This window comes from Sphingomonas sp. PP-CE-1G-424 (assembly GCF_004341085.1).
In the GTDB taxonomy this organism is placed as follows: Bacteria; Pseudomonadota; Alphaproteobacteria; order Sphingomonadales; family Sphingomonadaceae; genus Sphingomonas.
The window spans coordinates 1-57,671 of record NZ_SLXW01000002.1 but is presented as its reverse complement, the minus strand read 5'-3'; the positions used below and the strand labels follow the sequence as shown (position 1 = coordinate 57,671).

At 63.7% G+C, this 57,671-nt stretch carries 39 protein-coding genes and 1 pseudogene (1 of these 40 running past the window's edge); 17 read left to right on the top strand and 23 right to left on the bottom strand.

The genetic code is table 11. The features are described 5' to 3' along the window. The 3 genes from C8J43_RS05450 to C8J43_RS05440 all read right to left on the bottom strand — a co-directional run. Positions 1-420 carry the start of a DUF885 family protein gene (locus C8J43_RS05450; protein WP_347812501.1) on the bottom strand. It extends 1,344 nt beyond the left edge of the window, so only the first 420 of its 1,764 coding nucleotides appear in the window; the start codon lies at positions 418-420; its stop codon lies off the left edge, out of view. A gap of 2 nt (positions 421-422) precedes the next feature. Further along, positions 423-1,454: an Ldh family oxidoreductase gene (locus tag C8J43_RS05445; protein WP_133030089.1), complete on the bottom strand. Its 1,032-nt coding sequence runs from the start codon at positions 1,452-1,454 to the stop codon at positions 423-425. Between the two features lie 178 nt (positions 1,455-1,632). Next, the gene (locus tag C8J43_RS05440) at positions 1,633-4,020 is read right to left on the bottom strand and encodes a glycoside hydrolase family 127 protein (RefSeq protein WP_133030088.1); all 2,388 of its coding nucleotides are present in this window, start codon (positions 4,018-4,020) and stop codon (positions 1,633-1,635) included. 93 nt (positions 4,021-4,113) lie between these two features. Between C8J43_RS05440 and C8J43_RS05435 the strand changes: the two genes are divergently transcribed. Then, positions 4,114-6,840 carry a DUF5695 domain-containing protein gene (locus tag C8J43_RS05435; protein ID WP_133030087.1) on the top strand — a complete coding sequence of 909 codons (2,727 nt, stop codon included), beginning with the start codon at positions 4,114-4,116 and terminating at the stop codon, positions 6,838-6,840. 44 nt (positions 6,841-6,884) lie between these two features. On the opposite strand, the gene C8J43_RS05430 is transcribed toward C8J43_RS05435, so the two are convergent. The 5 genes from C8J43_RS05430 to C8J43_RS05410 form a co-directional block, all read right to left on the bottom strand. Then, entirely contained in the window at positions 6,885-7,535 is a 651-nt protein-coding gene (locus C8J43_RS05430; protein ID WP_133030086.1) for a hypothetical protein, read from the bottom strand. 31 nt (positions 7,536-7,566) lie between these two features. Continuing rightward, complete coding sequence (locus C8J43_RS05425) at positions 7,567-8,454, bottom strand: N-acetylmuramidase family protein (protein WP_133030085.1); 888 nt, start codon at positions 8,452-8,454, stop codon at positions 7,567-7,569. Between the two features lie 187 nt (positions 8,455-8,641). Next, positions 8,642-11,128: a beta-galactosidase GalA gene (gene galA, locus C8J43_RS05420; protein WP_133030084.1), complete on the bottom strand. Its 2,487-nt coding sequence runs from the start codon at positions 11,126-11,128 to the stop codon at positions 8,642-8,644. A gap of 15 nt (positions 11,129-11,143) precedes the next feature. Beyond that, positions 11,144-14,035, bottom strand: coding sequence for a TonB-dependent receptor (locus tag C8J43_RS05415; RefSeq protein ID WP_133030083.1), 2,892 nt, complete (start codon positions 14,033-14,035; stop codon positions 11,144-11,146). 286 nt (positions 14,036-14,321) lie between these two features. Then, the gene (locus C8J43_RS05410; protein ID WP_310886165.1) at positions 14,322-14,912 is read right to left on the bottom strand and encodes a TetR/AcrR family transcriptional regulator; all 591 of its coding nucleotides are present in this window, start codon (positions 14,910-14,912) and stop codon (positions 14,322-14,324) included. A 113-nt stretch (positions 14,913-15,025) separates the two neighbouring features. Here C8J43_RS05410 and C8J43_RS05405 point away from each other — a divergent pair, with 113 nt between their 5' ends. Genes C8J43_RS05405 through C8J43_RS05395 form a run of 3 tightly spaced genes read left to right on the top strand, consistent with a single transcriptional unit; the run spans position 15,026 to position 20,946 of the window. Next, positions 15,026-16,252 (top strand): efflux RND transporter periplasmic adaptor subunit, encoded by a 1,227-nt coding sequence (locus C8J43_RS05405; RefSeq protein WP_133030082.1) that lies wholly within the window; start codon positions 15,026-15,028, stop codon positions 16,250-16,252. 6 nt (positions 16,253-16,258) lie between these two features. Further along, complete coding sequence (locus C8J43_RS05400; RefSeq protein ID WP_133030081.1) at positions 16,259-19,468, top strand: efflux RND transporter permease subunit; 3,210 nt, start codon at positions 16,259-16,261, stop codon at positions 19,466-19,468. 5 nt (positions 19,469-19,473) lie between these two features. Continuing rightward, a complete protein-coding gene (locus tag C8J43_RS05395; protein ID WP_133030080.1) occupies positions 19,474-20,946 on the top strand; it encodes an efflux transporter outer membrane subunit in 1,473 nt (490 codons plus the stop codon). A gap of 148 nt (positions 20,947-21,094) precedes the next feature. Here C8J43_RS05395 and C8J43_RS05390 read toward each other — a convergent pair whose 3' ends face one another. Next, positions 21,095-21,541 (bottom strand): DUF3617 family protein, encoded by a 447-nt coding sequence (locus C8J43_RS05390; RefSeq protein WP_133030079.1) that lies wholly within the window; start codon positions 21,539-21,541, stop codon positions 21,095-21,097. Between the two features lie 226 nt (positions 21,542-21,767). Continuing rightward, a complete protein-coding gene (locus tag C8J43_RS05385) occupies positions 21,768-22,187 on the bottom strand; it encodes a globin domain-containing protein (RefSeq protein WP_133030078.1) in 420 nt (139 codons plus the stop codon). 391 nt (positions 22,188-22,578) lie between these two features. Between C8J43_RS05385 and C8J43_RS05380 the strand changes: the two genes are divergently transcribed. The 6 genes from C8J43_RS05380 to katG all read left to right on the top strand — a co-directional run bounded on the left by C8J43_RS05380 (position 22,579) and on the right by katG (position 32,781). Then, on the top strand, positions 22,579-23,178 hold the full coding sequence (locus C8J43_RS05380) for an RNA polymerase sigma factor (protein WP_133030077.1): 600 nt from the start codon (positions 22,579-22,581) through the stop codon (positions 23,176-23,178). Positions 23,179-23,248: 70 nt separating this feature from the next. Beyond that, complete coding sequence (locus tag C8J43_RS05375; RefSeq protein WP_133030076.1) at positions 23,249-24,238, top strand: FecR domain-containing protein; 990 nt, start codon at positions 23,249-23,251, stop codon at positions 24,236-24,238. A gap of 191 nt (positions 24,239-24,429) precedes the next feature. Then, positions 24,430-27,528 (top strand): TonB-dependent receptor, encoded by a 3,099-nt coding sequence (locus C8J43_RS05370; RefSeq protein WP_133030075.1) that lies wholly within the window; start codon positions 24,430-24,432, stop codon positions 27,526-27,528. Beyond that, a complete protein-coding gene (locus C8J43_RS05365) occupies positions 27,522-28,658 on the top strand; it encodes a Ca2+-dependent phosphoinositide-specific phospholipase C (protein ID WP_133030074.1) in 1,137 nt (378 codons plus the stop codon). Before C8J43_RS05370 ends, C8J43_RS05365 begins: the two co-directional genes overlap by 7 nt. Then, entirely contained in the window at positions 28,658-30,184 is a 1,527-nt protein-coding gene (locus C8J43_RS05360) for a CehA/McbA family metallohydrolase (protein ID WP_133030073.1), read from the top strand. The genes C8J43_RS05365 and C8J43_RS05360 overlap by 1 nt, the downstream gene beginning before the upstream one ends. A 410-nt stretch (positions 30,185-30,594) precedes the next feature. Beyond that, a complete protein-coding gene (katG, locus tag C8J43_RS05355; RefSeq protein WP_243645499.1) occupies positions 30,595-32,781 on the top strand; it encodes a catalase/peroxidase HPI in 2,187 nt (728 codons plus the stop codon). Positions 32,782-33,138: 357 nt separating this feature from the next. On the opposite strand, the gene C8J43_RS05350 is transcribed toward katG, so the two are convergent. Then, complete coding sequence (locus C8J43_RS05350) at positions 33,139-33,555, bottom strand: hypothetical protein (protein WP_207893338.1); 417 nt, start codon at positions 33,553-33,555, stop codon at positions 33,139-33,141. 287 nt (positions 33,556-33,842) lie between these two features. On the opposite strand from C8J43_RS05350, the gene C8J43_RS05345 reads away from it, so the two are divergent. After that, positions 33,843-36,125 carry a TonB-dependent receptor gene (locus C8J43_RS05345; RefSeq protein WP_133030071.1) on the top strand — a complete coding sequence of 761 codons (2,283 nt, stop codon included), beginning with the start codon at positions 33,843-33,845 and terminating at the stop codon, positions 36,123-36,125. Between the two features lie 756 nt (positions 36,126-36,881). On the opposite strand, the gene C8J43_RS05340 is transcribed toward C8J43_RS05345, so the two are convergent. Beyond that, a complete protein-coding gene (locus C8J43_RS05340) occupies positions 36,882-37,307 on the bottom strand; it encodes a glycoside hydrolase family 25 protein (RefSeq protein WP_165899552.1) in 426 nt (141 codons plus the stop codon). A gap of 671 nt (positions 37,308-37,978) precedes the next feature. Then, positions 37,979-38,224 (bottom strand): hypothetical protein, encoded by a 246-nt coding sequence (locus C8J43_RS05335; protein WP_133030069.1) that lies wholly within the window; start codon positions 38,222-38,224, stop codon positions 37,979-37,981. 190 nt (positions 38,225-38,414) lie between these two features. On the opposite strand from C8J43_RS05335, the gene C8J43_RS05330 reads away from it, so the two are divergent. Next, positions 38,415-39,062 (top strand): DsbA family oxidoreductase, encoded by a 648-nt coding sequence (locus tag C8J43_RS05330; RefSeq protein WP_207893337.1) that lies wholly within the window; start codon positions 38,415-38,417, stop codon positions 39,060-39,062. A gap of 276 nt (positions 39,063-39,338) precedes the next feature. Here C8J43_RS05330 and C8J43_RS22290 read toward each other — a convergent pair. From C8J43_RS22290 to C8J43_RS05290, 7 genes and pseudogenes are all read right to left on the bottom strand, one after another. Next, a pseudogene (locus C8J43_RS22290) lies at positions 39,339-39,452 on the bottom strand (dioxygenase); the annotation flags it as partial. Between the two features lie 245 nt (positions 39,453-39,697). Next, the gene (locus C8J43_RS05320) at positions 39,698-40,258 is read right to left on the bottom strand and encodes a hypothetical protein (RefSeq protein WP_207893336.1); all 561 of its coding nucleotides are present in this window, start codon (positions 40,256-40,258) and stop codon (positions 39,698-39,700) included. A gap of 78 nt (positions 40,259-40,336) precedes the next feature. Continuing rightward, positions 40,337-40,687 (bottom strand): hypothetical protein, encoded by a 351-nt coding sequence (locus C8J43_RS05315; protein ID WP_165899551.1) that lies wholly within the window; start codon positions 40,685-40,687, stop codon positions 40,337-40,339. Between the two features lie 701 nt (positions 40,688-41,388). Continuing rightward, the gene (locus C8J43_RS05305; protein WP_279388830.1) at positions 41,389-43,065 is read right to left on the bottom strand and encodes an RHS repeat-associated core domain-containing protein; all 1,677 of its coding nucleotides are present in this window, start codon (positions 43,063-43,065) and stop codon (positions 41,389-41,391) included. 15 nt (positions 43,066-43,080) lie between these two features. Further along, a complete protein-coding gene (locus tag C8J43_RS05300) occupies positions 43,081-43,773 on the bottom strand; it encodes an RHS repeat protein (protein WP_133030063.1) in 693 nt (230 codons plus the stop codon). Beyond that, positions 43,770-45,350 (bottom strand): DUF6531 domain-containing protein, encoded by a 1,581-nt coding sequence (locus C8J43_RS05295; protein ID WP_133030062.1) that lies wholly within the window; start codon positions 45,348-45,350, stop codon positions 43,770-43,772. The genes C8J43_RS05300 and C8J43_RS05295 overlap by 4 nt, the downstream gene beginning before the upstream one ends. Beyond that, positions 45,350-45,691, bottom strand: coding sequence for a DcrB-related protein (locus tag C8J43_RS05290; protein ID WP_133030061.1), 342 nt, complete (start codon positions 45,689-45,691; stop codon positions 45,350-45,352). Before C8J43_RS05290 ends, C8J43_RS05295 begins: the two co-directional genes overlap by 1 nt. Positions 45,692-46,273: 582 nt before the next feature. Between C8J43_RS05290 and C8J43_RS05285 the strand changes: the two genes are divergently transcribed. Next, positions 46,274-46,447: a type II toxin-antitoxin system ParD family antitoxin gene (locus C8J43_RS05285; protein WP_133030060.1), complete on the top strand. Its 174-nt coding sequence runs from the start codon at positions 46,274-46,276 to the stop codon at positions 46,445-46,447. After that, the gene (locus C8J43_RS05280) at positions 46,440-49,319 is read left to right on the top strand and encodes a PAS domain S-box protein (RefSeq protein ID WP_133030059.1); all 2,880 of its coding nucleotides are present in this window, start codon (positions 46,440-46,442) and stop codon (positions 49,317-49,319) included. Before C8J43_RS05285 ends, C8J43_RS05280 begins: the two co-directional genes overlap by 8 nt. A 333-nt stretch (positions 49,320-49,652) precedes the next feature. On the opposite strand, the gene C8J43_RS05275 is transcribed toward C8J43_RS05280, so the two are convergent. The 3 genes from C8J43_RS05275 to bdcA form a co-directional block, all read right to left on the bottom strand. Then, positions 49,653-52,550 carry an alpha-L-rhamnosidase gene (locus C8J43_RS05275; RefSeq protein ID WP_133030058.1) on the bottom strand — a complete coding sequence of 966 codons (2,898 nt, stop codon included), beginning with the start codon at positions 52,548-52,550 and terminating at the stop codon, positions 49,653-49,655. A 175-nt stretch (positions 52,551-52,725) separates the two neighbouring features. Continuing rightward, complete coding sequence (locus C8J43_RS05270) at positions 52,726-53,406, bottom strand: NAD(P)-binding domain-containing protein (protein WP_133030057.1); 681 nt, start codon at positions 53,404-53,406, stop codon at positions 52,726-52,728. After that, positions 53,399-54,112: an SDR family oxidoreductase gene (gene bdcA / locus C8J43_RS05265; protein WP_121886427.1), complete on the bottom strand. Its 714-nt coding sequence runs from the start codon at positions 54,110-54,112 to the stop codon at positions 53,399-53,401. The genes C8J43_RS05270 and bdcA overlap by 8 nt, the downstream gene beginning before the upstream one ends. 122 nt (positions 54,113-54,234) lie before the next feature. Between bdcA and C8J43_RS05260 the strand changes: the two genes are divergently transcribed. The 3 genes from C8J43_RS05260 to C8J43_RS05250 all read left to right on the top strand — a co-directional run. After that, positions 54,235-54,798 (top strand): TetR/AcrR family transcriptional regulator, encoded by a 564-nt coding sequence (locus C8J43_RS05260; RefSeq protein ID WP_243645430.1) that lies wholly within the window; start codon positions 54,235-54,237, stop codon positions 54,796-54,798. Between the two features lie 645 nt (positions 54,799-55,443). Next, on the top strand, positions 55,444-56,991 hold the full coding sequence (locus C8J43_RS05255) for a L,D-transpeptidase family protein (RefSeq protein WP_243645429.1): 1,548 nt from the start codon (positions 55,444-55,446) through the stop codon (positions 56,989-56,991). A 285-nt stretch (positions 56,992-57,276) separates the two neighbouring features. Next, positions 57,277-57,671 (top strand): AraC family ligand binding domain-containing protein (locus tag C8J43_RS05250; RefSeq protein ID WP_207893334.1); only part of this gene is annotated, 395 nt, incomplete at its 3' end.

Sequence of the window (57,671 nt, the reverse complement as noted above, 5' to 3'; positions counted from 1 at the left end):
GCCGCGCGCGCTCTCCGCGACATCACCCCAGAAGCTCGTATCCGCGGTCAGCGGCTTTTCGTAATCGCGAAAGCGTTGCTCGGCGAGCAAGGCGTCGATCTGTTGCGCATAGACCGCATAGTTGACGCGATTGGCGGGTGAGAGTGTCGCCGGTGCGATCGCCGCCAGTTGCCGCGACACGTCGGTCCAGCGCGCGAGGCGCTCCGCCTGTGCCTTTGGGCCGACATCGGGCAGGCGCGCCGCAGCGGTCGGGTTGTCCTCCCCCTGCGCGAACTGGAGTTGCCGCCACGCATATTCCGCCGTGTAGAGCGCCTTGAACCGCGCGTCCGCCGACGTCGCCACGGCCGATTTCGCAATTTTTGGAGGCATTGCCCCCAGCGCAGTCGAGCCCAGCGCCAGCAACAGGATCAAAGCCTTCATCGTCATTCTCCTGGAACCAGCGCTATAATGTCGCGGTACAGTGCGGCGGGTATCACAACGCCCTCGGTCAGACTGCGCGCTCGCGCTGCGTACCGCCGTTGCGACGGCAGCCGAGCGCCCTGCCCCTCGATCGCCCCGAACATCGCCTCCGCACGAGCGAGGTGCTCGGCGACCGCATCGCCAAGGAACCCGACCGGATCGATCGCGATGATCAGTTCACCTCCGATCGGCGATCCACCGCGCCCAGCATCGGCGTCGAGCGACTCCCGGCTGGTCATGTCGCCGATCAGCGGCCCGGCGAGCAGCTCGACCAGCGCCGCCAGCGCCGACCCCTTATGCCCGCCAAACGTCCGCATCGCGCCATTCAGCACCGCCGCCGCGTCGGTCGTCGGCTGCCCGTCCGCATCATAGCCCCAGTCGTCGGGCACGGCCTTCCCGGCACGCCGATGCAGCTCGATCTCACCGCGCGCGACCGCACTCGTCGCGAAGTCGAACACGAACGGTTCGCGGCCAGGCCGTGGCCAGCCGAACGCGATCGGGTTGGTCCCGAACACGGGCTGCGTGCCCCCCGCCGGCGCGACCCACGCATGGCTCGGCGTCACCGCGAACGCGACCAACCCGTCCTCCGCCAGCGCCTCGACCTCAGGCCACAACGCCGCAAAATGCACCACGTTGTTCAGCGCCATCGCGGCGATCCCATACGCGCGCGCCTTCTCCGCCAACCGTTGCCGCCCGCGCTCGAACGCGAGCTGCGCGAACCCGCCGCCCCCATCGACCCGCACGAGCGCGCGCGCCGGCTCGCTCACCACCGGCTCGGCATCGACCGCAACGACACCCTTGGCGATGCTGTTTGCCGCGACCAGCAGCCGGTAGATGCCGTGGCTCGCACACCCGTCACGCTCGCCCGCGACCATCGTCTCCGCCACCGCCTCGGCATGCGGACGCGACAGGCCAGCCCCGAGCAATACGCGTCGGGCAAGCGTGCGGACGTCGTCGAGCGTCAGGCGAACGCCCTCTGCCTGCGCGTCCGTCATGCAAAGGCTCCCCAATTATCCGTCATGCCGGGCTCGTTCCGGCATCCACGGTCCCGCACAACCGATAGGATTTGTTGTGCGGAACGGTGGACCCCGGAACCAGTCCGGGGTGACGGAGTGGGTTTTAAGCCCGTAGCGGGCCTCAAGCAGCAATTGCGGACCAGCCCTGACACCCCGCTCACGCGACCCCACCCGGCTTGGCAGCCACCATCCGCACACCGAACACCGGCCCCGCCGACGACCGGTCATGCGGCACGAACCGCACCTTCACGCTCGCCTTGCCCTTGGTCAGCCCGATCGGCAGCGGATATTCGACATCGAAGAACTTGCCCGGCTGGTCCGCCTCGAGATGCTGTGTCGCGACCTTCACGTTATCCACGAGGATGTCGAAATCGCGCGCGCGCTCGTCGCCCCAATAGGTCGCCTGCACCACCAGCGGCCCCGGCCGCGTCTTCATCGCGAACTCGAAATACCCGCCCGACCGCGCATCGCGCCCGTTCCGCCCGCGATAGCTGACCGGATACGAGATTTCCGACGTCAGCGCATGATCGCGCTCCGGCTGCATCTCGCCGAGGTGCATCACGTCGACAGACCGCGCGGCGAGATCCTTCAGCCGCGCCTGCTCGGTCAGGAACGCCGCCTCCTCGGTCTTCCACGCCGCTTCGCTGAAGCGCTTGAAATACACCGCGCTACGCCGGTCATACTGGCTGTAGAAAGGCACGAAACTGAGGTCGGCAGGCCGGATGATCCCTTTCGTCGCATAGCGTGCCCCGGCGCCAGCCGTCGGCGTAAACGCGGCGAGCAGATCCGCACCGACCATCGCCGGATCGGCCTGCTCCCATTTCGCCTCGGTCGGCCCGAGATCGGCGGCCATCACCATCGGCCCACGCAGCACCGCGACCGTATCGAGATCGCCCGGCGCGCTCTCCAGCCGCAGGTCGAGCGGTACGCTGATCGCGACGACATCGCCCGCCTTCCACCGCCGCTCGACGATCGCATAGCCCTTCGCCAGCACCGGCTCGACCGCCGTGCCGTTGACCGTCACCGTCGCACGCCCATTCGCCCAGCCCGGCACGCGCAACGCGATCGGAAACCGCCCCGGCCTAGCCAGCTTCGTCAGCGTCAACCGCGACTCCGGCTCGAAGGGATAGCGTGTATCAAGCCTGAGCTCGGCACCCCGCGCGCGCCACCGCGCCTCCGCCGGGATGTAAAGATTGACCAGCAGCGTGCCGTCGCCCTCCCAGAAGATCGCCTCGCCGTGCTTGGCATGGCTCTCCATCCCCGTGCCCACGCAGCACCAGAACGCGTCGTCCTTCGGCGTCGAATATTCGCGCGCGGTGCCCGTCATCAGCGGCGTCATATAGGTGAAGCCGGCGTTCTTCGGATTCTGCGCCGCCATGATGTGGTTCAGGTGCGCGCGCTCGTAATAGTCGAACATCGCGCCGTCCGGTGCCCAGCCATAGAGCTGCTGCGTGAGCTTCAGCATGTTGTAGCTGTTGCAATGCTCGCAGGTCTGCTCGGTGATGTGGTTGGCGATGCTGTCGGGCGCGGAGAAATACTCGCGGTCGGCATTGCCGCCGATCACATAGCTGTGATGCTGCGTGACGGTGTTCCAGAAGAACCGCGCGGCGTTCGCGGGCGCGGGCTTGCCGTTCAGTTCATGGATACGCGCGAGCCCGACCAGCTTCGGAACCTGCGTATTGGCGTGGAAGTTCGCGAGCTTGTCCTCGCCCGCGGCCATCGGATCGAGCATCTTCCGGTCGTACAGTCGCTCCGCCACGTCGAGCCATTGCTTGTTCCCGGTCCGCGCGGACAGCTCGGCATAGCTCTCGTTCAGCCCACCATATTCGCACCCGAGTAGCGTCTGCATCTGCGCATCGTCGAGCGCCGCGAACACCTTCGCGAAATACGTCGCGAGACCCGTCGCGACGGTCAGCGCCTGCGTATTGCCCCACGCGGCATGCACGTCGAGCAGCCCCGCAAATACCTTGTGCACCGTATAGAGCGGCGACCACGAGCCGTTGAGATCAAACCCGCCGGACTTGATCTCGCCGCGCATCACTTCGGGGAAGATCTCCTCGCCATCGACGATCGTGCCGTCCTTCCGCTTGCGCCCCAGCGCGCCGACATAGCCGGTCCCGCGCTTCGCCTGCGCCCGCGCCAGTTCGGCAACGATATAATCCGCGCGAGTACGGCACTCCGCGTCGCCGGTCTGTGCGTGCATCAGCACCAGCGCGGTCAGATAATGACCGAGCGTATGCCCGGCGATCGTGTCGCTTTCCCACCCGCCATAGAGCGGCGCCTTCGCAGGCAGCCCGGCATAGACCATGAAGTTATGCAGCAACCGATCCGCGCTCAACCGCAGCAGATACGCGCGATTGACCTCGACCGCGGTCGCATAGGCGGACGGGAGCAGGCGCACCGCGGACAACGGCAAAGGCTTGGCCTTGGTCGGGAGCAGCGTCGCCCCCCTGCCAGTCGCGCTTTTGCCAAACGCCTGTTCGCCCACCGACAACAGCGCCACCGCCGTCGTCCCCGTCAATACATCCCGGCGGTTTGCGAACATCTTTATCTCCATTCGGATATCGTATACTATACGTCCGACAAGGCAGCGCAAGTGACACTTTATCCTCACCTTTGACTTCGAGCGAGTAACGCCATGACAGCCTTCCGCCTCCTGACGCTGCTCCTGGCAACGACCGCGACACTGCCCGGCGGGGCCCAACCCAAACCCGCCAAGCCAAGCTACCGCCCGATCGCACAGACCGCGCTTCGCACCCCCGCCTTCCGCGTCGCGCTGCGCGCCGACACCCAGACGCTCGCCCGGCTATCCCCCGCCGCAGAGCCCGGCTTCGACTTCGTCCCCGGCGCCCGCGAAGCCGAGCGCGCCGCAGACGGCTATGTCCATATCGGCGACATCCACCTTCGCGTGCGGCAATCCGGCGGCGCCTGGACGGACTACGCCTCCGCCCAGCACCGCAAGGCGATCCGCCGCCTTCCTGCGACCGGCACGACGCTCGCCGCCGCGGACATCACCGCCTCGCTTGGAGCCACCAGCCCGTTGCGCGTCGAGCGTCGCTGGATCGACGACCGCGGCGTCCTTGCGCTTCGCTTTACGCTGACCAACAAGACGAGCGCCCCCGTCGAGATCGGCGCGCTCGGGCTGCCGATGGTGTTCGACAACATCATCACCGACCGCAGCCTCGAACAGGCGCACGCGCAGGCGAGCTTCGTCGACCCCTATATCGGCCGCGACGCCGGCTACCTTCAGGTCACCCGCCTCAACGGCGCGGGTCCGGCGCTACTCGTCCTCCCCGAAAAAGGCACGCCGCTCGAAGCCTACCGCCCGATCCTAGAAGCCGCCAAGGCGCCCAAGGGCGACGTCTTCACCGACCGCAGCAAGCGCGGCCAGACCTCCGAAGGCTTCTACGACTGGACCGTCGCCAGCAAAGCCTTCGCCGAGCGGGAATGGGCGAAGGCCGGCGAACAATGGAACACGCCGACCAGCTTCACGCTTGCCCCCGGCGCGGCGCGCACGATCGGCGTCCGCTTCGTCACCGCGCCCTCGATCGCGGCCATCGAGGACACGCTCGTCGCCAACCACCGGCCGGTCGCGGTCGGCATCCCCGGCTACGTCGTCCCGACCGACCAGGACGCCTCGCTGTTCCTCAAGACCCCGCAACCGATCGCCAAGGTCGAGAGCTTCCCCGCGGGCGCACTCGTCGCAACACCGGCGGCGAGCGCGAAAGGCTGGGCTCGCTACACTGTGCGCAGCAAGGGCTGGGGCCGCGCGAGCCTCGCGATCACCTATGCCGACGGCAGCGTCCAGACGGTCAGCTATTTCATCACCAAGCCGCTCGACCAGACGATGGCCGACCTCGGCCGCTTCTCGACGACGCAGCAATGGTACGAGGACAAGGCCGACCCGTTCGGCCGCAACCCCGCGATCCTCACCTACGACCGCGAGGCCGGCAAAGTGGTCACGCAAGATCCGCGCGTCTGGATATCCGGCATGAGCGACGAAGGCGGCGCGGGCAGCTGGGTCGCGGCGATTGCGAAGCAGCTCGACAACCCCGACCCCGCCGAGATCGCCAAGCTGCAACGCCTCGTCGACGAGACGATCCAGGGCGACCTGCAGGTCCCCGACGGCCCGCACGCCGGCGCGGTGCGGAAGAGCCTGTTCTACTACGACCCCGCCGCGCACCCCGGCTATTACGACCCGACCGTCGACTGGAAGACCTGGACCTCCTGGTCGAAGAAGGACGCCGGCGATCTCGGTCGCGCGTACAACTACCCGCACGTCGCGATCGGCCACTGGGTCCTCTACCGCGTCGCGCGCAACCACCCCGGCCTCGTCACCGCGCATCCGTGGCGCTGGTATCTCGACCACGCCTACCAGACGACCACCGCGATGATGCGCGACGCGCCCTATTACACGCAGTTCGGGCTGATGGAGGGCGACGTGTTCGTCGACATCTTGCGAGACCTGAAGCGCGAAGGACTGACTGCCGAAGCGACCGAGATGGAACGCCTGATGAAGCAGCGCGCCGATCACTGGCGGACGCTGCGCTATCCGTTCGGCAGCGAGATGGCCTGGGATTCGACCGGCCAACCCGAGGTCTACGCGTGGATGCGCTATTTCGGCTACCAGCCGCAGGCCGACGTCACGCGGAAGGTGATCCTCGCCTATGACCCGGCGATCCCGAGCTGGGGCTATAACGGCAACGCACGCCGCTATTGGGACTTCCTCTACGGCGGCAAATACCCGCGGATCGAACGCCAGCTCCACCATTACGGCTCGACGCTCAACGCAGTCCCGCTGTTCGACGCCTACCGCGCCGACCCGACCGACCTGCGCCTTCTCCGCATCGCGTACGGCGGCATGATGGGCGGCATCACCAACATCGACCGCGACGGCTTCTCCTCCGCCGCCTTCCACTCCGCACCCGACATAATGAAGTGGGACCCGTATAGCGGCGACTACGGCATGGGTTTCTACGGCCACGCGATCACCGCCGCGAGCTATCTGGTGAAGGATCCTACGTTCGGCTGGCTAGGCTTCGGCGGCAATGTCGACCAAGCGGCGGGCGTGGTCAGTATCACCCCGAAGGACGGCGCTCGCACGCGACTCTTCATCGCCCCCGCCGGATTGTGGATCACGCTGGAAGCGGGGAAGATCGCGCGTGCGACGTATGTCCCGACGACGGGGGGCGTGACGCTGACGCTCGATGCGGCGACGAAGATCAATCCAACGGCGCGGGTGTTCGTCGAGACGACGACCAAGACCGGCCAACCTTACGGTGTAGCCGCAGCGCAACTCGAACGCGGCGGCTACACCGTACGACTAAGATCGACACCGACCGAACTCAGCCTGTCGCCGCGATAGTCGGACCACTACCCCGGCAAAGGCCGGGGCAGCGATAGTCCAGTTCACTTCAAGAGTTCGCGGACCGCCTTCACTGAGGTGGCACCGGCGGTCGAAGCGCGCGTGGATGCGGCCTCGTCGATCGTGACGCGTCCGGCGCGATCCCATTGCAGCACCACCGGCTCCAGCACTTCGGCGTTGGGTGACGCCGCCTTGTAGATGACGGCGATCCGTACCGGGTCGCTCGCACCGAGTATCCCGACCGCATCGGTCGACAGGCAGGTTTCCGCCTCCCAAGCGCCGCTGCCGATCGTCGGGAGGACCGTCGCGCGGCCGTTCTGTACGATCGCGGCGAAGCAGCCCGCGTTCACCGCGTCGGGCGCCTTGCCTTCTCCCGCTACGAAGGTGGCGATCTGCTGCCCTCCGCTCATGATCTTGAACGACTGGGCCGACGTGACGGCAACATCGCTCAGTGTGCCCGCCGCCTGACGAACGGCGGCGATCGCACCCGCGTCGGCAGGCGCCAGCAGCTTGAGGGAACCTTGCGCCACCGCGGGCGCGGCATCGGCAAGATCCGCATTGCCGGTGACGGTGGCAAGATCCGCATTGCCGGTGATGGTGTCGGACGATGCCGCAGCTTCGGTCGCGTTGCCATGCGCGCCACCCGTGCCCGCGCTGCACGCGGCCACGGCGATAGCCACCAATGGGATCAACATTTTGTGCCGTTCGATCATCTCGCTGCTATCCTCAGTTCGCAAATCGTTGGTAGTTGCTTCGCATGTGCTGGTCGTATTGGTTCTTGGCATAGCCTGGGCCGTTGTAGATCCGCGCGAAGGTCGCCCAATTGCGCGTGCGAAGCGCGGTCAGCAAGCGACCATCGCCGCGGACGAAGGCAACGAACGCCTTGAGCTGCGCGGCGACGGACTGCTTCATGGCGGCGACGAAGCTCTCGACCGTCGAATGTCCGGCCTGGACGTGGTTTTCGCCCAGAATCTGGAAGGCGCCCCAGGACGCGGATTTCAGCGCAGCCGGGCGATCCAGCATGATCGCACGGTCCAGCTTTGGATATTGTTCGGAAAAGCGGCCATAACCGCCCTGAACCGAGTTGCAGATGTCGGGGTTGGATTGCGCAAATCGCCCATTGGTATGCTTGTAGAATTTGTGCCGCTCGAACAGGATCGTCGGACGGCCCGATGTGTCGAACGCGCCGCGGATATCGACCTCGGTCTTCACCACCGCCTTGATCGCGGCGACCTCGCACCCCAGCTGCGACGCGGCCTCGACATAAAGGTCTTCCGACAAGCCCCCTGGACCGGCGCGCCCGGGGCTTCCCCCGCCGCCGGATGGCGCTGGCGCTGGTGCCGCCCTCGGCGCTGGAGCCGGCGCGGCAGCACGCCGGCTGAGCATGGTAATGGTCCGGCCACCCGGATCGACCACGCCATCGGGCCGCGAGAGGTGGACCACGGTCTGCTGATACCGCTTGATCGCCGCCGATGTGAGCGGCCCCATATTCCCGTCGACATCGAGCTTGCTCTGGCCGGGCAGCATACCCCCCGCGCGATTGAGCAACTGTTGGACCGTGCGAACGTCAGCAGTGCGATTGGGTCGCCGTTCGCCAACAGCGAATGCGATCATGGTATTACTCCTCGGAGGAAGATCTGATGGCCCCAGTTAACGAGACGCGGCGCTCTGATCTAGATGTCCCGTTCCAAGAAATTGCTTTAACCAAGCTGGCGCTGCCGAAGACTTCGTGCCGGCGATGGCACTATACGACACGCCTGACCGCATCGGCCCGCCGACTGAATCCTTGAATTTCAGAATCTTAAACCCTGGGCAGCAGCGATTCCGTGGCTCCACCCCGCCCGATCAACCCCAGCATTGCCGGCGCCAGATTCGGACCGCGCGCCTCCAACCGAATGGGCCCGCCCTTCGCGCCCGCCTGAACCAGCGCCATGCACAGCCCGTTGAACGCAGACCGCGACGTCGCATGATCCGGCTCCAGACTCCGCGGATCGCCATTGCCGACCCCCAGCAACTTGGCGTCCCCCGACAGCGCGAACGTCACGCGATCGGATGCGATCGCCACCTCCCGCCGTTTCGCGTCAAGGATCGCCACGCGCACGACCGCGACCTCGCCCGGCGCCAAGTGCCGCCGATCGCTCGACAGGCCGATCCGCGCCGCAGCGCCGGTCGTCTCGCGCACCGCGTGCATCACGCGCTTGCCGCCACGATACCCGTGCGCCTCGATCTTCCCCGGCGCGTACGCCACCTGCCATTCGAGATGCGTGTTCTTCACCACCGACTGCCGCCCGAGGCTGCGCCCGTTCAGGACCAGCTCGACCGCGTCGCAATTGCTGTGCACCCACACCGAGACCGGCTGGCCTTCGCGCCCCGCCCAGTTCCAGTGCGGGAACAGATGCAGCACCGGCTCTCCACTCCACCATGCGCGGTAGTAATGGAAATTGTCTTTCGGGAAGCCGCACAGGTCCATCTGACCGAAGTTCGAGACGTTCTCCGGCCAGCGTTCGAATGGCGTAGGCTCGCCGCGATAGTCGAACCCGGTCCATACGAACCCGCCGCTGAGGAACGGCCGCGCGTCGTAGAAACTCCACCATTTTTCCGCGGTGGTCGCCCATTTGGGAAATTCGCGATCGTACGCGGGCACCAAGCCGGCCTTGTCGTCGCGCGCATATTCGCCGCGGGTCATTACCGTGCTGCCCGTCTCGGTGCCGATCATCGGCATGTCGGGGTGCGCCGCGTGATACGGATCGATCGCGTCGAGGTAATAATTGCACCCCATCACGTCGAGCACGCGCGACGCCCCCTCGCCGAACTTGCCGTTGAACGCCTCCGTCACCGGCCGCGTCCCATCAAGTTCGTAGACCTTCCGCTTCATCGTCTCCGCGATCCGCGCGCCGGTCTCGTTGCCGCGATGGATCTCCTCGTTGCCGATGCTCCACAGGATGATGCTCGGATGATTGCGCCCCTGCCGCACCATCCGTTCTAGCTGCCCCAGCCCCTCGGCATTGCTCGACATCTGCCGCGTCTCGTCGATCATCAGGATGCCCATCCGATCGCACGCGTCGAGGATCGCGGGCGACGGCGAATGATGCGTCGAGCGATACGCGTTGCTGCCCATCGCCTTCAGTTGTTCGAGCCGCCAGACGTGCAGGCTGTCGGGCACCGCGAAGCCGACCCCGGCGTGATCCTGATGATTGCAGGTGCCCTTGATCTTGACCGGCTTGCCGTTGAGGAAAAAGCCGCGGTTCGCATCGAACCGGATCGTGCGGATGCCGAATGCGGACGTGTCGCGATCGACGACCGCGCCGTCGACGAGGATCTCGCTGACCAGCGTATAAAGGTGCGGCGTCTCCAGCGACCATAGCGCGGGCGCAGCGACGCGCGTGTCCTGCGCCGCAATCGCTTTTCCCCAGGCCGGCAAGTCCAGCGGGTCCGCAACCAGCACCGCGACCGTCTTCCCGTCCGGCCCGACCACCGTGGACCGCACGCGTGCACTGGCAGCGGGACCGTCATTGTCGATCTCGGTCGAGACCCGCACGATCGCGCCATCCGAGCCGACCGAGCACCGCACGGTCGCCCCCCATCGCCGGACATGCACAGGCGCGGTCTTCACCAGTCGTACGTCGCGGTAGAGCCCCGCCCCCTCGTACGACCACGCCTCGCCGAGGCTCACGTCGCAGCGGATGACGAGCACATTGTCCTCGCCCGGCCTTGCAAAGTCGGTGACGTCTATCTCGAACGGCGCATAGCCGCTCTCGTTCGAGCCGACGACGAAGCCATTGAGGATGACGATGCAGTCGCGCGCCACCCCATCGAACTGGAGCAGCAACCGCCGCCCCGCGTCCGCCTTGGCCAGCGTGAGCACGCGGCGATACCAGCCGACACTTGTCGCCGGCCACATCCGCCCGACCGGCTTGAACCCCTGGAACGCGCCGGTGCGGTCAGCCTCGCTCCCCGCCGGCCCGAACCGTTCGAACGGCAGGTCGACCGCCCAGTCGTGCGGCAACGTCACCGCTTCCCACGCGCTGTCGTCGAACTTGGGTTCGGCGACCGGCGTGCCGACATCGCCCGACTTGCCATACGTGTCGTGCGAGCGACCGAAGCCGAAATCCTTCGCCGGATCGCTCGCATGGCCGAGATGGAACCGCCAGCCGGTCCCGAGCGACACGATCTCGCGCGGGCTTACCGAGACCGTCCCCGCCGCCCCGATCAGCACGGCGGGCACGATGGCTGCAAGCGCAGTCACGCCGCCCGTCTTCAAAACGTCGCGGCGGACCATGTTCGTCATACCATCATCCCAGCGTCAGAAGTTCACCGTCGCGCCGACGAACAGCGTGCGGCCCAGCACATCATACACACCGGGATAGGTGTTGCCGTTGCCGAACGACGACAGGATGCCGGAAGCGATCACTGGCGGATCCTTGTCGAACAGGTTGTTGACGCCGGCACGAAGCTGGAGCCCCTCGCCGACCGCGACCGTCCCCGCGAGATCAATGTAGTTATACGCCGAGATCTTCCGGTTGATCACGCTTGATGCGCCCTTGAGGAAGCTGTTGGTCGACAGCGACGAGAGCTGGACCTCGTCGATATGCCGCCACGAGAGCGATACGCTTGCGCCCTGCGGCATCGACCATGTCGTGCGCATCACGTGCCGCCACTTCGGATTGGGCTGGCCACAGGTGTAGCCGTACAGCCCCTTGCAGTCGTAGCTGCCGAGACCCTTCAGCGGCTCGGACTCCTGCGAGATCAGCCGCGTGCCGACCATGTTGAGGTTGAGCTTGCCGAGTGCGCCGATCCCAAGCGTGTAGTCGGCGGTGAGATCGATCCCGGAAGTCTTGAGCGAGCCGGTATTGTACGTCGTCGAGACGATATAGCCGTTGCTGCCGAACAGCGCGCCCGAGCGCGGATCGCGCGTGAACAGCCCGCAATAGAAGGGATCGCTCGCCGCGACGCACTGGCTGATCGCCAGCGACGGATCAACCGAGCTGATATAATCCTTCACCTTGATGCGGTAGTAATCGACCGTCAGCGTCAGATTGCGCACCATCCGCGGCGTCAGCACGAGGCCTGCGGTATAGGTGTCGGCCTTCTCCGGCTTCAACGCCGAATTACCGCCATATTGCGCCGAACACGTGTCGGAGGGGCATTCGACGATATTGCCGTATTGCGCCTGCGTCACACCGGTCAGGCGGCAGATGTCGACGGACGCGGTCGGCGCGGTTCCGGAGCACGGATCCTGCGCAGAGACGTTGCCGATCAACCGCGACCCGAAAAGCTCGGAGATGTTCGGCGCGCGGATCGCCCGGTTGTAGCTGAAGCGGAAGCGCGCATCCTTCGACGGCGCCCAGGTAGCCTCGCCCTTGTAGGTCCAGACGTTGTATCTCGACTTCAGTCCGGTCGACTGCTGGTCGTTGCGATAGGCGGAATAGCGCAGGCCGCCATTCACGGTCAGTTCGTGGGCGAACGGAAGGTCCTGAAGGATCGGAACCTCGATCTCGCCATAGCCTTCGTTGACGGTGATGCGGCCATCCGAATTCGTCGTGCCACCCTGCTGGGCGATGGCGTCGGCGGTGAAGTTCAGGGTTTCGCGGCGGCGTTCGGCACCGACAGCGATGTTGACGCCGCGCGTTGCCCACGGGCTGGAGATGCCGAACGTGCCGAGGTCGCCGGTCAGGTTCGCGGAAAACACGTCCAGGACGTTGCGCGACGCGGTGTTGCTCTCCGAGAACAGATACGCGCCCTGCGTGTCGGTGATTGCATTCGCCTGGAAGACGTTGACCGGCACGCACGCCGGATCGCTGCCGTCGACGACCGAGCGACAGGTCGGCACGCCGGCGACGTTGACGACATCGAGCGCGCGCTGCGCCTTCACGTTGTCGACGTTGTTCAAATACGTCTCGTTGTAGCGGACCAGCGAGTGAAGGTAATTCAGGTCGTAGTGAAAGCCGTGACCGAGATCGCCGCGGACACCGGCCGAATAGCGATAATCCTGATGCCGCAGATCGTCGCGACGCGACTGCCCCGAACCCAGGCGATACCCAATCAGCGTATCCTGCGTCGCGGCCGTCCCCGCGGTCGCCCCGCACAACGACTGCTGCTGCGCGGCGCTCATGAGGGGATTGTTGCACGGCACGGTGAAGGTCGTGCCGAGGAACAGCGCGGATGGCGCGACCTGCGAGAAAGTATGGTCCTTCATGTACATGAAGCTGCCATAGACTTCGGCGATCGGCGCGATCTCGAACTTGGCGAAGACGCCGCCGGTATAACGCTCGTCCGACCGCTGGAAGTAGTTGGTCGGCGCGTAGTTATACGCATAGGCCGAGGTGTACGGCACCCAGGTCTGCGTGCCGTTGGCGTTGTTGGTCAGCGTGGTGCCCGAATTGGGCCCACCGAGCGGCACGAACGTTCCGATCGGCGTATTGCTCGACCCGCCGCAGATCAGACCATTGCCTGCCGAGTCCGACGGGTTGAGCGCGCAGGCGGAGACGTCGCGGTTGGCCTGCAACACCGGGTCGGTGTGGCGATAGCCGCCATAGACGGTGATGTTGCCGCGTCCGTTTGCAAAGTTCTTGCCGTACGCCGCGTTCAGATCCTGCTTGCCGCCATCGGCCACTCGCCCCGGCGCGTTCGCATAGCCGCGCGTAGTCAGGATATTCCGTACCGCGCTATTGTCGTTGGTATGCAGACCGAGCCCGGACTGGACGTCGATCCGCAACCCGTCGAGATGATCCTTCAGTACGAAGTTGACGACACCCGCGACCGCGTCGGACCCGTAGACCGCGGAGGCGCCGCCGGTCACCACGTCGACCCGGTCGATCAGCGCCGACGGCACGAAGTTCAGATCGATCGCCTGCTGCGGGAGCAAGCGCTGGCCGTTGAGCAGGATCAGCGTCCGGTTCGACCCGAGGTTGCGGAGGTTGACGTTGGCGGTGCCGTCCGATCCGTTCGAGACGTTCTCGTTCGCGTCGGCGGTGAATTGCGGCAGGCGGTTCAGCACGCTCTCGACGTTGACCGCGCCTTGATACTTGATTTCCTGGTCGGTGACGGAGGTGATCGGGCTGTTGCTCGCCAGATCGGGGCGGCGGATGCGAGTTCCCGTGACCGTGATGGCTTCGTCGGCGCTCGCATCGGGGCTGGACTGTGGTGCAGGCGAAACCTGCGCATACGCTCCTGATGACAGGAGCATCGCAACCATCGCCCCGATGCTCGACCGATTTCGCAATTTACCGACCAAAAATGTCATGAGTGCCCGCGCCCCTGTTTGGATGTTGCGCGCAATCCATCATGTCTACCCGATTAAGTCAAATATAATATACGATATCCACTTTGTAATAATTGAACCTGATACCACGAACGCGACGGAAACCCGGCACGCTGGGCAGCATGCTGAAACATGACCTTAACGATCGATCGCGTGAGCGGATGGCCTCTGCACGCGTCGTGCGTAGCGCTGCTCAGGTAGCGCTACGTGACATGGTGCTCTAAAGCGCGCGGACCGCGGCCAGGATCATCCGGCCTGTCAATCGCGCGGTCTGATCTTCGGACAGCCGCGGACGCGACAAGGTACGGTGGCCAAGCCCGAACATGAAGGCGAGGATCAGTTCCTCAGCGCCCTCCAGCTCGTTTTCCTCGAGATCGGGATTGGCGACGCAGGCCAGTTCGCGGATCATCTGGCGAAATCCGCGGCACAGATCGGCAATCGTGTCGGCGACGTCGGTATTGCGGTGCGCCTCGGCCATGATCTCGAACGACAGCGCTTCGTCACCCTTCGACAACGCGCGGCGAGCCAGTTCGACGAACCCCTCCTCGATCGACAATCCCTCGAATTTCACCGAGTCGTTCATCGTCTGCAACTCGGCCATCTTGGCCGTGGCGTCTTCCATTACGATCGCCTGGATCACCGCGTTCTTGCCGGTGAACAGGCGATAGATCTGGCCGACGGAAACGCCCGCCGCCACCGCGAGTTCGGACATCGGCGTCTGGTGAAACCCCTGCGTCGCAAACAGATGACGGGCCGCAGCGACGATACGCTCCCGGCTTCCCAGCTCATGCTGCACTGCACTCAAAATCATATTCCCGATGCGTTTTTTGGTTGACCGGCCGCTCGCACAATCCTAGCGGGCAAGCAAGCGGAATGAACGTTCATTCCGGTCAACCTATCTGCACGGACGTCGGGATGCTCAACATGCAGCGATTGAACCTCAAGGGATCTGTGGCGCTGGCCGCACTTGTCCTGCTGTCGGCTTGCGGCAAGGAGCAGGCTCCGCCGCCTCCGCCGACACCGACTGTAGGCGTCGTCACCATTGGCGAAGAATCGGTCGTGCTCACTTCCGAGCTTCCCGGCCGTATCGCCGCGATAGAGACCTCGGAAGTTCGTCCGCAGGTCAGCGGCGTGGTCCGTGATCGCCTGTTCACCGAGGGCGCGATGGTCAGCAAGGGCCAGGTGCTCTATGCGATCGAGGACGCGCCCTACCGTGCGGCGCTCGCCAGTGCGCAGGGCCAGCTCGGCGCGGCCCAGTCGCAGATCAACGCGACCCGCCTCCAGGCGCAGCGCTACGGCCAGCTCGTCCAGCTGAACGCGGTCAGCAAGCAGGAGGCGGACAACGCAACCGCCTCCGCACAACAGGCTCGCGCGAATGTTGCAGCGCAGCAGGCAGCGGTCCAGTCGGCCCGCGTCAATCTAGGCTTCACGCGGATCAAGGCACCGATCTCGGGCCGCATCGGCCGGTCGCTGGTGACCGTCGGCGCGCTCGTCCAGACCGGCCAGACCGACCCGCTTGCGACGATCCAGCGCACCAACACTGTGTATGTCGACGTCGTCCAGTCGGCGGCGCAGCTGCTCGATCTGAAGCAGGCGATGGCGAGCGGCGGCGTGACCCGCGGCGACGGCAGCGCGCGTGTTCAGCTGATCCTTCCGAACGGCAGCACCTATCCGATCGAGGGTCGCCTGCAATTCTCCGAAGTCACGGTCGACCAGACCACCGGTGCGGTGACGCTGCGCGCGAGCTTCCCGAACCCCAACGGCCTGTTGCTGCCCGGCATGTACGTCCGCGCCAAGCTGGTAGAAGGTACGCGCGCACAGGCGATCATGGCGCCGACCGCGGGCATCACGCGCGATCCGCGCGGCGGTGCGACCGCTCTGGTCGTCAATGCGCAGAACAAGGTCGAGCAGCGTAATGTCACCACCGATCGCGTGATCGGCGACAAGTGGATCGTCACCAGCGGCCTGAAGCCCGGCGACAAGCTGATCGTCGAGGGCCTGCTTAACCTGCGCCCCGGCGCGACCGTCAAGCCCGCGGCCCCGCAGCAGGTCGCCAAGCCCGCTGGCGGCGCACCCGGTGCGGCCCCAGGCGGCGCTGCGGCAGGGGGCGACCCCGCTACCAGCAACAGTTCCGCGCAGGCCGGGAAGTAACCGCCCATGTCACGCTATTTCATCGATCGACCCATCTTCGCATGGGTCATCGCCATCATCCTGATGCTGGCCGGTATCCTCGCGATCCGCTCGCTGCCGATCGCGCAGTTCCCTGAGATCGCCGCCCCCAAGGTGACGGTCGCGACGTCCTATCCGGGCGCCGACGCCCAGACGCTCGAGAATACGACGACGCAGATCATCGAGCAGCAGATGAAGGGCATCGACAACCTTCGCTACTTCGCCTCGACCTCGGACGGCTCGGGCAACCTCGCGATCACGCTCACCTTCGAGCAGGGCACCGATCCCGACATCGCGCAGGTCCAGGTGCAGAACAAGCTGCAACAGGCGACGCCGCTCCTGCCGCAGGAAGTGCAGCAGGCCGGTCTCCGCGTCACCAAGGCGACCGCCAACTTCCTGCTCATCATCGCCGCCTATTCGGAAAACGGCGATCACGACCAGGTCGATCTCGGCGACATGATCGCCTCGAAGCTCCAGGATCCGCTCAGCCGCATCAAGGGCGTTGGCGACACGCAGGTGTTCGGCGCGCAATATTCGATGCGGATCTGGGTCGACCCCTTCAAGATGTCGAACCTCGGCGTCACCGTCACCGACATCACCTCCGCCCTGACCGCGCAGAACGCACAGGTCTCGGCCGGTCAGGTCGGCAGTCTGCCCGCGGTAAAGGGTCAGTCGCTCAATGCGACCGTGACCGCACAGTCGCGCCTCCAGACGCCGGAGCAGTTCCGCGCGATCATCGTCCGCTCGGCAACCAGCGGCGCGACCGTGCGCCTGTCGGACGTCGCGCGCGTCGAGATGGGCTCGGAGAACTACAGCTTCCAGGCACGCTACAACGGCAAGCAGGCGGCAGGCTTCGGCGTGAAGCTGGCACCGGGTGCCAACGCGCTCGATACCGTCAAGCTGGTCAAGGCCGAGGTGAACCGGATCGCCAAGCAGTTCCCGCCCGACGTCAAGGTCGCGTTCCCGATCGACAATTCGACGTTCGTGCGGCTGTCGGTCGAGCAGGTCATCCACACGCTGATCGAGGCGATCGTCCTCGTCTTCCTCGTGATGTTCCTGTTCCTCCAGAACTTCCGCGCCACGCTGATCCCGACGATCGCGGTCCCCGTCGTGTTGCTCGGCAGCCTCGCCGTGCTCCAGGTCGCGGGGTTCACGATCAACACGCTGACCTTGTTCGGCATGGTGCTGGCGATCGGCCTGCTCGTCGATGACGCGATCGTCGTCGTCGAGAACGTCGAGCGCCTGATCCAGGAGGAAGGGCTCAGTCCCAAGGAAGCCGCCAAGAAGTCGATGGACGAGATCAGCGGCGCGCTGGTCGGCATCGGCCTGGTGCTGTCGGCGGTGTTCCTGCCGATGGCGTTCTTCAGCGGCTCGACCGGCGTGATCTTCCGGCAGTTCTCGATCACCATCGTGTCGTCGATGGCGCTCTCGGTGCTGGTCGCGTTGATCCTGACGCCCGCGCTCTGCGCGACGATCCTGAAGCCCGCCAAGGAAGGTCACGGCGAGAAGAAGGGCTTCTTCGGCTGGTTCAACCGCACCTTCGACAAGGGCGTGGGCAAGTACGGCAACGGCCTGCGCCGCGTCGAGAAGGGCTGGGTCCGCACGATGCTGGTCTATGCCGTGATCGTCGCCGGGATGGCCTTCATCTTCCTGCGCCTGCCGTCGGGCTTCCTCCCCGAGGAAGATCAGGGCGTGATGTTCGCGCAGGTCTCGATGCCGTCGGGTACGCCGATGGAGGAGACCGCCCGGACGATGGACAAGGTCCGCGATCACTTCCTGATCGACGAGAAGGCCAACACCGCAGGTATCTTCACGATCAGCGGCTTCGGCTTCGTCGGCCAGGGCCAGAATGTCGGCATCGCCTTCATCCAGCTGAAGCCCTGGGAAGATCGTAGCGGCAAGGAGAACACCGTCGCCGCGGTCGCCGGACGCGCCAACCAGGCGCTTGCCGGGGTCCGTGCCGGCATGGTGATCGGCTTCGTGCCGCCCGCCGTGCAGGAACTCGGCAACGCCAACGGCTTCGACTTCATGTTGAAGGACAATGCCGGCGTCGGTCACGAGAAACTGCTCGAGGCCCGCAACATGCTGCTCGGCATGGCCAGCCAGGACAAGCGCCTGATGCAGGTCCGCCCGAACGGCTTGGAGGATGCGCCGCAGCTGAAACTGAACGTCGACCAGGCCACTGCCGGCGCGCTCGGCCTCAGCCAGGCGGACATCAACACCACCGTCAGCACCGCGTTCGGCGGCGCGTACATCAACGACTTCATCGACCGCGGTCGCGTGAAGAAGGTGTTCGTGCAGGCCGACGCACCGTTCCGCACGACGCCCGCCGATCTCGGCAACTTCTACGTCCGCGGCACGACCAGCAACGCGATGGCACCGTTCTCGTCCTTCTCGACGACCAGCTGGAATTACGGGCCATCGCGACTCGAACGGTACAACGGCGTAGCCTCGTTCGAGATCATGGGTTCGCCCGCGCCGGGCGTCAGCAGCGGCACCGCGATCAAGGCGATGGAGGAGATGGCGGCCAAGCTGCCCCCCGGCATCGGCTATGAGTGGACCGGGCTCAGCTACGAGGAAAACCTGTCGGGTGGCCAGTCGACCACGGTCTATGCGCTGTCGCTTCTGATCGTGTTCCTCTGCCTCGCGGCACTGTACGAGAGCTGGTCGATCCCGATCGCCGTCCTGCTGGTGGTGCCGCTCGGCGTCCTCGGCGCGGTCGGCGCGGCGATGATCTTCGGGCTCAACAACGACATCTATCTCCAGGTCGGGCTGATCACGACGATCGGCGTGGCGGCGAAGAACGCGATCCTTATCGTCGAGTTCGCCGAGGAGAAGATGGGCGACGGGATGAACGCGGCCGATGCCGCGGTCGAGGCGGCCAAGCTTCGCCTTCGCCCGATCCTGATGACGTCGTTCGCATTCATCTTCGGCGTGTTGCCGCTCGCACTGTCGAGCGGTGCCGGCGCCGGCGGCCAGAATGCGATCGGCTGGGCGGTGGTCGGCGGCATGCTGTCCGCGACCGTCCTCGCGATCTTCTTCGTGCCGCTGTTCTTCCTGCTCGTGAAGCGCGTCTTCAAGCAGGACAAGGCCGGCTCGGGACAAGACCGCGACCAAGTGCCCGACCATGACGGCAACCGTGACGATAACCGTGACGGCGGCCATCCGCCCCACGACCAGCGGCCGCAGGAGGCCTGATCCAGATGTTCTCTCGCAAAACCGCCCTTTTGTTCGCCGCCGGGCTCACGCTCGCCGGGTGCAACCTCGCCCCCAAATACGTCCGCCCGGAGCTTCCCGTGGCACCGAGCGGACCGACTGGACCCGCCTATGCGGCCGGAAACGCGTCTAACGCGATCGTGCCGGCGGACACCGCGTGGGAGGCGTTCTTCACGGACGACCGCCTGCGCGGCGTGATCCGCCTAGCGCTCGACAATAATCGCGACGTCCGCATCGCGGTCGCCAACGTCGCACAGGCGCGCGCGCAATACCGCGTCCAGCGCGCGGACCTGTTCCCGACGCTCGGCGCGACCGGCAGCGCAACCTACCAGAAGTCGCCGTTCAACGCGGTCGGCGGCGGTGGCGCCGGCGGTGGCACGGGTGGCGGTGTTGGTGGCGGAACCGGTGCTGGTGCTGTGGCCGGCAGCGGCCGGATCGACATCTACTCGGCCAATGTCGGCGTTTCGGCCTGGGAGATCGATCTCTTCGGCCGCATCCGCAACCTGACGCAGGCACAGCAGGAAGCGTATTTCGCGGCGGAGGAAAACCGCAACGCAGCCCAGGTCTCGCTGATCTCGGAAACCGCGACCGCGTGGCTGACGATGGCCGCGGATCAGGACCGTCTCAAGATCGCGCAGGATACCGAGCGCGCGTTCGGCCAGACGCTGAAGCTCACGCAGGACCGTTTCCGGATCGGCATCGCCTCCGAACTCGAAGTGCGTCAGGCGCGCACCACCTATGATCAGGCGCGCTCGGACATCGCCGACGCGACCACGCTGATCGCGCAGGACCAGAACGCGCTCAACCTGCTCGCGGGGACGACCGTGACGCCGGAGCTGCTCCCCGCGCGGATGCCGGACAAGACGCCGACGCTGGAGAATCTGCCCGCCAACCTGTCGTCGGAGGTGCTGTTGCGCCGTCCGGACGTCGCTGCAGCCGAGCACAATCTGATCGCCGCCAACGCCAATATCGGCGCGGCACGCGCGGCGTTCTTCCCGAACATCTCGCTGACCGCGGCGTTCGGTACGCTCAGCCTCGGCCTGTCGAACCTGTTCGGCAGCGGCAGCCAGCAATGGTCGGTCGCGCCGACGATCACGCAGCCGATCTTCGATTTCGGCCGCAACAAGGGCAATCTGCAATACGCCAAGGCGACGCGCGACGCGATGCTGGCCACGTATGAGAAGAGCATCCAGACCGGCTTCCGCGAGGTCGCCGATGCGCTGGCACGTCGTGGCACGATCAACAGCCAGCTCGAGGCGCAGACGTCGCTGCGCGACAACGCGGCCGGCGCATACAACCTCTCGCAGCTCCGCTTCCGCGCCGGGATCGACCCGTTCCTCAACACGCTCGATTCGCAGCGCGCGCTCTACACCGCGCAACAAAGCCTGCTCGCGACGCGCCTCGTCCGCGACAGCAACGCGGTCGAACTCTACCGCTCGCTCGGTGGTGGCCTGAAGTAACGGTTAGGGGCGCTCCGATGGTCATGCGTCGTGACCATCGGAGCGTGCAGGACGTCGTGCAGCCGATCCGTGCGTGATCGGCTGCGTTTCCTAATCGCCGTGACGGAAATCGCTACGTCATTCCAGGCGGGCTTGTGGCGATTTCGCCCTAGTCTGCGACGCGCGAGGCACGCTGGTTGAGCACGATCTTCATCGGTCCCTTGGGCGTCACCCCGGTGACGATCGCCTGGCCGACGAAGCCCGTGCGATCATACGTTCCTACGCGCGCGATCTCGACCGGCTTGCCGCGCTTCTGCGGGCACGTCAGCGCCTGGACATAACGGCCGTCGGCGACGTGCTGACCGTCGACACGGCATTGCGCCTTGGGATCCGGCACGAGTAGCGCGTCGATCGCCTGCGCGGTCGCAATGCTCTTGCGCTCGGCCTTCGACTTGCCGCGCATCATCCGCATGCCGAACCCTGGAACGCCGGGGATCGACAGCTCGGCGACGGTGGATGTGATATCCCAGCGCCCCGCCGCGATCGTCGGTAGATCGGCGGCGGCGGCGGCGGCGGGAGCGGCAAGGATGAGCGCGACGGCAGCGTATTTGAGCATGGCTCCGCTTACCCGCCGCCCCGGCGCTTCACCAGACCACAGTGATCGCGGCTCGCCGTCGCCGATATCCTCGCGACAAAAGAAAAGAAGAAACTGCTCAACCGTCTCAAGCGGCTGCGGCGGCAGACGAACTCGTTCACATCGTCCACACCTATCTGACCTGACCGTCGGTTCCACCATGCGCGGTCCGCCGCGGGCATTTGCGGCAATCTGGGGCGATCCGTTATCAGTCGTCGGGATACGCTTCGGCGATCATCACCCCTGCTGTTTCCGCATAGACCGCCTCCCACGCTTCGCGGATCTCCGGCGTGAAACGGCTTCCCAGTATTTCCGAAAACGTCGCGATCAATACGGCGCCGACAGCGTCGTATTGATAGGGTTTGACGCCGTATCCGACATGTTTTCGTGCAAGGTCTGCTAAGGTGGGCCGCAATCCGGCAATATTGCCCACCTCCCTGACGAGAATAGCGATCGTCTTCTCGAACACGAATGCCTGGTGGCGCAGATCGTCGGGAAAGAGCGCCCGTGCGAAAGGGTGATCGAGCAGCAGTCGATGATAGAAAAGTTCGGAATACGGGCGGGGTGAGCGTCCGATCAGCACATAGCTTTCGGTCACGAGCCGGACCTGATCTGCCGTCAAGGACATGTCCCCCTCCCCCCGCGGATGAACTCCCCGCACCGCCGAAGATCTCGACCAGAGCGAAATATTCCCGCCCACAGCCAAGGACTTATGCCCGATCTACACTATCAGATCAGATCGCTGAGCGATGTCAAGATGCTTGCGGCATCGCGGCTATCCGCGCGCGAAGGTTCATGTCGGTGCACGCTGAGCAAAAAAGCCCGCACCGGCCGCCGTCGAAGGACTGGCCAAAGCCGCCGCCGCGGCCATGTGCCTACCGATGTCGTTGACCGTGGGACTGCCTTTCTCGTCGATGGTATCGCCAGCGGAGCGACGTCGACCCCGTCGGGCACCGGCTCATCCGCTGTCGTCGGAATGACACGAGCGCGGACTAGAGGACGCGCTCCCCTCCGCCACGGTGAGAGATTGCGTGCCTGTCGTCCGCCCTATCGATCGCTGGTTTGTCGAGGAGATTCTTCCCCATGAACGCGATCTGCTCGATGCGGCGTATCGGTTGTGCCGCGGTACGGACGAAGCGCGCGATCTGGTACAGGACGTGCTCGCGCGGATGCTCGCGACGGAAGCTTGGAGCGCGATCGTCAATCCCAGGACATACATGCTGCGGATGATGCGCAATCTGGCGATCGACCGGCTGCGCCGCGCCAAGATCATCGATTTTCGCCATTTCGTCGAATTCGAGAACTTCGATGCTCCCGACGAGACCCCCGACCAGCACCGGATCGCCGAGGACCGCCAGCAGCTCGACGATCTCGCGCATGCAATACGCGCGCTGCCGGACAAGTGTCGAACCGCCTTCGAGCGCTGTCGCGTCGACGGCCAATCGCCGCGACGGATCGCCGACGAACTCGGCGTAAGCCTGTCGACGCTCGAGAAGCGGCTCGCGCGGGCGATTTACCTGGTGACCCAAGCGCTTGAGCCGCGCCGCCGTGACACGTACGAGGTGCCGGAGCCGGATATCGGACACCGCCGGCTCGCCGGATCTCGAAAACCGCATTGAACGGCATATTGGCGGATTGCGATGCGGCGTTCGTCTAGGGGAGTATGTATGTGCTGAAAGAGGATCGCGCATGACGCGGTTCGGCGGTCTTCTTCGTAACGATGCCGATATCGATGCCGCCGAAGCCGCCGCATGGTTGGCGCAGTATCGCTTGGGCAATCTGGACGAGGTCGCGTTCCAGACGTGGCGCGACGAGGATGTCGCGCACGCGATCGCCTTCGCGCGTGCTCTGGCGATGTGGGACAGGGTCGGCAGCGAGACTCCGCGGTCCGTGCGCGAACTTTCGGGGTGCCGCACCGCCGCCCCGGCCCCCGACGCACCGAAAGGGCCCTGTTCGCGACGGATGTTCCTGCAAGCGGCCTGCGCGGTGGCGGCGGTCGGCGTCGTCGCGGCCGGTACGACCGCGACGCGCGCTTATGCCTGGGATAGTGAAACGACCGCAGTCGGCGAGAGCAAGACGATCCGCCTGCCCGCAGGCGGTGTCGTCGCGCTCAATACGGATTCCCGGTTATCCTGGCGCGTGTCGAGCACCGAAAGAACGTTCTGGATCGAACGCGGTGAAGTCGCGCTGAGTCTTCCGAAGGGACCGGATGCCGTGTTTCACGGCGACGGGCGCATGGTGGTCCTTTCGGCGGGGCGCTTCAACGTGCGTGCGCGGGGCGGGGCGCTGGATCTGCTGGTGGAGAAGGGTATGGCACGCGTCGCCGGGCAGGCTGGGTCGATGCCCGGTTCGACGATAGACGCGCGCAGTGGTGCGACGAGCCTGCTGGTATCGTCCGACGGCGCAATCGTGCGTCGGGCCGATGCCGATCAGGTCGACCGGGTCACGGCCTGGCAGCATCAGGAGATCCTCTTCCGGGATGCGACGCTGGGCAGCGCGGTCGAGGAGTATAACCGATTTCTGGTCCGCAAGATCGTGATCGTCGATCGCGAGCTCGCCAGCATCCCGGTCGGCGGACGGTTCGTCACGAGCGACCCGACCGCTTTCCTCGATGCTGTTTCGACCGGCTTGAACATCCGGGTATCGCGCTCGCCGACCGCGTATCTGCTGACCCGCTGACCCGCTGACCCGCTGACCCGCTGACCCGCTGACCCGCTGACCCGCTGACCCGCTGACGCTTCGGCCGATCCCGCATGCCGTCGAGCTGAAAATCGCGAGAAAGTTTTGTCGGAGTTGGCGGTTGGTCCCGCACTGATCGTCTTTCGGGGTGAAGACGGTCTCGACCAACCATTCCAACCGAGGTTTCCTCCATGCGCTCGACACTCGCCGGGACGTCGCTGCTCGCGACGCTCTTGATGACGCCTGCTGCTCATGCCGCGCCGATCGCCGCGCCCGACATGCACAGCTTCGATATCGCTCCCCAATCGCTGGCCAACGCGCTGACCGAATTCGGACGGCAGGCGAACGTGCAGATCTTCTTTCCCCGCGCCGCGATCGCGCAGGTCCAGTCGGCGGCGATCCACGGCGCGATGTCTCGACAGGCCGCGTTGCGCCTGTTGATCGCGAACAGTCCGCTCCAGCTGCGGCGCGACGACGGGAAGACCGTCGTGCTTAGCGCGGCCGATCCGCAGGCGCGCGCTGGCCTTCGTCATCCGGTTGCCTTGACCACGGGCGCCGCGGCCCCCGATCGCACCGGCGTCACAGTGCCCGATGCAGCCCCGGACCCCGCCGCCGATCCCGGCAACGAGATCGTGGTGACCGGCGCGGTGCCCCTTGAAGAGGAGCGCGCGCTCGCCTGGAAACGACAGCAGGTCGGCACCAACGCGGTCATGTCCGGCGAGACGATCGCCCGGCGTCCGGGTGGCAACATCGTCGACATCCTCGCGGTCCTGCCGGGCGTCAGCGCCTATGCGGACATGGGGCTCGGCCAGGCCGCCACTGGCGAGGCCGAGTTCATCTCGATCCGCGGCATCGATTCGAGCTACAACGCCTATTCGATCAACGGCATGCGCGTGGCGGAAGCCGATCCGGCGACCCGCGCGCTGTCGCTCAAGATGATCGCGCCCTACGGCCTGCGCTCGGCGAGCGTGTCGAAGACCCCCGGCGCCGCCGATTACGGCGACTCGATCGGCGGCACGGTCGACATCGCGACGCCGACCGGTTTCCAATATGGCGACCATTATCTGAAGGTCACCGGCGGCGCGAATTACAACGACCGCGCCGACAAGCTCGGCTTCAAGGCATTCGGCGGGGTCGGTCAGATCGAACTCGCCAAAACGTTCGGCGCGAACCACGCCATCGGCGTCTACGCGACCGGCTATTACGAACAGCGCCGGTCGGCGGCGGAGAGCGTCGAGGCGGTCACCTATATCCCCGCGACGGCGACCTCCGGGCCCGGCAACCTGACCGCGATGGGGATCAAATACGATCTCTACGATTCGAACATCGAGCGGTTCGGCGGCAATTTCTCGCTCGATTTCAAAGGTGACGCGGTCTCCGCGTTCATCCGCGGCACCTATGGCCATTACAAGGTCTCGTCGGTCGACGTGCAGCACAGCATCACCGGCGGCGTCCTCCAGCTGCTCGGCACCGCCCCCTATTACGGCGCAAACGGCGCCTATAACCCGCTCGGCACGCTGGCCGGCAGCTACTTCCAGGCCCGCGACCAGATCTCGCAGCTCGGCACGATCCAGGCCGGCAGCGACATCAAGATGTCCGACAAAGTCACAGCCTCGTTGCGCGCGTCCTACGGCTATGGGCAGCAGCGCCGCCCCAATTACGTCGAAGGAAGCCTGTACAGCGACACGAGCCTGTTGACCGACAGTGCCGGAAATCCCCGCGGCAGCGTCCTGATCGACGCCGGCAATCCGACCAATATCGGTCTCGCATTCGCCGATCCGGCGACGCGCAACGCCGTCTTCAGCGCCGACTCGATCCGCGCGTGGAAATTCCAGGCGCGCGATGTCGAGTCCGACGACAACCTCTACGAACTGAAGCTCGATATGGATTACGCCCCCGACGGGCTGATCAAGCATATCCGCTGGGGTACCGACCTCAGCCTCTCGGACCGCTCGCAATACGACCGCGGCCTGCTCGGCAACAACGGCGACAATTTCGTCATCCCCGCCGCGGACGGCAGCCGCCCCGATTTCGATGCCGGGCAAGGCCCGACCGGGTCCGCACTACCCGGCCGCAACGTCGATTTCATGGGCGGAAACTATCCCGGCTTCCGGATCTACGACCGGACGTATTTCGAGAAGAGCATCCTGCCCTACGCCTATACCAACCAGTTCACGCCGGACGGCACCCCGAACCCCGGCTATTACACCACCAACGACTATGCCCGGAACACGGTCTTCGGCACGGAGACGGTCGTCGCCGGCTATGCGCAGGCGGACGCCGCGCTCGGGCCAGTGCAGATGGTCGCGGGTCTTCGCTTCGAGCACACCGACTTCACTGCGACCCACTGGGTAGTGGTCACCGATTCCGGCGGCGCATCGCCGAACGATACCGGCCATTTCACGTCGGACGGCAACAGCTACAACGAATTTCTGCCAAGCCTGAACCTGGCCTACCGCCCGACCGATCGGCTAGTCATCCGCGGCGCAGCACGGCGCAGCTTCGCGCGGCCGGCCTTCGCGCTGGTCGCGGGTCCCGAGACCTATAGCTACAACGACGTCACCGGCGCACTGGCGTTCGTCAACCGGTCCAACCCGGATCTGAAACCGACGACCGCGACCAACCTCGATCTCGGCGTCGAATGGTATCCCGATCACAGCGCGGTGATCGAGACGGCCGGCTTCTACAAGCATCTGTCGAACTTCGTGTTCACCGCAAGCGCGACCGGCAGCACGCCGAGCTCAAGCGGGGGCTCCAACACCGTCGGCGGGATCGTCTACACGATGCCGCTGAACGGCAGCGACGCCGATCTGTACGGCGTCGAATTCCATGCGCGGAAGCAGTTCTTCGAACTCGGACGGTTCTTCGGCGGGTTCGGGGTCGAGGGGTCCGCCACGTTGCAGGACAGCCGTGCCGACAGCGGCGTCGCCGGGCGCGGCACGACGGTGCTGCCCCGCGCGCCCAACGTCATCTACAACACCGAGCTGTTCTACGAGCGTCCGGCATTTTCCGGCCGCCTCGCCTGGCAATATGTCGGCCGTCAGCTGCTGAGCCTCAACGACCAGCTCGACACCTATCTCCAGCCCAACCGCCAGCTGAACTTCAACGCCACCTATCACATCGGCCGATGGTCGCTGTCGGGCCAGGTGCAGAACATCCTCAACAAGGAGAGCTTCTACAAGACGATGGGCAAGAGCACGCGCTATCTGGGTGTGCAGGACGGCGGCGGTAACGGCTCGTATGTCGAGACGGGTCGCTTCTTCAAGCTGACGACCTCGTTCCAGTGGTAAACGCGCGTTCGGCACGAGGCTTGCGATTGGCCGCCGCCGCGCTTCTGGCGACTGCTGCGGCCGGTACAGCGGCGGCGCGACACGGCGACCGGGTCGAGGGACTGCCGGCGACGCTGCGGCTCGATCAGGTGCAGCTGCTCGGCTCGCACAACAGCTACAAGCGCTACCCGTCGGCCGACGAAGAGGCGCGGATCCGCACGCTGGCGCCACAATATTGGGACGAGCTCGACTATGGCCACCCGCCGCTGGAGGCGCAGTTCGCGATCGGCATCCGTCAGATCGAGATCGACGTCGCGCCCGATCCACAAGGCGGCCTGTACGCCACGCCCTATCAGATGGCGGCGGCTGCAACACGCAAGGCGATGATGGCACCGGGCGCGAAGGTGCTGCACTTTCCGCAGATCGATACCGAAAGCCATTGTCTCGTCTTTCGCGAGTGCCTGGCGATCCTGCGGCGCTGGTCCGACCGGCACCCTGACCACCTGCCCGTCACGGTGCTGGTCAACGCCAGCGACTTCCCGCCGATCGCCGGGTCGTGGCTGCACGATGCAAAATTCGAGGCTGCCGATCTCGACGCGCTCGATACCGATATCCGCACCGTCATGGGCGACGATCGGCTGATCGTGCCCGACAGCGTGCGCGGTGATCGCCCGACGCTGGCGGAAGCGGTGCGCGCGCATGCATGGCCGACGCTGGCCGCCGCGAGAGGGCGGTTCATGTTCGTTCTCGATGGCGACGAGCGGCATTATGCGCTTTACCGCGCGGGCCACCCGTCGCTGCGGGGCCGGGCGATGTTCGGCTATTACGACGAGCAATCGCCCGAAGCCGCCGTGTTCAACATCCAGGACCCGCGCGGCGAGGACGCGCATATCGCTCGCCTCGTCCGCACCGGCTATCTCGTGCGCACCCGCGCCGATGCCGACACGAAGGAAGCGCGCGCCGACGATCCGACCCGGCTCACCGCGGCGATCGCCTCGGGCGCGCAGTTCGTGAGCAGCGACTATTACGAGGGCGTCCCCAACCCGCATGGCTATGCCTATCGCGCGAGCCTGCCCGGCGATGTCCTGCACCGTTGCGACCCGGTCGCCGCGCACTGCGAGGCGCTACCGTTGAAGCGGGCGGACCGGTGATGCGGTTGCGGCGTATCGCGGCGGCGTTGATCGTCGCACCGCTTCCGGTCTGTGCGCAGACGACCGCGCCTGCATCGTCGCAGGACGTGGTGATAAGCGGCGTGATGCGGGACAGCGACCGCGGCAGCTACCGCGAACTACCCTTCGACGTGCCCGCAGGCGTCACCAGATTGACGATCGACGTCCAGGGTGCGGATCACAAGGACGGCACGTATCTGGTGCTCGGCATCTACGACCCGACGCGGGAGCGCGGCTGGGGCGGCGCGATCAAGCCGCACATCGTCATCGCCGAGACCTTCGCCTCCACCTCCTATTTGCCGGGTCCGCTACCGGCGGGCCGCTGGCGGTTGAGCGTCGCGGTGGCGTCGATCCGGCCCGGTACCGTGTCGCCCTACACGGTGACCGTGCATTTCGATCGCGGCGCGGCGGCGCAGGCGATCACGACGACGGCGCTGAAAACCGGTCCGGGCTGGTATCGCGGCGATTTTCACACGCATACCGGTCAAAGCGACGCGCTCTGCCGGAGCGAGCCGAGTCGTAATCCAGTGCCCTGCCCGGTCTATTTCACGCTGAAGGCCGCGCGCGATCATCGGCTCGATTTCGTGACGGTGACCGATCACAACGTCCGTTCACAGGTCGCCGAGCTCGCCAATCTCGCCCCGTTCTTCGATAATCTGCTCGTGATCCCCGGTCGCGAGATGACGACGCAATACGGGCATTTCAATCTGCTCGGCATTACCGATTTCGTCGATTATCGGATCTGCGCTGTCGGTGCGCCGAGCGTCAACGCGATGTTCGACGGCGCACGCGGGACCGGCGCGATCATCTCGATCAACCACCCGGAGATCCCGACCAACGAGAATTGCCTCGGGTGCGGATGGTCGGCGCCGGATACGGATTACACGCGGGTCGGCGCGATCGAGGTGGCCAATGGCGGCATCGCCGCGGATCATGGCGGCGCGTTCGACGATGGGGCCGGTTCCGGCACCGCCTGGTGGGAAAAGCTGCTCGATCGTGGCTACCACCTGACCGGTATCGGCGGCAGCGACAATCACGATGCGATCGACGGTCGTGCGGGCAGTTCCCCGGTCGGCGCGCAGTCCCCAGTCGGCACGCCCACTACCGTGGTCTACGCCTCGGAGCTTTCGCAGGCGGGCATCCTTGCAGGCGTCCGGTCAGGGCGGGTATTCATCGATCTGGAAGCCGCACATCCCGGACGCGTCCTCGATCTGACGGCAAGCGCGGGCGCGCGATCCACTGCCGTGATGGGCGGCACGTTACGCCGTCGTCCGGGACAGGCGATACGCGGTGCGGTCCGTGTTGCCGGGGCAAATGGCGATGTCGTCGATCTCATCGTCGACGGCAGGCATATTCTACGTGGCCAACGCCGATACGTGGTGGGCTCAGACGCGAGGATTACCTTCGACATCCCCGCAAGAGACAAGGTTCACTGGCTCCGCGCCGACGTGCGCACGCCCGACGGAAAACGGGTTCTCATCGGCAACCCGATTTATGTGGTTCGGTAGCGCATCGGAACGACCAAAGTGCGAACCACCCCGCAAGCGGCCAAGAGCCTGTCAACGAGTCCCCTTTTATATCCGGTGCCGATACGTGGGCGCGGATCGTGGTGCTAGCGATGCTGTAGTGGCCGGTGTCCGCTATCACTCGGCCAAGGTGAACGACACGATCTCCTACGTCGGGTGAGCGTGCCTGTTTCGCGCTGTATATCGGTGCTCTGAACGCGGGTCATGGCGGCGGTACCGGGACGACTTGCTCGATACCCGCCTGTGATCGACTGGCGTGATTGATCCTGCCCGAATAATCGATTGGACAAATGTCCGTCAAATCCTGCATCTTGGGCTCAAGCACGGAATACTCATCGAGAGAGGACGCCAAGATGGCCGATTACGAACAGCCCAAGAGCAGCGGTTGCCCCATGGGCCCCAACGGTGGCGGCGAGGTCAAGGCCCGCTCGCTGCTCGGTCGTACCAACAAGGATTGGTGGCCCGACGCGCTGCCGATCGACATGCTGCACCAGCACGGCGTCTCCCCCGACCCGATGGGCGAAGAGTTCGACTATGCCGAGTCGTTCCAGCAGCTCGACTACGCCGCGCTCAAGACGGACCTGACCGCGCTGATGACCGACAGCAAGGCCTGGTGGCCGGCTGATTACGGTCACTACGGCCCCTTCATGATCCGCATGGCGTGGCACGCCGCCGGCACCTACCGCGTGACCGACGGTCGTGGTGGATCATCGTCGGGTCAGCAGCGCTTCGAGCCGCTCAACTCGTGGCCGGACAACGGCAACCTCGACAAGGCGCGTCGCCTGTTGTGGCCGCTGAAGCAGAAGTACGGCAAGAACATCAGCTGGGCCGATCTGTTCATCCTCGCCGGCAACGTCGCGATCGAAAGCATGGGCGGACCGATCTTCGGCTTTGCCGGCGGCCGCAAGGACGTCTTCGCCTCCGAGGGCGATACGTTCTGGGGCGCCGAGGAGCTGTGGGTCAACGAAGGTGCGCAGACGCGTATCAGCGAGGACCTGCCCGAGCTCGAAGGACCGCTCGCCGCGATCCAGATGGGTCTCATCTACGTCAACCCGGAAGGTCCGGGCGGTGATCCGAACCCGCTCCTGTCGGCGCGCGACATGAAGGCGACCTTCCAGCGGATGGCGATGAACTCCGAGGAAACCGTTGCGCTGACCGCCGGCGGCCATGCGTTCGGCAAGGCGCACGGCGCCAAGCCCGCGCCCCATTTCAAGGCGCCGTCTTCCGAGTCCGTGCACATGCAGGGCCTCGGCTGGCTGACCGACAGCGAGGAGATCGGCCAGGGCCACATCACGACCTCGGGCGTCGAGGGCGCATGGTCGAACAACCCCACCAAGTGGACCGGCGACTATCTGCGCCTGCTGTTCAAGTACGACTATGAACTGACCGAGAGTCCGGCCGGCGCGAAGCAGTGGCAGCCGATCAACCCCGAGCACGAGGACATGGCACCCGACGCACGCGATCCCAACAAGCGCGTGCCGACGATGATGACCACCGCCGACATGGCGCTCAAGATGGACCCCGAGTTCCGCGAGATCGCGCTGCGCTTCCGCGACGATCAGTCGGCACTCGACGATGCGTTCGCACGCGCCTGGTTCAAGCTGACGCACCGCGACATGGGTCCGCGCGTTCGCTATCTCGGGCCTGAGGTTCCGGAAGAGACGCTGATCTGGCAGGATCCGGTTCCCGAGGGCACCGCGCCGTCGGACGCCGATGCCGCTGCGTTCAAGGACGCCGTGCTGTCGAGCGGGCTGACGATCGGCCAGCTGGTCAAGACCGCCTGGGCGTCGGCATCGAGCTATCGCCGGTCGGACCACCGCGGTGGTGCGAACGGTGCGCGCATCGCGCTCGCACCGCAGAAGGACTGGCCGGTCAACGAGCCCGAGCAGCTGAGCAAGGTCCTGGCCAAGCTCAACGAACTGCGCGGCGACATGTCGCTGGCCGACGCGATCGTGCTAGCCGGTTCGGCAGCGGTCGAGAAGGCGGCGCGCGATGCCGGTCACGACGTGTCGGTGCCGTTCCTCGGTGGACGCGGCGATGCGACGCAGGAGTGGACCGATGTCGAGAGCTTCGTGTGGATGGAGCCGCAGGCCGATGGCTTCCGTAACTACCTGAAGACGCGTCACCCGGTGAAGACCGAGGAGCTGCTGCTCGACAAGGCTTCGCTGCTCGGCCTGTCCGCGCCTGAGATGACCGTGCTGGTCGGTGGCCTGCGCGTGTTGGGCGCGAACTTCGGCGATGCGCCCGAGGGCGTGCTCACCGAGCGTCTGGGTCAGCTGACCAACGACTTCTTCGTCAACCTGCTCGACAACGACACGTTCTGGGATCTGGTCGACACGTCGAGCGACGAGAAGTTCATCGGCTACGATCGTGGTGGTCGCGAGAAGAAGTGGCAGGCGACTCGTACCGACCTGATCTTCGGCTCGAACTCGCAACTGCGCGCTACCGCCGAAGTCTATGCCGAGAACGGTCACGAACAGAAGTTCGTGCGCGACTTCGTCAAGGCATGGGTCAAGGTCATGAACGCCGATCGTTTCGACGTGACGGCTAAGCCTGTATCGTCCAACCAGGCGACGTAAGCTACTTTAGCGGGTGGATAGGCCGTGGCGGTCCGGGAAAGGTTCCGGAATACTATGGCTTATCCGCCACTGACCTGATCTATAAGATAGAGGCTTCGATCGTTGGACGGCAACGGTCGCTCTCCATCAGCCTTTATTTTGTTGTGCATACAGTCCACTACGACCTTGACTCTCTGACGCGTCAAAAATTTGCTGCGCTACGCCATGAGCAAATACCGGTCAGGACTATACAGTCTTTGCACAGGTTCCAGCCCACTTGTGCCTTGAAACCGTTGGGCAGGATTTGGTCGATGTAATGCCCGCCCAGATCGCAGGCGATCGGGCCGATCCGGCTTTTGGCCTCTAATATATCCCCGGTCACGCCATATTTCTTCTGATGGCGAGCAGGTCCGCCGCCGACCGCTCCTCAAACAAATTCTCGAACGCCTGGTCGAATTCCGCCTTGTCGCGCAGCGCGGAATTCGCGGTGCGGCCTCCGTATAGAATCTGCAGCGTCGCCCCGTCAGCGACCGCGTCAATCAGCTTGTAGGTATCGATATACTCGCCGAACCGCTTCACCGTCTGACGCCCGCCATGGCGTTCGGTTTTCAGCGGCGTGCCGGTAAAGGCGATCCGCGCAGCATTGCGAAACACCTCGAACAGATTGTCGCCCATATCGCTGCCCTGGATCCGGTGTGCCTTGTCCACCATGATCAGAATACGGCCCGAGTCATTGACCACGCCGAAGCTGTCGGCGCTGGGCGGCGGGGCATAGCGACCGAGCTTTTCGCGCACTCTGGCGGTCAATCGTACCCCCATTACGCGCGCAAACCGTCGTGCTTCGTGGCGACAACGCGAAAATGTGTACGGCGATGCACGCGCTCTACACACGATCACTTAGCTCTAAACGTCACCCTGGCGGCGGCGCCAACTGGGGCAAAGATGTCGCGGTGCCCGGCAGAAATGCATCGCCCCTGATCGTGTCTATTGCCGCGCGTTGCAGTGATGTTACCGGTCGGTGACGGATCCGGGTCACACGGATCGACGCGGGAGGATGTTCGAAGCCCAAGGGGGGACCATCCATGATTCGCTTGCCCGTTCGTACGTCTGCCATCGCCCAGCTGCTGACTGCCAGCGCGCCGTTACTTGTCCTTGCCACACCCGCTGTCGCGCAGGATCAGGCGCCGATCGGGCAAGCCGTCGCCGGTGCGGCTGACGAACAGGGCGTCGGCGACATCATCGTCACCGCGACCCGCCGTCGGGAATCGTCGAAGGACGTGCCGCTCGCGGTTACCGCGATCAGTGGCGAAAAGCTCGACGTGCTCAATTCGAGCGGCCTCGACATTCGCTTCCTTGCCGGTCGTACGCCGAGCCTCCAGGTCGAATCGTCGTTCGGCCGCACCTTCCCGCGCTTCTATATCCGCGGTCTCGGCAACACCGATTTCGATCCCAACGCCGCGCAGCCGGTGTCGGTCGTGTATGACGACGTCGCGCTCGAGAACCCGATGCTGAAATCCTTCCCGGTCTTCGATCTGCAAAGCGTCGAAGTGCTGCGCGGTCCGCAGGGTACGCTGTTCGGACGCAATACCCCCGCTGGCGTTGTGAAGATCGATTCCGCCAAGCCGAACCCGGACAAGGTCTCGGGCTACGCGACCGGATCCTGGGCGACCTACAACACGATCAACGGCGAGGCGGCGCTTAACCTGCCGATCGGCAACGGCTTCGCATTTCGCGCGTCGGGTATCATCCAGTCGCGCGACGATTGGGTCACGAACGACTCCACGACGGGCAATGCGGATCGCAAGCTCGAAGGCTATCGCGACGTCGCCGGCCGCTTCCAGCTCGGCTATACCAGCAGCGATTTCAACGCGTTATTGAACGTCCATGTCCGTGACCTGACCGGATCGCCGCGCATCTTCCGCGCCGGGCTGTTCAAGCCGGGCACCAACGACTTCAACACCGGGTTCGACCCCAAGCACGTCACGCTCGACGGCTATGCCAGCCAGAGCCTCACGCAGTGGGGGACCAACTTGCGGCTCGACTATCACCTCGACGGCATCGGTACCTTCTACTCGGTCACCGGTTACGAGCAGGCCAAGGTCGAGAGCACCGGCGATGTCGACGGCGGCAACAACTACACGTTCCTCGGCGGGACGATCGGCGCGATCGGCGTCGGCCTGTTCCCGTCGAACACCGGCGGCCTGACCAAGCCCAAGGAGTTCAGCCAGGAGCTTCGGTATGCCAGCGAGGACATGAACGGCATCCGCCTCCAGGGCGGGCTGTATTATTTCCACCAGACGTTGCGCTATCACCAGTACGACTATGCGTTCGGCGGTACCGGTTCGCGCGCGACCGACCTCGACCAGGATATCTACCACGACAATCGCAACGAGAATTACGGCGCGTTCGCCTCGATCGAGGCCAAGCCTGTCGACCTGCTGACGCTCCGCGCAGGCGTCCGTTATTCGCACGACTATCGCAACGACCTCGTCACAGCACCGATTCCCGGCACCGGGATCAGCGACACGCTGCCCGCGCGCGCGGTCGTCCGCGGTTCGAACGTCACTTGGGATGCGAGTGCCACTTACGAACTGACGCCCGCGATCAACGTCTATTCGCGGCTCGCGACCGGCTATCAGGGCCCGGCAATCCAGGACCGCGTGACCTTCGGCAGCGTCCAGAGCACCGCGCCGAAGCAGACGACCTTCTCGGGCGAGAGCGGCTTCAAGGGCACGCTGCTCGATCGAAAGGTGAACTTCTCGCTCGACGCCTATTGGTACAGCACGAAGGACCTGCAGATCACCGCGGTCGGCGGCAGCAGCAATTCGGCACGCCTGATCAGCGCGAACAAGGCGATCGGCTACGGCGTCGAGGGCGAATTCGAGGCGCGTCCGCTTCCCGAGCTGACATTGACCGCGAGTGGCAGCTACAACTTCACCGAGATTCGCGATCGAAATATCGGCGTCGGGGTGTGCGCGACCTGCACCGTACTCGATCCGATCTTCAACGGGTTCGCGGTGATCGACGGCAACGATCTTCCCCAGGCGCCACGCTGGATCGCCAACTGGACGGCGCGCTACGGCATCCCGCTCGCGAACGGCGGCGAGGTCTATGCTTATACCGACTGGGTCTATCGCAGCCGTATCAACTTCTTCCTGTATGAAGCGGTAGAGTTCACCGGCAAGTCGTCGCTCGAAGGCGGGCTCAAGGTCGGCTATAAATCGCCGCAGGGATATGAGGTCGGCGCATTCGTCCGCAACATCACCAACCAGTATCGCAGCATCAGCGGGATCGACTTCAACAACCTGACAGGCATGATCAACGAACCACGCATCATTGGCGGCCAGTTCAAGATCGCATTTTAAGATCGGACGCGCCTTATGGGCACTTTTGATGCGTAAGCGAGCGAGAGGCGCTGTCGTCTGACGTAACACCGCGGTGTGCCGGTGCACTGGCACTGGCCCTAGCGTCCGCTTTTGGGCGAACGCGCAGAGGACCGAACCAGGTTCAAGTACCTCGACTGACGTCGCCAACATGCGTCAGAAAACGGATTGAAGGCCTAAGGTCTACTAGGGTGAGAAAGTCTCGATCATCGAGCGTGACCGCAACCTAGATGCACGTTGCGGTCGATGGCGCGCGCGGCATCGTCGCTCAGGGCATGATTAGACCAAGTGCAAGCTCCGCAACAATGGGCTACTACACCTGTCGATGGCGGACCTTCGCCAGGGCGATAGCCTCATCGCTGCCGACGGACCAACAGGTGCTTGCGTTCACGCGGTCTGGCAAGCACTTCATGAACGAAGCCCAACGGCTCACGGTGTTGCGACCGGCAAGGTCGAACCTCAAAAGGCTGTGACAAAGCACATAGCGTTCAAAACTGCCTGAACAACGAAGCATGGTGATGGCGGCAGATCCCCCAATGAGCTCAACGTTCCTTGAAGGGCCAAGCCTTCAAAAATGCCTCTGTAGTTCCCTTAAAGGCGTTTCGGTCGACTTTTCCGAAGCATGAGGTCGCGCGGGGCTCGGGACCGTGCTGGCCTTCGGTATAATGCCAGATGGTCCAATCATCCCAACCCTCCGGCATGGCACTATATGGCTTAGAGAAGGTAGAGGGAGGATATTCATCGAACCAAAGCGCACCCTTGGTTACTGGTGAGCTGCCATTTACCCTTCATCACTAATCGTAGTCGATGCCGGCCATAGATCACCGGCCATCGATTGAGCTGACGGTGAATTTCTAGGCAGAATTCTTCCATCTGCTTGAAAACACCATATCTCTCGCAGTCAAAGGCGATGAGGTCGTTATCCTCAGGCTTAGCAAAATCAAGAAAGTGTTGAGCCTGTAATGTTCCGTCCGCAGATTTTCCAGCGAAGTGATAAGCACCCCACAAAAGGCCCGCTTCTTTGATTTCATGCTTGCGGCGCTTGTAATTTTCATCAGTCCAATCGCCCCCTTCGGTGGCTTTGTGGACGACGGCAACGATACCGGCTCGCTTGACGGCGGCCCAATCAGCGACCTGGTCTTGATAATGCGAGATGTCTATCATGCATGTGGTCCATGCCGCGCTGATGTTCCCCATCTCGTTTTCTTTCCCCGACGAACTAACTACTGCAGACGGCCGCATTAAATTTCTGGAGTCAAGGAGTTTGGCTGCAAGTTATTTTAAATATCGGCTGCGGAACGGCTGTGGATCGATCATTCGCTCGATCAGCAGCTGCCCAGACCCGTTTCCGGGCGTTCAGAGGTTCTGGCGGCTTCTCAGCTTTTGCCATTCGTTCATCTACTGGAAACCGCTCGCTTCGGTGGTTTGGCCGGGCCAGCCAGACCGATTTGAATTAGGATGAAGCTGCCATTCCCATCAGAGGATCCAAACCTCTGTATCTAACGAGAGCCGACATACGCCTGCCTAGTTTTCCGCATCCGGCTCATTGGTTGCCCGAGTGGCTACTACGTTAGGATCAAGGCTTGGCTGAATGGGCGAGACCACGGGCCGGTTGAGCCCTTCGGACGGGGTGCCGTCCGCGCCGTGGCTACACCCGCCGGCCCCACCCGGGCTACTCGAGGGTCTCGATCGGCCCGGTCGCCAGAGTTTGGCGCGCTGAGCTCCGCAGGCCGGACGGCTTAATCTACCGAATGATGATTGAATCGAGCCTGCTTCTCCTGCTCCCGTCGCCATCCACGTGCCAAGCAAGCTGAAAACATGCGCCGCCGTCAGCATCACGATGAGCGTTTGTTCTCGACCCGATCCGCGAGGGAGACGACGAAGAACAGGCCTGCCCCATATCCAAGCTGCGTTGTGGTAACGACAAGACCGGCGACAGCGCCGTGGAGACCTAAGGCCGGTGCTATCTCGCCGATCAGCGCTTGCGCATAATAGAGGTTCGCGACCATCAGGCCGCATGAGACGGAGAATATTGCGGTGAGGCCGGGACTTATGCCGGGTCCATGCGTCTTGATGACCATGCACGCCGCTTAGCCGCTCCTGATTGCCGCGTCGCTATCGGGCGTCGGCATTATAGCCGTCGAAATCCAGTTGCTGCCGTTCGTGAAGGCCCGTCGACTGCCTGAGCCGCGTAGCATGCACGACGCTGGTGCATTTTGCCTACAGCGTCCCTAGGTTTCGCGTTCTCCCTCCATCTGACGACGGTGATGCATGTCCAAGCCCATGAAAATCGATTTCGTCTCGGACGTGTCTTGTCCTTGGTGCGTTATCGGCCTGCTCGGCCTCGAAGAGGCGCTCGCTCGCACTGGAGACCTGATCGACGCGGACATCACCTTCCAGCCCTTCGAGCTGAACCCGCAGATGGGCACCGAGGGGCAAAATATCGGCGAACATATTGCGGAGAAGTATGGCTCGACGCCCGAGCAGTCGGCCGCCAATCGCACAATGATCCGCGATCGCGCTGCCGATCTTGGTTTCGTGATGCGGATGTCGGAGACGAGCCGCATCTACAACACGTTTGACGCGCACCGACTGCTGCATTGGGCGCATATTGAGGGCAGGCAGCCGGCGCTGAAGCGGGCATTATTTGACGTTTATTTTACCGATCAGCAGAACCCGTCCGACCATATTGTGCTGGTCGCCACCGCGGCCAAGGTCGGGCTGGACCCGACGCGCGCCGCTGCGATTCTTGCGTCGGAAGAATTTGCCCAAGATGTCCGCACCGCCGAGCGATTGTGGCAGTCGCACGGGATCAGCGCGGTACCTGCAATCATCATCAATGATCGCTATCTGATCTCGGGCGGCCAGCCTCCAGAAGCGTTTGAGCACGCCTTGCGCAAAATCGCAGCCGACGCCTAGTTCCCGTCACCTCTCCGATTAGCGGCACTTCTGCTAACTTGACCCATTCCCGGACGCTCGCAGGCTCTTTTCATTTCCTCAACTTCGGCCGTTCGTTCATGTGAGAAGCGCGGAATGGAATGGCTTGGTTTGGGACGAAGCCGTCGTTCAAGCCAGGCTCCCCTAACGACTGCATCGGCTAGAAGCCGTTATCCTTCGCGGATCACTTTTCCCCAGTATGTGCGAAAGAATGACGGACTGCGATCTTTTGGAATAGCGATCTTTTCGCGGATCGCGGTCGAACGACATCTCGACGACCGGGATGTCGGCGTCGGGGAACGCGACCTTCATCGGGACGAAGACGCCGTAATCGAGGCCGCGGGTCGGGTCGACAATGGCCGTAATGCCGGCAGGACTGCGGTGAACACCCGGCTCGTAAATTGGCTTCGATGATCGGTGTTGAAGATCGCCGACGCCTCGAAGTGCGTGCTCCGGCGCAAGTGTCCCACCAGTTCGGCTAGCCGCCCCGGCGGTAGCGCCCTCGCGCCCTTCGCCTATCCCGATCAGCTCCCGCACGCGGCGCTGTCCGCGACATAATCGAAGCGCCGGTCGCCCCAGACACGCAGGCGGTTGCCAAGACGAGATCACCCCGCCAATCACGCGCGCCAGGATTGTTCAAACGCAGTCAGATCGTCGCAGAGATAAGCGGTAAGATAGGCCGCAAGGTCAGAGTAACGGCCTTCACCGTTCGAATCATAGACCCAGAGTTCCGGCTCATCTGTGCAATCGAGCCAAAGTAGATAAATTTTGTCGTTCGAGACATCATTGCCAGCAAACAGCGACAAGCGTTCCGAGCGGAACAGCGCAGAAGCGTCGTTTGGCCAATTCTCCTCCGCCGCCTCCCTCATCTCGCGAATCTCCCGCAACAGCGGGTCAGCCGGTTCATCCCACAATGCCACCATGTCAGCGGATGAGAGCCAATGGCCGTGCGTGGCGAGCCGCCAGCGCCCGAAGGCTTGGAAGCGCGCGCGCAGCATCGGGCTGACACGCCGACATACGCCCTTCGCCAGGGTCGGCACCTGATCCACGAACGGCTCGGGATCAAAGCGTACAGGAACCGCCCATTCGGGCGGCGGCTGCGCGGGATCCGCCGCGTTCAGATCGTTCGCAATCGCATCCGTCTTTGCCGCAGCTCGCCGAATTAGGTCATCGATCATGACATAGCGCTCTAGAAAAGTTGTACCTTTGAGTAATTCGTGCCGGGAGGAAGGGCCTCCGTCGCACCCCCTACATAACTATTTACAGATTTGTTTACCGGAAATGATGGGCCCGGCCGGCTGACCACCCCAGCCCACGTCCGGCGTATGCCCCGGTGCCATACCGGTGCCATTATAGGCACCGGGATTTTGTACCTTTGCCGAGTTGGCGGCTCGGTCGGCGGCCTGCCGCATCTGCGGTGTCACCGCTTGCCGGGTCATCGGACCGTTCGCTCCGAGCTGCCCATTCCAGTCATTCTCGTGCTGCTGGAGCGCAAGGTCCTCAGCAGACCCGGCGGGATATTTGTTGCGGATGTTCAGCGTACCCTGATTGTCAACAAACGCGCACACTAACCCGAACGGATCCACCCAGCTTAGCGGGTCTGGCACATAAGCCTGGCCGTTGGCCCCGCCCTCTAGCCCAATCGCACCGGGCTGCTGACTACTAATGGGGATAGCGATAGGCCGGTAAGAAAATCTCGTCGACCGCTTTCACGGTAGCAAATACACTTCGCCTTTCAACCGAAGTATCACTGTTCCGCTAGTGCATGCAAGAATGCGGGAAACGATTCACTCAATTTCTCCATAGTCGATTTTTTATTTTCTTGGGGGGAGCGATACTCCTCCCACATATCCATAGGATGATACCAGATTGAATTATCGGATCGATCAATGGAAAAGTAGTTTCCTCCGGGGTCTGATCCGAATGCCAGATTATCATCTGGAATTAAATGCTGCCGCCTTAGCGCGAGATTGACCTTTATTATATTCTGGCTAGCTGGCTCCAATCTGACTTCTGGTATAGAAAAGAGATAGTCCAACAGGTATTAATCTCCGTTTTCGGCAATGAAAATGCCTCTATCAGGTATTCCTCCATTCTTTTGACGATAAATATTCATCAAATCCCTCGGAATACTTCCGACTAATTCATCTGCGTACTTAATATTTTGATCTGATAACGACGATTTGTGGCATTTTTTCAAAGCTCATTGCTTCACCTATATTTTGCAGGGCGAGCCAAGCACCCACCCCTGTTTTTCCGAATAGGCGACGCCGCCGCCGGCTTGCGTATATTTAAGGCCGGCATGCTGCTAGAACTGGTAAACCGACCCCTTTTGGCCCGAAACCGCGCGATGGACATCAGTATCTACCAGTTCCATTGTCGTCATGCCGGTTTTCGGATCGAAATCGTCGATATGGTGCCAAGTGTAGGTATCCGCTCTATCGCTTGCCGTGATGCCAGCCGCCTTGTCCGCCTGCGTAAAATCTCGCGAGCGGCTACCCTGCATCGGGATCTGGACAATATTCCGTTGCTCGCCAGTTACGGGGAATAAATGGTGTGTACCGGCAAAGGTTGGGCCGCCGTTCGGCGTAACGCCAACCTCGGGCATGCTCGGGCTACCGATGCCTGGCTTCCACTCCAGCCCGGATGGGTCTACCCAGCTTGTCGGGTCCGACACATAGGCGTGGACGTTCATCCCGCCCTCAAGCCCGATCGGATCGGGTGCGGTGTAGCGTGCAACGTAGGGGTCGTAATAGCGATGGCGGTTGTAGATGAGGCCGGTCTCGGTATCCTCATACTGCCCTTGGAAGCGCAGCGGGTTGGCAATTTGTGCCTCCGCAGCTCGAGCGAGCTCGCCCCAGGCGGAGAGTTCGGCGCGCCAGGTGATGAGGCCATTGTCGTTGACCAACTCCTGCGGCGTGCCGAGGCGATCGAGTTGGTAATGATGCAGCACCGCCGGCATTTGCGCCCGCTCACTCCGCGCGATCGCCAGTGGGCGGAAGCTTCCGGGCTCGTGGAGATAGAGCGTCTGCAACGCATCGGCCGGCGTTTCGTCCGAAAGCGCGTTTGACTCGGCGAGCAGCACGTCGCCATCCCATAAAAAATGCGTGCGCACGACGTGCGGTGCGGCGGTTGTCCCGCCCTCGTTGGCGGCCTGGGTCGGCAGGCTTGTGGCCTCTTTCCAGGCGCGTCTGCCTAGCGCGTCATAGCCGAACCGCGTGATGCGCGTGCCACGGCTCGACCGCTCGACTAGCTCGGCCAACCGCCCCGCCCCGTCCCAGCGATAGCGCCGCTCGCGCCCCTCTCCCGCCCCGATCAGCTCGCGCATGCGGCGTCCGTCCGCGTCATAGTCGAAGCGCCTGTCGCCCCACACGCGCAGGCGATTACCCGGGGCGTCGCCGACCACGCGGTCCTGCTCGACGGGCAGTATATTGCCCGCGGGGTCAGCGACGAACGCTTCGGGCAGCGCGCCCTCGACGCCGACCAGTCGGTCGCACGGATCGTAGCGATAGCGTTTTTCGCCGCGGGCGAGGTCGGTCATCGCGACGAGCTGGCCTAGCGGATCGTAGCGATACTGCCGGTCGATCGCGACAAGGCCCGTACGGGTCGCTGCGCCATGCTGGCGCGTAAGGCGGCCGGCGGGATCGTATTCGCTGAGCAGGCGAAATGCGCTGGTGACGCGCTCCACCTCGCGGCCCATCTGGTCGCGCGACACCGTGGTAATTGTCTGGCCGGCAAACCGCACCGCGGTGAAGGTGTCGCCGGCATCCCAGGTGTTCTCGATCACCCGCCCGTCCGGCAACGTCATCGCGATCCGCCGCCCGCGCGCGTCATGACGGTGCGTAAGCGTCGCGCCGTCTTGCGTTTCGGTGACGAGGTTGCCGGCCGCGTCATAGGTCCAGGCAAGAGTGCGATCGGGGGTCGATGCCGCGGTCAGCCAGCCCGCCGCGTTCCAGCCGAGCTCATGCGCGGTGCCATCCGGCAGTTCCGCACGCGCGATCTAGCCGGTCGCGTCGCGGACGTAGCGGGTGACGCCCGCGCCGTCCTGCCGCTCCACCAGCAGCCCACTGGCGTCGTGGCGATAGAGCTGGCGCCGCGCGTCGAAGCCGATCTCTTCGACCAGTCGCTCGGCCGCGTCCCGTGCGAACGTCGCGCGCTCGCCTTTCTCGTTGACCAGCGCAGCCAGATTGAGCGTACCGTCATATTCGTAGCGCAGCACGCCACCATCGGGCGCCTGGCGTCGCACCGGAAAAGGCAGGCCGGCATAGTTCCCGCGCGTTTCCCGCCCGCGCGTGTCGCGCAGGAAGCGCAGAGTCCGGCTGGCGGGGTCCTCTGCCTCGACCAATTGCCCGCGCGCATCATAGCAAAAGCGCTGCACTCCGCCTGTCGTCAACATAGCGAGCACCGGTAGGCCGAAGCTGGGTGAGGAAAGCGGCACCTGTTCGTCGAGCGGGGCGTAGGCAAGCTGCACCGTGCCGCCCGCCGGGCTGCTATCGCGGGTCAGCCGATTGAATTCGTCATAGGCGAGAAGCGACACGCGTCCCTCGCCATCGCGATGCTCAATCGGCGCGCCAGCTTCCGACCAGCGCCAGCGCCGGACATGCCCGAGCGGATCGCGCTCGCGGATGACGAGATCAAGACGATTGTATGTATAGACGCTCTCGCCGCCCGCCCCATCGGTGACGATCGTCATGCGTTCGTTCGGCAGATAGTCGAAGCTGCAGTGATAGAGATCGTCACTGCCCCAGGTTTCCACCACCCGTGCGTTGCGGCCCCGCGCCGCCTCGTCCCAACGAAACACGAATGAGAGCCCACCGCGACGACGCTCCTCGACCACCAATGCCGGTCGCTTCGATAGTGAGTCACCCCGCCCCGGGCGTCGCTCGCGCTGAGGAGCGCGCCATCGGAGCTGTAGCTGTAGCTAGCGAGACGCATACGCGCGCGGGGATCGTCGGGATGTGGCCCATCCACCTCGGTGATGCGGCCCGCTGCATCGCTTTCGACCACCAACTGCCGCCCGCCGCTGTCGATGAGCCCGCGCAGTCGCCCCGCTGAATCACGTTGCAGGGTGATGGCGTTACCCGTCGCGTCGACAATTGCAGCGAGCGGAGCAATGCAATCCGAGGCAGCGGGAAACACCCAGCTCACACCGTCATACCCCGCCACACGCCACCCAGCCGCCTCGCGGTGCAGAATCAACCGCTCGGCCGTATTGATCGACGGCGCGGCCGTTTCCGCCCAAGGGAGGAACGTCAACCGACCATAGGGCAGTCTGAGCTGAACGAGGCCGTGCTGGGGCAGCGGCTCCAACGCCATGTCAAATGGGTGACTCCAGCCCACTCCGAGATCGCCGTTGTGGCTCGATCGCGAAGACCAGTTGCGCTCCCAAACTAACGGCAGAGGCCCGGGCAGTCGGAAATCGACCTGATCGATGAGCAACTCGCCCGTGGCGACATCGACCGGGTGGCCCCGCGTCGTGCGGATCGCCTTGCTGGCGCCGCGGATGCCCGTGAGCTCACCCAGAGTTTCGCCGATCTCGCGGCCTTTTTCGCCCCACAGCGCTTCACCGATCGCGCCCCCGGCTGCTTTGCCGGCAAGGCTTTCCAGTGCGCCAACCGCTATACCACCGGCGAAGTTGGCGAGGCCCGCCAAACCACAGCTCATGAACGCGGCAAGGCCGCCAAAACCCAAGGCAACCGCGCCGCCCACCACCACCATCCATTGCGCGGTATTGGTCATCCAGGCAGGGATTTCGGGGCTGACATCCAGATAGGTCTTCTGCTGCCCACCTATAAAGACGTTGGACGATCCCTCTGAGATCGTGCCGTCGCACTCGGTCTTGTCAGTCACCCGCGCGGCCGGGAAACCATTAATAAAGACCGTGTCGCTGCCCTGCGCAATGCGGCGGTGTGGCGCGTGGTCTTTGCAGGCGGCCGTGTCCTTCACTGCACGCGCAGCGGGGCGGCCGTTGATGAAAACGTTGCCCGAGCCCGTCTCGATCGGTCCTGCATCATAGGCGCCGATCAGGCTGGCGATCTTGCCGCCAGCGAGCGCCCCCGCGCCGGTTGCCGCAGTGATGCCGCCCACGGCCGCGATCGCACCGGCTGCGGCGACCAAGGAAAGTCCGCCTGTGAACGGCGCAGCGACTGCCGCGCCCATCAGCGCAATTCCCACTCCCAAGCCGATCGCCGCGCCGATCGCGAAGCCGAGCATCGCCGGCGTATGCTCGATCGGATCCCCGACGCGGGCGGCGGCGAGGGCGGCTTCCATTAGTCCGCAGCTCCGGTTGAGACCCAGCGGAACCCGCTGAGCATTGCACCGAATACCGGCTCGATAGCCTCGAACTCATCGTCCAGAGCGGTGTTCACGACGGTTATGACTCGCCCGTCGTCCAAAGCTACATAGACTTGACGCTGTCGCATCAGACCCGATCCAGCATCCCAGCGGAACACGATCTCGATCCCTCGGCGACCGTCCAGCAACACTTCGCGGCGACCGACCAAGGCGAAACGTCGTGCCTGCTTGGCAAGATCATCGGCTTGTCCATCGACAAAGGCTTCCAACGTTCGCCCTTCCGGGAGGCGGTCGTAGGTCGCTAGTACGTTAGGCACAACGGCCTGACCTGGACGCGGCTACGCAGACCAGGCGATAACCCGGCGGTCCTTCCAGTCGTCTGGAACCGTAAACGAGAACTCGGCGGTACGACTTTCAGGCATCGCAATTCCTGAATTGCAGATCGCCACGACCTACACAGCCTGCGTAACAGTTCCAAGACGCCCGAGTAAGTTGGTTCACGTTCATGCTATTTACCCATTCACCAGCGCTCGTCTGGCCTCTCATCGGAGGGCCGGTTCCGGCGTGAGCAGACGTTCAAACGTCGACCGCGGAATGACTTAACCTGGTCGGGAACCGCAACTACCGCGACGACCCACAAGCGGACGCTCACGAGCACTCCCCGGCTTCCCAACTACCGCCACTCGTTCATCTCCGCGCTATGACAGCTTTCAGCGACTGAGTTTCCAAGATGACCGTTGCTATTGCTGGGAACCGAGGTGGCTGCTTTCGGGACTGCGAGCCGCGACAACTGCCTTTGTGCGGTGCTGACGCCGCCACTTCCAACAAGGATGATGTTCGCCGGCAGTGTGGCAGCTGGCAAACGTTGACAGCCCCCGTCTGGTGGCGAACAGAACGGCATGTCCTCTACCCCCACTCGCAACGTCGCACTGACGACCGAACTCGAATCGTACAGCAGGGCGCAGGTTGCCACTGGGCTGTACAGCAATTCGAGCGAGGTCGTGCGCTCAGCCCTGCGGCTGATGATCGCCCGCGACGAAGCTCGCCTGTACGGAGAGCCGCGTCGTGGTTGAGGCCATTACCGAGCGCGAACAGGAACGGCTTGCGGCGTTGGCGCGATACGAGGTGCTGGATACACCTCGGGAGCAATCTTTCGATGAACTGGCGGCGCTGACCGCGCGCCTCTGTGATGCCCCTATCGCAGTGGTCAATTTGGTCGGCGATGGGCGTCAATTCTTCAAGGCGGAGGTCGGTCTCGGCGTACGCGAGACGCCGTTGGAAAGCTCGTTCTGCGTTAAAGCACTACTCGAGGACGACCTCCTCGTCGTACCGGACCTAACGCTGGATACCCGGTTCGAGTGCAATCCGCTGGTGACCGGCGATCCCCATATCCGCTCCTACGCTGGCGCGCTGTTAAAGACCGAAGACGGGTTGCCGATCGGGACGCTGTGCGTGCTGGACTACCGCCCGAGGCCATTTACGACGCTTCAGCAGGATACCTTGCGGGTGCTCGCGCGGCAGGTCATGTCGCTGCTTGACCTGCGTCGTACCGTGCGGGAGCGTGATCAGCGCGCGCGGACCGCTCTCGCCAGCGAAGAGGCGCTTGCCCTCACACGTATCGAGCTTGTCGACAGCGAAGCCCGCTTTCGTAACATGGCCGACCATGCGCCCGTCATGATGTGGGTCACCGACCCGGATGGCAATTGCACGTATCTCAACCAGCAATGGTACGACTTTACCGGGCAGACACCTGCGGAGGCTGCGGGCCTTGGCTGGCTTGATGTTACCCATCCGGACGACAAGGCTGCGGCAGGCCAGATATTTCTGAACGCGAATACCCGGCAGGAGCCTTTCCGTCTCGAGTACCGGTTGCGTCGTGCAGATGGCATATACCGTTGGGCGATCGATGCAGCATCTCCACGGTTTGGACCTCAGGGCAAGTTTTTGGGCTATATCGGTTCCGTCATCGACATCGCAGATCGTCGCGAAGCGGAAGACGCCCTTCGCGGAGCAAATGTCCTTCTGAAGGCTGTTATGGAGGCCGTACCGGGCGTGGTCTACGCTAAGGACCGTGCGGGGCGGATGTTGGCCGCCAACCGCGGCACCGCTGATCTGGTCGGCAAGCCCCTTGATCAGATCATTGGGCGCACCGATCGCGAATTTCTCGACGATGCTGCCCAAGCCGACATCGTCATGGCGAATGACGAGCGGGTCATGACCGAGCAGACGACGGAAGTCGTAGAGGAAGAGGTCAGCTTTGCCGACGGCACCTGTGCAACCTGGCTTTCGACGAAGTCGCCGTTTCGAGACGCCAACGGCGCCGTGAACGGCTTGGTCGGCTCATCGATCGACATCACCGAACGCAAGCGCGCCGAGCTCGAACTGCAGCGGCTTAACGAGACGCTTGAGGACGAAGTAGCCGAACGGACGGCGGAGCGTGACCGGATCTGGGAGACGTCCCCTGATCTCATGCTCGTGATCGACTTCGCCGGCGTTCTGATACGCGTAAACCCCGCCTGGACGGCCATGCTGGGCTATACCTCAGGCGAACTTGTCGGCCATCACGTCAACGAGTTCGTGGTGCCTGACGATCACAACCAGACAACCGATGCCTATGAGCTTGCGGCAGACGGCGGTCGTCCGGCGATCGTCAATCGCTACCGTCATAAAGATGGTTCGACGCGCTGGCTATCGTGGGTCGCTGTGCCGGCTGGTGACATGACCTATGCGACCGGTCGCGATATTACCGCTGAGAAGGAACAGGCGGAGGCCCTACGGAAGATCGAGGAACAGCTGCGTCAGGCGCAGAAGATGGAAGCGGTCGGTCAACTAACCGGCGGGCTGGCCCATGACTTCAATAATTTGCTGACCGGCATGATGGGCAATCTGGAACTGCTCCAGCTTCGCGTTGCGAGAGGGCGGCTCGACGATCTCGACCGCTTCATCAATGCAGCGCAGGGCGCTGGTCGGCGTGCCGCGTCGCTCACGCAACGATTGCTGGCTTTTTCTCGCCGTCAGACGCTTGATCCCAAACCTACTGATGTCAACCGGCTGATCCTTGGCCTCGAAGAGATGCTGCACCGGACGGTCGGTGCGACCGTCGGCATCGAAATCGTTGGCGCTGCCGGATTGTGGACGGCCGACATAGACGCGCCGCAGCTCGAAAACGCTGTCCTCAACCTCTGCATCAACGGTCGGGACGCGATGCCGCAAGGGGGGAAACTGACGATCGAAACCGCGAACAAGTGGGTTGATGATCGTATAGGACGAGAGCGCGATCTGCCCCCTGGCCAATACATCTCGATCTGCGTAACGGACACCGGCACTGGCATGACGCCCGAGACGATCGAGCGCGCATTCGAGCCCTTCTACACAACCAAGCCGATCGGACAGGGCACAGGCCTTGGGCTCTCGATGATCTATGGCTTCGCCAGGCAGTCGGGTGGGCAGGTTCGGATTTATTCCGAAGTGGGACACGGCACGACGGTGTGCATTTACCTGCCGCGTCACCATGGCGACGCTGCTGAAACGCCCGAGGAATGCACAACCGGTTTGCCCGCGAGCGGCAATGCCCAGACAGTGCTTGTCGTCGATGACGAGGCGACGATCCGCCATCTCATCGACGAGGTACTCGACGATCTGGGATACACTGTCATCGGCGCAGCCGATGGGGCGGCGGGAATTAAGGTGCTTCAGTCCGGAGCCAGGATTGAACTTCTAATAACGGATGTTGGATTGCCCAATGGTATGAACGGCCGACAGGTCGCCGACGCCGCTCGCGCTTTGCGGCCTGGTCTGAAGGTGCTGTTCATTACAGGGTTCGCTGAGAATGCCGCAGTTGGTAATGGCCATATGGAGCCAGGTATGGAATTGCTGACCAAACCCTTTACGCTCGAAGCGCTCTCTACAAAGGTTGCGCAGATGCTGCGATCCACTTCTACGTAGCGTTGATTAACAATAGATCAGCACAGAAGAATGTCATTGAACTCCTAAGTTTAGCAAATCGGCGTTACGACCGAGCGCCCATTCGAATATGACGGCAAAAGATCTAACGACGTTTAGCTTCTCTCGAGCTACTGCCGTTTTACATCTATATAAGATTGAGCCCGGCGACAACGACAACGAGACCCGCTTCCAATAATTCAAACCGCCCGTCGCGCTCCCTAAGCGGTGGGATAGGTATTGGTCCCACGAAGCACGCTGAATCCAACAATCGCGCCATCAGCGCATTGGTCAGATAAGACGGCCAAGTCTCGACCCGTCATGAATAAGCAGGCCTCAGCCAAACCTACTATAGGTCGAACCAGGGATAGGAACATGAAAGTTATACGCACCAGAACCCATTTTCAATACGGTGTATCCGGAATCTTCCTCCACGACCGCGACATGTCGGTCGTGATCAAGGGGCAACGAGCCACTTATGATGTATCGCCTTGGAACTGGAAGCTTTAAATGGGCCGAACATCCCGAAGGCAATGCTGCTGAGATCTGCATCCTTCCCCGTCCGGCGCGCCAGCAACACTCAATTTTTCCAAGCACCGACTGCAGCGAGGCACTCACTTCGGTGACGCCACTAATATATTGTGGCGCGAGCAATATTGGGGGACCGTTCTGGCGGGAAAAATCTAAATTGAGCCCCGCTAATCCGCCGTAAAACCACTGTTCGATATGACCGAGCATAAAATGGTTTTGCGACTTGCCTCGCGTACTATCCCAAGCCTCTGTCAATGCCGTCGCACCGGCTTCGATCTGAGCGAGATAACTGGGTGCGTCGGTGCGTGTCAGCATATCATATAGCACGTCGCCGCGTTGCGCATCGATCAGCGCGCGCACGACGTAGTGAAACCCGATGTCGCCGGCTGTGACGTGATTGTTCGTCACACGGATCGCGGCGATCAGGTTGGCAAGAATATGGGCTCGGTCGCTAGCCGGGGCGAGGCCCAGTGCCAACGCCATTGCGTTGGCAGCTTGGCTGCCGCGGTCGTAATTGCCGCTGGCCGGATGATAGAGGCGCGCGTTGATCGTCGCCCGCGTGGCCGCGGCACGCGCCGCGAAGCCGCGTGCTTCCGCGTCCTTACCGAGGATTTTGGCCATTTGTGCCATGGCGTCGAGATTGGCGAACAAGGTTGCAGTCCCGGTCATCTCCAGTGAGGTGAGCTGTGCGACTCCTGACGGGCGTGGCCCTATGTCGAACCAGTCGCCGAGGCCATACGCTACCAGCCCGTCCTTCGCCCGCCCCGCCAAATAGTCGACATAGCGGACCATCGCCGCCCAGTTCTGGCGCAGGATGCCGGTATCGCCATAGCTACGATACACGGTCCAGGGGCCAAGGATGATCGCGCTGCCCCATTCGGGACTGTCGCGGAACGGAGAATCCGTGCCATCCTCATTCAGGAATTTCGCATACTCGGGTGCGATCGAGGGCACCATTCCGTCCGACCGCTGGGCCGCACGCATGTCGCCCGCCATCTTTTCGTACAGTGTGACGGCGTTGCGATTGATGTTCACCGTGGCGGCGTTGAGATAGATTTGCTCGAGCCAGCCCAATTTTTCCCGGTGCGGACAGTCGGTCAGTACCGACGTCATATTACTGACCAGCGCCCGCTCGATCAGCTTGTGAACGGCGACGAGACGCGGGTCGCTGCAATCGAAACTGCCCGTCCGTGCGAGGTCGGCATGGAGTACGCAGCCCTCGACTTCCACAAGCTGGTCCGCAGCAATCCCTTCGATCTCCATGTAGCGGAAGCCGGTATAGGTGAAACGCGGTTCCCAAGTCTCTTCGGCATCGCCGCACGCGATGTAACGGAAATACAATCCGTTACGCCCCGGCCGGAGCTCGGTCATACTTTGTTGGTCGATCGACCCATCGGCCAGCAGAAGTTCGCCGGGCCACAAGGTGACAACCTGCCCCGAACGCAGTCGACGGAGCGTTATGCGCGGGCGTCCGGCGAAGTTTATCCCAAAATCATGGCGCAGATTACCGTTGCCCAGCTGCGGCATCGGCGTGCCGGTCAGCCGGTCGGTCCGGGTGACGGTCGGCACGCCGTTGGCGACCAACCGCCCGCCGGGGCCGGCGACCTGGTGCGCACCGGTCCAGCCCGTGGTCGTCGCAGCGACGCTCCAGTCGTTCCCGACGCGGCGCGCGTCGAAATCCTCTCCGCCATAGATCGAGGAATAGGTGATTGGCCCTGGCCGCGCGCGCCAGTCAGCCGAACTGGCCACCAGCTGTTCGCGACCATCGGCAAGAACGATCCGTAGTTGGGCGATCAGGCGGGGCGGGCCACTCGATCTCGCCAATTTAGTGTACCGGCCGGCCACATCCTCGACGTTGAAGAAACCGTTGCCCAGCATGACTGCGATCGCATTCGATCCGGATTTCAGCAATGCTGTCACATCATAGGTGTCGTACAGGACCGATGTTGCGAAATCAGTCCAGCCACCGCTCAGGTCGTCCCCCTGCACCGAGCGTCCATTGAGCAGGCACGCATGATGGCCCAGCCCGGCAATCGAAAGATAGGCTGCCGTCATCGCCGATGGCACCGCAAAGTCATGGCGGAAGAGGGGCATCACGCTGCCGATGGCGCGTTTGCGCGCGGTTTCGAAATCCGATGGCGCTGCGCCGTCAGGCTGGGCGGCGATCCACCCCGCGCGCCAACCATCGAGATCCAGGATGCCGGTAACGAACATTCCTGCCATCACTTCGGGGCCGAATGCCGTCCCGTCATGCAGCGCTAGCCGCCACTCATACCCCGCCTGAGAAACCAGCGGCAAATCTCGTGGCGATGTCCAGGCGAGTGTATCCGACCGTACGAAACCGGTATCGAACACGACGGTCCCGACTGGCTTGCCCGCACCGGCTTGCGCGAACACCCTTATCCGAAATCCAGCTTGCCGGACGTCGTGCTGCTCGGGCGCGCTTTGCAACGTCCAGCGAAAACGGGGGCGGCGCGTATCGATACCGAGCGGGTTGCGCCGCCATTCGACCGTGCACCCTTCCGGCAACGTTAACGCCGCGCGCCTCGCCATGGCGGTACCAGCCGGTGCCATGGCAGTTATGCCTGCCCCCGCGATCCAGCCTGCCAGCCCCCGGCGACTGGTGGTGAGCCCCGTTGCCGTACGTCCAGCCATCATTTCTGCTCCCGTTTCGTGCTCAGATGCACTATCGGCGCGGCGCATTATAGTCTACTCGCTGCCGTCGGACTTATCTTCCCCTGTCAGTAGTTTTGATACGGAAGCCGACTACCAAGTCTGCAACCGGACGGTTCGGAGATACTTAGTCGTGAACGGCCAGCGAGACGGGAAGGTCGTTCTCGAAATCGATCGAGTTTCGAGAAAGGCAGAGCCGGCCGTTCTACCTCGGCGGGAGCCGTCTCGCCTTGGCAAGGTTCACGATCAACTCGGGGAGCGTCTGATGTTCGTGCGCGTGCCATGCGGGCTGATCTGGGCCGCTCCGCCAGGACTCGCTAAGTGGACTGTTATCTGCCGTATCGAAGCCGAACTGATCGTAAAGCCGCGTGACCAGCTCCACCGCCTCGGGGTGGTCGCTTGATACCGACAGCGCGTGCCGCCCCGGCGTGCCAGATGGCCGCGCCGACAGGAACAGGCGCGGTGCCTGAATGTGCGTGAACGCCTTCGCGACCTTAGAGGTGGGGAGCTGTTCCTGCCGTAGCTCGTGCTCCGTCTTCGCACCGACGTCTACCACGGCGTAGCGCCCGTCACGCCACGGCATGTAGTTGTTGGTGTCCAGCACGATCTTGCCCGCCAGTTGCTCGACCGGCATGTCGTTGGCGAGCTTGAGGGGGACCGCCACCACGACGAAATCCCCCGCCTCGGCCGCATCGGCAGCGGTCGCAGCGCGCGCGTCAGGCCGGAGTTCGGCGACCAGGCGGGCCAAAGTTTCCGGTCCGCGCGAGTTGGCGATCACCACCCGGTAGCCGTTCGCGATGGCGGCGCGGGCGATCTGGCTGCCGACCTCCCCCGCACCAATGATGCCGATGGTGGCCATAGTTGACCGCTCCAACGGATCAGGCACCGAACGCGCCGTCGATGGTGTGCATGGCGCCGGTGACGAACCCTGCCTCCGGTCCGGCGAGCCATGCCACCATTCCCGCGACCTCCTCCGGCCGGCCGTGACGCTTGATCGCCATGAAGCCGTGCAGCAGATCCTTCATCGGTCCGTCTGCCGGGTTGGCGTCGGTGTCGATCGGACCGGGTTGCACGACGTTGATCGTAATCCCGCGAGGCCCGAAGTCGCGTGCCAGCCCACGTGCCATCCCTTGCAGCGCTGACTTGCTGAGCGCGTAAGCCGCCATGCCGGGAACGGGCATCCGATCGCCGTTCACCGATCCGATAACGATGATGCGCCCGCCCTCGGGCATCTGGCGCGCCGCCTCGACCGATGCATGATACGGCGCGTGAACATTGATCCGGAACAGCCGGTCAATCGCGTCCGGGTCCTGGTCCAGCGAGTCGCCGAACACGGCGATGCCGGCATTGACGACCAGCACGTCGAGCGCGCCGCTGTCCTTCACGCGGGCGATCACCGCGTCGCGATCCGCGCTGTCCGTCTCCACGGCCGTGCTGCGCGTCTCGGCCGCCAACGCTTCGGCTGCGTCTCGCGAGCCGGAATAGGTGAAGACCACGGTCGCGCCATCCGCTGCAAAGCGCCGAACGATTGCCGCGCCGATTCCGCGGCTACCACCAAGCACAAGAACGGATTTTCCCTCGAACGCACCCATCGCACCCTCCTTGATCCATAACTTACGATCCGCTACATAAATGGTTCAACTCGCGCGTCAAGGTATTTGTAGTGGAGCAAACAGAAAGCCGCCGCACACGTGGCCGACCGCGTCAGTTCGACTTGGACGAAGCGGTCGCGACCGCCCAGCGCCTGTTTCACGCCCGCGGCTACGATGCGGTCAGCGTCGCCGACCTCACCCAGGCGATCGGTATAAATCCGCCCAGCTTCTATGCCGCCTTCGGTAGCAAGGCGGACCTCTACAGCCGCATCCTCGATCGTTATGCCGCCCAGGGCGCGATCCCGCTGCCCGATCTGCTAAGCGCGGACCGACCGATCGCGGAATGTCTCGTGGCGGTGCTGGAAGAGGCGGCCCGGCGCTACGCAGCCGATCCCGGCGCGGCGGGTTGCCTCGTCATCGAGGGTGCGCGCTGCGCCGACCGAGAAGCAAAAGGCGCTGCTGGCGCTTTCATTACGGCTGGGGAGGAGGCGATTTATCGATTCATTGCCGCCCGTTATCCCGATCAAGCCGCGTGTATCCAAGATTATATGAGCACGGTAATGGCCGGGCTGTCCGCCAGCGCCCGTAACGGGCACAATTTTGATCGCCTGCTCGCAACCGCACGTCTCGCGGGAGTCGGTCTTGAACAGACGTTCGCGCTTAATAGGCAAGGTCGGGAAAAGTGAACACGACGTTTCCGTAAAGGAAGGTTGAACGATAAAGCGGAGCATGATGTTGTTACCACAGCCGCTGAAAGGGCCACTTTCTCGAAATCTGTTCGCGATTTAGTTTTCTGAAATTGCCTACCAGACATGGAAAAACGAGAAACGCCTTGGCGAATAGAATCGCGGATTCGGACCATACGTATATTAGCTGATCGACCGACATTGCTCGAATGGGCCCCTGCCCTACGGCTGCCGGCCAGACCCATAGTCGGACACTGGGGTCGGCTTGTCGTTCCCTAACTTCGGCCGTTTGTTCATGTAGGCAAACCGTTGCCGACGGGGCCGCATAGATGGCGAGAATTGGGACGACCGTCGGAGGCCTGGCAATGCGTACCCCCGCTATATTCGGCGCGATTGCGCACCGTCAGGTCGAAGACGCGGCGGCGCGCGCCGACGGGCGCTGATTTTTGAGGGTGATTGTCGGGCTTTGCTCATGGCTGGTGCCACGGCGCGATCTGCGAGTGAGACAGGCCGGGCCGACGCCTCCAAGAGTAGCGACGGCGATCGGTTTTAGACCAGTGATAGTACGCCGAACGGCACATTTCTGATGCGACCGGCCGTCGTCCTGGTCCACATTGCCGAATGGCTCGTTAGATCAGGATGCGCTTGAAGACATTATACCGCTCCACGGTCCCGCTGCTGATCCTGCTGACTCATGGAGCGTCGCACGCTCAGGTCGTTCCGATCGACGCCGTAGCCCGTCCGGACTCCATCGCAATAGCAATCGACAAGGCCGACGTGACGGACCCCAAGCTTCGGACGTTGTACGCCCAGTCGAAATGGCGAGCTTTGTGGTCCAAGCAGAGCATCGCGGCATTCCAGTCCGCGCTCGCCGACCGCGGCCGGCACGGTCTCGATCACTTGGCCTTCGACGTGGACACAATGGATTCAAGCTCCGCCGTCGCCGACGTAGCGTGGTCACGCGCCGCCCTCTCCTATGCCGAAGCGTTGGCAAAAGGACACATCGATCCTGCCTCGTTGCACGAAGTCTATACCCTGCCCCGCCCGAAAACCGACGTTACAGCCGGCCTCAGCATCGCCCTTGCGACCGGTAAACTCACCGAGTGGCTGGCGTCGTTAGCACCGCAGGACGCAGAATATCGGGCTTTGTCCGACGCCTATCTCCGCTTCAGTCAGGCCGCAGCCGCGGCCGGGCCGACCCAGCCGATCGCCGGTGGCCTGATACGCGTCGGCGATCGAGACCCCCGGGTGGCGGCCATTGCCGATCAGCTGACGCAAAGCGGCTATCTGGCACACTCCGATTTAGCGACCGAGCCGTCGCGGCTCGCGCCTTCCCCCACGTCGGCGCTCTACACGCAGGCGCTGTCGGACGCCCTGAAGGGATTGCAAACCGATTACGGGATTGCCGCCGACGGCGTCGTCGGTCCCGAGACGCTGAAGGTGCTCAACCTGGGCGCCGGCGATCGCGCCCGGGCGTTGGGCGTTGCGCTGGAGCGCCGGCGCTGGCTCGAACGCACGCCACCGGCCACGCGGATCGACGTCAACACCGCGGCGTCACAGTTGCGCTATTACCGCGACGGCACAGTGGCGGACGAGCGAAAGGTCGTAGTCGGAGAACCCGGGCACGAGACCCCGGCGCTCGCATCGCCGATCTTCAGGCTGGTTGCCAACCCGACCTGGACCGTGCCGAAATCGATCCAGAACGGCGAAATGGCGAATGTCGACGACGCGTATCTGCAGGCGCACAACATGGTGCTGCGTGACGGCTGGATCGTCCAGCAGCCGGGGCCCGACAATGCGCTCGGCCTTGTCAAGTTCGACATGGCCAACAACCAGGCGATCTACCTGCACGACACCTCGGCGCCGGCCCTGTTCGCGCGCAGCCAGCGCCATCTCAGCCATGGCTGCGTCCGCGTCGAGGACGCGCTCGGCTTCGCGCAGATGCTCGCCGAGGACGAGGGCGTCGCGGACGCCTGGCAGGCTGCGCAGGCGACGGGCGAGATGACCTTCGTGCCCTTGCCGCGTCGTATTCCGGTCCGGCTACTCTATCACAATGTGTATGTCGGTGCCGACGGGGCGATAGCCTTTCGCACCGACCCGTACGGATGGAACGATCCAATCGCCGAGCAACTGGGTTTTGCCAAGTCGTCGGCGCGCCGGGCGGAAGCGCAGGCGATCGACATCGGCCCTTAGTCACAATCCTTCCCTTGCTCGCGAACGCACACATGGTGGGACAGTCGACCGACCGGTCACGCTGAACCATTGGCTATCGTCGGGCTCAGGATTGCAATCTTGGTTGGGCGGGACCGCTCGGTAGCGGAGAGCTAGCAAGACCCGCAATCGGACATCTGGACAGGACTTTACCCTTCTCAGCTTCAGATCTTTGTTCATGTATTATTCCGAAATCCGGGCAACGGCATTCGGCTGCCGAATATGCGCGGACTGGTGTGCCCGGCTCGGCTGGTCCACACAGCCCATATGGTTTTGAGGCGCGGCCGGACGGATTTTTGGGGAAGCGGTCCGGAGTGGCGCGAGGCTGCTGGCTTCAGCTTCCACGCGCTAGACGCAAACGCGCCCGAGCAAGAGGTGCAGCGACACAGTCATGACGAGGCGCATTTCATTCTGGTGCTCTCCGGTGGCTATATGTCGTCGGCAGTCGGCGCACCGCTGGTGTCGAACACCCCGGTTCTGATCTACAATCCGCCAGGTACCACCCATGAGGACCGGTTCCACGGCGGGCGGGGACGCTTCATGGCCATTTCCGGGGGTGAAGGCAGCGAAGCCGCAGCATTTTGCATCCGCGATCCTTATGCCTTTCGGTTGGCGCAGACCATCGCGCACGAGCTCGATGAAGCCCCGGCGCTTACGCTGGA

Excerpts from the sequence above, each read along its gene's own strand:
- C8J43_RS05370 (WP_133030075.1), top strand. The coding sequence starts at position 24,430 with ATGCGCTCGACACTCGCCGGGACGTCGCTGCTCGCGACGCTCTTGATG.
- C8J43_RS05405 (WP_133030082.1), top strand. The coding sequence starts at position 15,026 with ATGCAGCGATTGAACCTCAAGGGATCTGTGGCGCTGGCCGCACTTGTC.
- C8J43_RS05430 (WP_133030086.1), bottom strand. The coding sequence starts at position 7,535 with ATGTTGATCCCATTGGTGGCTATCGCCGTGGCCGCGTGCAGCGCGGGC.
- C8J43_RS05440 (WP_133030088.1), bottom strand. The coding sequence starts at position 4,020 with ATGTTCGCAAACCGCCGGGATGTATTGACGGGGACGACGGCGGTGGCG.
- C8J43_RS05385 (WP_133030078.1), bottom strand. The coding sequence starts at position 22,187 with ATGTCCTTGACGGCAGATCAGGTCCGGCTCGTGACCGAAAGCTATGTG.
- C8J43_RS05400 (WP_133030081.1), top strand. The coding sequence starts at position 16,259 with ATGTCACGCTATTTCATCGATCGACCCATCTTCGCATGGGTCATCGCC.
- C8J43_RS05435 (WP_133030087.1), top strand. The coding sequence starts at position 4,114 with ATGACAGCCTTCCGCCTCCTGACGCTGCTCCTGGCAACGACCGCGACA.
- C8J43_RS05360 (WP_133030073.1), top strand. The coding sequence starts at position 28,658 with ATGCGGTTGCGGCGTATCGCGGCGGCGTTGATCGTCGCACCGCTTCCG.
- C8J43_RS05445 (WP_133030089.1), bottom strand. The coding sequence starts at position 1,454 with ATGACGGACGCGCAGGCAGAGGGCGTTCGCCTGACGCTCGACGACGTC.
- C8J43_RS05395 (WP_133030080.1), top strand. The coding sequence starts at position 19,474 with ATGTTCTCTCGCAAAACCGCCCTTTTGTTCGCCGCCGGGCTCACGCTC.
- C8J43_RS05410 (WP_310886165.1), bottom strand. The coding sequence starts at position 14,912 with ATGATTTTGAGTGCAGTGCAGCATGAGCTGGGAAGCCGGGAGCGTATC.
- C8J43_RS05345 (WP_133030071.1), top strand. The coding sequence starts at position 33,843 with ATGATTCGCTTGCCCGTTCGTACGTCTGCCATCGCCCAGCTGCTGACT.
- C8J43_RS05390 (WP_133030079.1), bottom strand. The coding sequence starts at position 21,541 with ATGCTCAAATACGCTGCCGTCGCGCTCATCCTTGCCGCTCCCGCCGCC.
- C8J43_RS05340 (WP_165899552.1), bottom strand. The coding sequence starts at position 37,307 with ATGATAGACATCTCGCATTATCAAGACCAGGTCGCTGATTGGGCCGCC.
- bdcA (WP_121886427.1), bottom strand. The coding sequence starts at position 54,112 with ATGGGTGCGTTCGAGGGAAAATCCGTTCTTGTGCTTGGTGGTAGCCGC.
- C8J43_RS05335 (WP_133030069.1), bottom strand. The coding sequence starts at position 38,224 with ATGGTCATCAAGACGCATGGACCCGGCATAAGTCCCGGCCTCACCGCA.
- katG (WP_243645499.1), top strand. The coding sequence starts at position 30,595 with ATGGGCCCCAACGGTGGCGGCGAGGTCAAGGCCCGCTCGCTGCTCGGT.
- C8J43_RS05275 (WP_133030058.1), bottom strand. The coding sequence starts at position 52,550 with ATGCGCCGCGCCGATAGTGCATCTGAGCACGAAACGGGAGCAGAAATG.
- C8J43_RS05375 (WP_133030076.1), top strand. The coding sequence starts at position 23,249 with ATGACGCGGTTCGGCGGTCTTCTTCGTAACGATGCCGATATCGATGCC.
- C8J43_RS05285 (WP_133030060.1), top strand. The coding sequence starts at position 46,274 with ATGTCCTCTACCCCCACTCGCAACGTCGCACTGACGACCGAACTCGAA.
- galA (WP_133030084.1), bottom strand. The coding sequence starts at position 11,128 with ATGACGAACATGGTCCGCCGCGACGTTTTGAAGACGGGCGGCGTGACT.
- C8J43_RS05425 (WP_133030085.1), bottom strand. The coding sequence starts at position 8,454 with ATGATCGCATTCGCTGTTGGCGAACGGCGACCCAATCGCACTGCTGAC.
- C8J43_RS05300 (WP_133030063.1), bottom strand. The coding sequence starts at position 43,773 with ATGACGATCGTCACCGATGGGGCGGGCGGCGAGAGCGTCTATACATAC.
- C8J43_RS05330 (WP_207893337.1), top strand. The coding sequence starts at position 38,415 with ATGTCCAAGCCCATGAAAATCGATTTCGTCTCGGACGTGTCTTGTCCT.
- C8J43_RS05295 (WP_133030062.1), bottom strand. The coding sequence starts at position 45,350 with ATGGAAGCCGCCCTCGCCGCCGCCCGCGTCGGGGATCCGATCGAGCAT.
- C8J43_RS05320 (WP_207893336.1), bottom strand. The coding sequence starts at position 40,258 with ATGATCGATGACCTAATTCGGCGAGCTGCGGCAAAGACGGATGCGATT.
- C8J43_RS05415 (WP_133030083.1), bottom strand. The coding sequence starts at position 14,035 with ATGGTTGCGATGCTCCTGTCATCAGGAGCGTATGCGCAGGTTTCGCCT.